The following is a 53,068-nucleotide window of genomic DNA, read 5'->3' on the forward strand; positions in this document are numbered from 1 at the left end:
GGCGCGCGGGGACCTGCTGGAGGCGGCCGGGCGGTGCGACGAGGCCGCGGCCGCCTACGCGCGGGCCGCCGAGCTCGCTCCCGGTGAGGTGGAGGGGCGGGTCCTGCGCGCGCGGTCGGAGGGGCTGGCGCGGGGGCCCGTCACAGCGGGGCCAGGCGCCGCCTGAGGAGGCAGAAGACGTTGCCCTCCGGGTCCTGCAGCACGTGCCAGGACTCCTGGCCGGTCTGCCCGACGTCCGCGGGCCGCGCGCCGAGCGCGAGGAGCCGCTCGAGCTGATCCGGCACGCCATGCCGTCACCGGTCCTCTCCTCGGGTCCGACGTCGGCGGGCCGCGCGCTCGTGGCACCGCCGGGGGACGGTGCCACGAGGCGTGGGTCAGGCGGCGACCGTGGGGCGCTGCGTCGGGACGCCGGCGGCGGCGACGCGCGAGGCCATGCGCGCCCAGGCCTGCACACGGGCGGCGGGGAGGGCGACGACGCGGTCGGTGACGAACTCGTCGACGACCCCGTTGACGAGGCCGGTGTCGGTCGGCTCGAGGGAGAAGCGCTCCATGGCGGTGTCCTGTCTGTTCGGTGGCCCGGCTGACCGTCGTGGGTCCCGTGGCTTTGCGTCCCCTCCTTGCGGAGGGTTTGCCGTTTCGCTGACGGAGGAGACAGTACGGCAGCGCCCTACCCCGGTGCGAGCCCCTGCCGCGGCTTTTCACCCCCGACACGCCGACAGATCGCGTGATCCACAGCCGGCACCGGTCGGGAGGACGACGGATCAGCAGGTCAGGGCCGTCCGACGGCCGGATAGGGTGCGGTGGGCCGTCAGGGTGGCGCCACCGCAGAAGTCCTCCGCGGTGCGCCGACCGGGTGACGCGGACGGCGGTCGCCCGCCGCCCGCGGCCGCGCACAGGGGCGCACAGGGGCACGTGCGCTCAGCCCGCGGCGAGCAGGACGTCCTCCAGAGCGCCACGCAGGGCGGCGGGCAGGTCGAGGGCCGCCAGGTGACCCAGCCGCACGTGCAGCGGCGCCCCGCTCGTCGCCACCTGCAGGGCGTGCGCCTTCTCCTCGTAGTCGGACCGGGCCGCGTCGAGGACCGCGACGAGCCGCGCCCGGACGTCGTCGGCAGCGGGACGGGCCTGCGGCCCGACCACCACCTCGACCTCCTGCCCGACCGGCACCTCCGCGACGGTCACCCGCACCAGGTGCGCGGTGCGCGTGACCCGGGCCGCACCGGCGGGCGGGAGGTCGTCACCCTGTCCCGGACCAGCACCGCCGACCCACGGCAGCGCCAGCGGACCAGCGAGCAGGACGTCCGCGGGGCGGTGCTCGGCGGCCGCTCGTCCCGGCGTGACGGCGGGCGGGCGGACCTCGTCGAGCGGGACCGCCGTCCCCGCGACGCGGACCTCGGGTACCCGCCCGGGGTCGACGAGCAGCGTCACGGTCCACGCCCGCCGCGCCGGCAGCCACGGGGGGGCCGTCGTCGCCGTCGGAGGGTCGGCGACGGTGCTGGTGGCGTCGGTGGTGGTGGCCGTGCTGGTGGCGTCGGTGGACGTGCCCGTGCGGGCGGCGCCGATGCGCAGGGTGCCGGTGGCCTGGTCCCAGGTGAGGGGCGTCCGGGCGGTGCGGGTCTCGTCGAGCCCGTCGCCGGAGCCGTCGTCCTCCACGAGCTCGCCGAGGCCGTCCGCACCCGGCACGACCACGACCTCGACGTGCGACGGGGGGACGGGGTCGTCGGCGGGGACGGCGGCGGCGTCGAGCGGGAGGACGGTGCCGAGCGGGGCGAGGACCGGCGCCGCGGGCAGGTGCCGGTGCAGGACGGCCTCCCGCCCGCCGTCGTAGACCTGGCCGGAGACGAGGTCGACCCACGTGCCGGGCGGCAGCCAGACGTCCACCGCGGCCGTCCGGCTGACCGGGTCGAGGGGTGTGACGACGGGGGCGACGAGCAGGCCGTCGCCGAACCGCGCCTGCGCGGGGTGCCGGTAGGCCGCCCGCTCGTGGGGCCAGCCGTGGTACAGCGGCGTGACCAGCGGGACGCCCTCGCGCGCCGCGCGGTGGTTCATCGCGTGCAGCCACGGCACCAGCCGGTGCCGGAGCCGCAGCCAGCGGGTCTGCACCTCCTGCTCGGCCCTGCCGAACGCCCACGGCTCCTTCGTCATGAAGGGGTTGGCCGACGAGTGCAGGCGCAGGACGGGCGACACCACGCCGAGCTGGACCCATCGCGTCGCCAGCTCGTCGTCCTTGGCGCCGAACATGTGACCGCCGATGTCGTGGCTCCACCAGCCGTAGCCGATGTTCGCGGCGCGTGCGGTGAACTCCGGCTGGAACGCCAGCGACGCCCACGACACCACCGTGTCGCCCGAGAAGCCGACGGGGTAGCGGTGCGAGCCGGGGCCCGCGTACCGGGAGAAGGTCAGCGGCCGGCGGTCGTCCCGCCCGGAGTCCAGGAAGTGCAGGTGGTTGAGCACCCACAGGGGGTCGACCCCCGCGCGCCGCGAGTACGGCCCCGACTGCCAGTCGAGCCACCAGAAGTCGACGCCCTCCTCCTCGCGGGGGTGGTGGGCGTGCTCGAGGTAGGCGGCGAGGAACGCGGGGTCGGTGACGTCGAAGGCGACGGGCTCGCCGTCCGCGGGGTCGCGGCCGAGCGCGGCGCAGACGGCGGCGTAGGCGTCCTCGTAGGCACGGATGCCGTCGGCGGGGTGGACGTTGAGCGTCACCCGCAGGCCGCGGCGGTGCAGGTCGGCCAGGAACGCCGGCGGGTCGGGGAACAGCGCGCGGTCCCAGGTGTAGCCCGTCCAGCCCGAGCCGTAGCGGGGGTCGACGTCCGTGAGGTGCCAGTCCATGTCCAGGACGGCCACCGAGAACGGCACCCCCTCCGAGGCGAACCGGTCGAGGAGGGCCGCGTACTCCTCCGCGTCGTAGCGGTGGTAGCGGCTCCACCAGTTGCCCAGGGCCCACCGCGGCAGCACGGGCTGCGGACCGGACAGGGCGTACAGCGCCCGGACGGCCTCGACGTGGTCGAGGCCGTAGGCGAAGACGTAGAGGTCCTGCCGGTCGCCCGGGACGCGGGGCTGGAGCGACCCGTCGTCGCCCAGCAACGGGGTGGCGGAGTCGTCGAGGACGGCGTAGCCGCGGCGGGAGACCACGCCCGGCTCCAGGGGGACGGCCCCGTCGGCGCCGTCGAGGGTGCGGGCCGTGCCGCCGAGGTCCTCCGGCGGCTCCCCGTACCGCCAGACCGAGTGGTACGAGCTCACGCCGCCGAGCACCTCGACCATGAGACCGCTCGGCGTGAACGGGCCGCGGTCGTAGGTGAGCCGCAGGCGGGAGGTGGTCAGGACGAGGTGCGTCCCCGTGTCCTCGACGCGGAAGTCGGGCACCGGCTGCCGGCGGTGCAGGGCGAGCGTGGAGGGCCGGTCCTCGACCGCGTCGTCGGCGGCGTGCTCGAGGCGCAGGAGGCCGTCGGTCAGCACGGTGAGGCGGAAGCCCGGGCCGCGCACCACCGCCGCGGGGTCGGCCACGGGGTGCGTGGCGAGGCGCGGCAGCGGGGCGGGGTTCATGCGGGGTCTCCTGGGGACTGGGATGCGGCGGGACGGTCGGGGGCGTGGTCGGCGCGGAGCGTCCCGACGACCACCGTGGCGTCGTGCTCCTCGTCGCGCACGGCGACGGGGTCGAACCCGTGCGCCGCGAAGGCCGCGGCGGTCAGCGGGACCTGGTCCTCGCCTGTCTCGACGAGCAGCGTGCCGCCCGGGCGCAGCCAGCGCGCGGCGGCGGCGACCACGCGACGCTGGACGTCGACGCCGTCGTCGCCGCCGTCGAGGGCGACGGCGGGCTCGTGGTCGCGGGCCTCGGGTGGCATGCCCGCGATGGCGGCGGTGGGGACGTACGGGGCGTTGGCGACGACGACGTCGACGCCTCCGAGGAGCGTCACCGGCAGGGCGTCGGCCACGTCGCCGGCGTGCACGTGCCCGCCGACGGCCGCGAGGTTGCGACGCGCGCAGCGCACCGCAACGGGGTCGAGGTCGACCGCGTGCAGGTCGACGCCGGGGACGGCCGTCGCCACGGCGAGGCCCACCGCGCCCGTCCCGCAGCAGAGGTCGGCGACGACGGCACCGGGTCGCACGCGTGCGACCGCCTCGGTGACGAGGAGCTCGCTGCGCCGGCGCGGTACGAAGACGCCGGGTTCCACGTGGACCCGCAGCCCCGCGAAGGCGGCCCAGCCGAGCACCTGCTCGAGCGGCTCGCCGCTGACGCGTCGGGCCGTGCGGCGCTCGAGCTCGTCGGGGTCGGGGGTCTCGTCGAGCAGCAGCGCCGCCTCGTCCTCCGCGAACACGCAGCCCGCGGCGCGCAGGCGCTGCACGAGGGTGTCGACGTCGGCCACCCACCCATCCTGCCGTGCCGGACCGGGAGGGCAGGTCCGCGGGCGGTCAGGCGGCGAGGACCACGCGGTCGCGGCCGGCGCGCTTCGCCGCGTAGAGGGCGCGGTCGGCGGCGGCGACGAGGGCCTGCGCGTCGAGCCCCGGCGCCGCCACGCCGACCCCGACCGACACCGTGACCTGCAGGTGCGTCCCGTCGGGCCGCGCCAGCGACAGCCCCGCGCAGCGCCGCCGCAGGTCCTCGGCGTGGTCGAGCGCCGCCTCGGGGGCGAGGCCCGGCAGGACGACGACGAACTCCTCGCCGCCGCTGCGCACGAGCGTGTCGCCGGGCCGGACCCCCGCCTGCAGCGCCTGGGCGACCGCGCGGAGGGCCAGGTCGCCGGCGGCGTGGCCGTGGGTGTCGTTGAGCACCTTGAAGCGGTCGAGGTCGACGACGAGCACCGCCGCGGGCGTCCCGGCCGCGAGCGCCGCGGTCAGCGCCGGCGCGAGCGCCCGTCGGTTGGCGACGCCGGTCAGGGCGTCGGTCGCGGCCTCGCGGTCCAGCCGCTCGCGGAGGCGCTCGTTGACCTCGAGCTCGGCGGCGAGGCGCTCGTGCGTGCGGGTCAGCCGGCGCTGCTGCTGCTCGAGGCGGCGCGCGGTGTCCTCGAGCGCGACCTGCTGCGCGACCTCCTCCGACACGTCCCGCAGCACGACGACGCGGCCGAGGGGACGTCCTCGCCGGTCATGGACGGTCGAGGTCCGGGCCTCGGCGTGCAGCCCGGGGGCGAGCTGCAGCGTGCGGCGACCGCCGACGTCGGCGCGGCCGGCGGCCAGGGGGTGGGACGGCCCGAGCGGCAGGACCTCGGCGACGTCGTGCCCCACGTACGGCTCGGGCAGGTCGGGCCGCAGGCGGCGGACGAGTGCGCGCCCGGCGGCGTTGAGGTCGACCACGCGGTCGTGCGGGTCGAGGACCGCGACGGCGTCGGCGATCCGCTCGACGACGTGCTCGCGGACCACCGGGACGACGCTGAGCAGCCCCTGCCGGAACAGCGCGTGGGCGCACGTCAGGCCGGTCACCACGAACCCGAGCGGGGCCACGTCGACCATGCCGCGGTCCCCGGCCTCGATGGGGCCCGCGAGGGTCAGCACGATGGGCGGCACCGCCGCGACCAGGAGGCTCGTGAGCTGCCGTCGGAAGTAGCGGTGCGCCGCGGGCCAGGCGCGCACGAGCCGCCACAGCCCCGCCGCCGACAGGGCGTAGCAGTAGGCGCTGTGGAGCCAGTAGCCCAGCACCGGGAAGGACACGAGGCGCGGGACGTCGGGGGGCCCAGGGGTAGGCGGCGGGCGACCCCGCCGGCTCGACCGTCTCGGCGAAGAACACCTCGCGCCACGGGTTCAGCGTGATCGCGACGAGCACGACGACCGGCACGACGGCGAACCGCCCGAGCGTCCGCCGGTCGAGCCGGTGCTCCCCGCCGACGGACGTCACGTCGCGGCAGAGCGCCCACAGCCCGAAGGTCACCGCGTGCACGCACAGGTACGTGCTCCACCGGGCGGCGTACTGCAGCCAGAGCGGCACGGGCAGCGCGGCCACGACGGCGACGAGGCACCACACGGCCGCCACGACCATGATCCCGGCGAGGGTCCGCGCGGCCGGCGTGCGGCGGCGGCGCCGCCAGCACAGCGCCGCGACGGCGGCGCTCCCGCCCGCGGCCACGACGAGGCCCAGCACGAGCACGAGCCGCAGGAACGGCATGGTCACGCCGCACCTCCAGCGCCGGGTCCGCCCTGCACCGGCCGGACGCGGGCGCGCAGGGTGCCGGCGCGGCACGGGTGGCTCGACCGCGCACGACGCCCCTCCCATCGGGGCCCGCGCCCCGTCCGAGAGGGGCACCGGCGGCCGTCACCCCCAGGGACGCGCGGACGGCTGACGGGTCGGGCACCGGTGCGCGGCGGGCGGGAGCGCGACGGCGCGGCGCGGCGCGGCGCGGCGCCGTCAGCGGGGCGAGGCGGCGGAGGCGGCGACGACGACGTCCCGGCCGGCGGCCTTCGCGGCGTACAGCGCGGCGTCGGCGGCGGCGAGGAGCGCGTCCGGCGTCTCCCCGTCGGCCGGACCGGTGGCCACGCCGACCGACACCGTCACGCCGATCGTGGGAGCGGGCGCGGGGGTGGACCGGGCGACCGGGGCCACGCCGACCGGTGCGACCGGGGCGGTGGGGACGGTCGGAGCGGGGGACACGACGTCCTCCCGGCGCAGCGGGACACGCAGGCGGGCGCACGCGGCGCGCAGGTCCTCCGCGCGGCGGAGGGCGGCGCGGCGGTCCGTCGCCGGCAGGACGACGACGAACTCCTCCCCGCCGAGCCGGACCACCGTGCCAGGCCCGCCCGCCGCGTCGACGAGGGCGGCGGAGACCGCGCGCAGCACCCGGTCGCCCGCCTCGTGGCCGTGCCGGTCGTTGACCTCCTTGAAGTGGTCGAGGTCCACGAGGAGGACCGACGCCGCCGATCGGAGTCCGCGCGCCTCCGCGAGGGCGGCCGCGAGCGCGGGCTCGAGCCCCCGCCGGTTGTGCACGCCCGTGAGGGGGTCGCGCGCGGCGTCCTCGGCCAGCCGCTCGCGCAGCACCGCGTTGACCGCGAGCTGGTCGGTCAGGCGCGCGTTGGCCGCGAGGAGCACCTCGCCCTGCGCGCGCAGCCGGGCCGTGGCGTCCTCGAGCCGGGCGCGGCGCAGCTCGGTGGCCGTGACGTCGCGGACGACCACGACGCGGCCGAGGTCCCGCCCGCGCGCGTCGGCGAGGACGGAGGTGCGCGCGTCGACGTGCAGGTCGGGTGCGAGGGCGACCGTCAGCCGGCCCTCGCCGTCCGGCCCGGGCGGCTCCAGCACGTCGCCGGACAGCACGTCGGTCGCGGGCCGCCCGACGAACGGCTCGGCCAGCCCGGGTCGCACCATCCGCGCCAGCCGCGTCGCCTCCCGGTTGAGGTCGACGAGCACCCCGGCACGGTCGACGACCGCCACCGCGTCGGCGATCTCCTCGAGGACCTGGGCCCGGGCGACCGGCAGGATGCTCGTCCAGCCCTGCCGCGTGAGCGCCCACGTGCACAGGAGGGCGGTGACGAGGAACCCCAGCGGCGTCCAGTCGACGACCGGCCGACCCGTCGCCGACGCCACCACCGGCACGAGCGAGACGACGACGGGCGGCATCGTCGAGACCACGAGGGTGCGCAGCTGCCGGCGCTCGTACCAGCCCGCACGCCGCCACGAGCGCAGCAGCGACCCCGTCGCCGCGACCATGAGGCCGTAGGCCCACGCGAGCCCCAGCCAGAAGCCGGCTCGCGGACGGTCGACGAGCGTGTCCGGGTGCGCGGGGTCGATCGTGTCCGCGGCCATGACCTCGTGCAGGCCGTTCGTCGCCCAGAGCGCCAGCAGGGCGACGGCCGGCAGCGCGAGGGCCGCCAGCGTCCGGCGGGACACCCGCCAGCCGGGGCGCGTGCCCGCCCGCGCCAGGCACCACAGGGCCGCGGCCGTCCCGTAGACGCCGGCGAACTGCAGCCCGCGCGCGACGAGGAACGCGTCCGCGCTCGGCGCGACGAGACGCCCCGCGGACGCCAGCGACCACAGCGCGACGCCCAGCGACACGGCCGTCAGGACCCCCGCCGCCGGCGTGCGCGCCCGGCGCCGCCACGCGACGACCGCGACGCCCACGGCGACGACGGCCGCGAGCGCGAAGGTCAGCACCACCCCGTCCGGCACGCCACCTCCCGATCACCGCTCGTCCGTGCAGCCCCGCGCGCGGTGCTCACCGCCGACCAGGGCCGGGCCGCCGCGCCTCCGCACGGCTCCCCGGTCCGATCGGCAGGGCCACCGGCACGCTGAGGAGCCGGCGGCGGGACGCACCCGGTCGAACCCGGACCACGGTCAGCCCTGACGGGCGACGTGTCATCCGCCGCGCGGTCCTCAGACCTGCATGTCGACGAAGCGCGAGAAGTGGCCCTGGAACGCCACGGTGAGCGTGGCCGTCGGGCCGTTGCGGTGCTTGGCGACGATGAGGTCGGCCTCGCCGGCGCGGGGTGACTCCTTCTCGTAGGCGTCCTCGCGGTGCAGGAGGATCACCATGTCGGCGTCCTGCTCGATGGAGCCCGACTCGCGCAGGTCGCTCATGGCGGGCTTCTTGTCGGTGCGCTGCTCCGGACCACGGTTGAGCTGCGAGATCGCGATGACCGGGACCTCGAGCTCCTTGGCCAGCAGCTTGAGGGCGCGGGAGAACTCCGAGACCTCCTGCTGGCGGCTCTCGACGCGCTTGCCCGAGGTCATGAGCTGGAGGTAGTCGATGACGACGAGCTTGAGGTCGTGGCGCTGCTTGAGCCGCCGGCACTTGGCGCGGATCTCCATGAGCGACATGTTCGGCGAGTCATCGATGAACAGCGGCGCCTCGGAGATCCGGCCCGTCGTCGTCGCGATCCGGGACCAGTCGTCCTCGCCCATCTGCCCGGACCGCATGCGCTGCAGGTGCACCCGTGCCTCGGCCGACAGCATGCGCATCGTGATCTCGTTCCGGCTCATCTCGAGCGAGAAGATCACGGCCGTCATGTTATTGTGAATTGCCGCGGCGCGGACAATATCTATTCCTATGGTACTTTTGCCAATTGCAGGTCTCGCTGCAATAACAATCATCTGCCCGGAATGCAGGCCGTTCGTCAGGCGGTCGAGGTCGGCGAATCCCGTCGGGACGCCGACCATGCCCTCGCCGCGGTGGCTGGCCGCCTCGATCTCGTCGACGGTGCCGTTGATGATGTCGCGCAGCGGCAGGTAGTCCTCCGAGCTGCGGCGCTCGGTGACGGCGTAGACCTCGGCCTGGGCGTTGTTGACCAGCTCGTCGACGTCGCCGCCGTCCGTGGCGTAGCCGAGCTGGACGATGCGCGTGCCCGCCTCGACGAGCTTGCGCAGCACCGCGCGCTCCCGCACGATCCGCGCGTAGTAGCCGGCGTTCGCGGCGGTGGGGACGCTCGCGATCAGGGTGTGCAGGTACGGGGCGCCGCCGATGCGGGCCAGGTCCCCCCGCTTGGACAGCTCGTCGGCCACGGTGACGGCGTCCGCCGGCTCCCCGCGGCCGTACAGGTCGAGGATCGCGTCGTACACCGCCTCGTGGGAGGGGCGGTAGAAGTCCGTGCCGCGCAGCTGCTCCACGACATCCGCGATGGCGTCCTTGGAGATCATCATGCCGCCGAGGACGCTGCGCTCCGCGTCGAGGTCCTGCGGCGGGGTGCGGTCGAAGCCGCCGCCGTTCCGCGCCGGGGCCTGCATCCCCAGCTCGAGGTCCTCGATCGTCACGCGCCCCACCCTCCGCTCGTCCCCGGACCGCCTCGGCGGCCACCGCCGGTGCGGTTCTACCCCCGCCCACCGACACACCACCGGCAGCGCCGCCGGGACACCTGGGGTGCCCCGACCCGGCGCCACCGGCACCCGCGGGCCCGACGACCGGACGACGGCTGGCAGGCTAGGTGCGTCGCCGCCGGCCCCACAAACAGCCCTGTGGACGCAGATGTGGACGGCGTGTGGACCGGAGGGCGTCCGCCGCTCCGCCCCGTCCACAGGACGTGGACGGCGGTGTGGACGACGACACCGACGACCGCCGCCGGACGCCGCTGACGTGCGGCGGGACCGTGCACCGCTGTGGACCCGAGAGGACGGCCGACCATCCCACCTGCTGGACACACGCCGTCGGTCGACCGCGAGATCGTGGCCCTGGCCGTCCCCGCGCTGGGCGCCCTCGTCGCCGAGCCCCTGTTCGTCCTCGTCGACACCGCCGTGGTCGGCAGCCTCGGCACCGCGCCGCTGGCCGGGCTCGCGCTCGCCTCCACGGTGCTCGTGACCGTCGTCGGCCTGTGCGTCGTGCTCGCCTACGCGACCACGGCGGCCGTGGCCCGGCGCTCGGGCGCGGGGGACGCGGCCGGCGCGATGCGGCTGGGCGTCGACGGCCTCTGGCTCGCCCTCGGGCTCGGCGTCGTGCTGGCGGCCGTGCTCGTGCCCGCGGCCTCGTGGCTCGTCGCCGCGCTCGGCGCCCGGGGCGACGTCGCGACGGCCGCCGTCGCCTACCTGCGCTGGTCGGCCCCCGGGCTGCCGGGGATGCTCGTCGTGCTCGCCGCCACCGGCGCCCTCCGCGGGCTCCGGGACACGCGCACGCCGCTCGTCGTCGCCGCGTCCGGCGCGGCGCTCAACGCGGTGCTGTGCGTCGCCCTGGTGCTCGGGCTGGACCGGGGCGTCGCCGGGTCGGGCGCCGCCACGGCGGTGACGCAGCTGCTCATGGGGGCCGCGCTCGGCCTCGTCGTGCTCCGCGGTGCCCGGCGGGTGGGCACCGCCCTCCTGCCCGGCCGCGCCGGCGTGCTCGGTCACGCCCGGGCGGGCGTGCCGCTGCTGGTCCGCACCCTCACGCTGCGCGCGGCCGTCCTGCTCGCCGCGGCGGTCGCCACCGCGCTCGGGCCCGTGGCGCTGGCCGGGCACGGCGTCGTAGCGGCGGTGTGGGGGCTGACGGCCTTCGCGCTCGACGCCCTCGCCATCGCCGCGCAGGCGCTCGTGGGGCACGCGCTCGGCGCCGCCGACCCGGACCGCGCGCGTGCCGTCCTGGCCCGCTGCCTGCGCTGGGGCGTCGGGGCGGGCGTGGTGCTCGGGCTCGTCGTCGGCGGTCTCGCGCCCGTGCTGGCGCGCCTGTTCTCCGCCGACGACGAGGTGCGGGGCGCGGCCACCCTCGGGCTCCTCGTCGTCGCGGTGTCGCTGCCCGTCGCCGGCTGGGTGTTCGTCCTCGACGGGGTGCTCATCGGCGCCGGGGACGGCCGCTACCTCGCCGTGGCCGGGGTCGTGACCCTCGTCGTGTACGCGCCTGCCGCAGTCGCCGTGCTGCGGCTGGCGCCCCACGGCGCCGCCGGGCTCGCGTGGTCCTGGGCCGCCTTCGCAGGCCTGTTCATGCTCGCGCGGGCGGTCACGACCGGCGTGCGGGCCCGGGGCACGGGCTGGTACCGGCTCGGCGCCGCGTGAGGGCCGACGACGAGCGCCGCCGGCGCTCATCGGGGACGGGTCCGCCACCCGTCCGGGTGCGGACGCGGTCCGCATGGCGTGTGACGGGTGCCACATGTCGGGACGGCGCGCGTCGTCGAGCCCCAGGTGGGTGATCGTCACGGCGCGACCGATATGGGAGTGTGACCCAACCGTGTCCGGGACGAGACCGTCACCCGTGTCCCATTAACGGTCCCGAAACGCAGCACGCCTAAGTTGCGCCACAGCCCGGCACGCGGTGCCGGATCGTGCCGCCCCTGCCGGCGGACGACGAACTGATGGAGGTTCCCCCATGCGCACACGCACCCCCCGGGTCGCGGGTCTCGCGCTCGTGCTGGCGGCCGGTCTCGCGGTCGCGGGCTGCGCCGACCGCTCCACCACCGGCGGCACGGAGGCCGACCCGACGGCCTCGGGCTCGGCGGCCGAGGGCGGCGGCACCAGCGCCGCCGACCTGTCGATCCAGCCGCTCGTCCAGGTCGACGCCGAGGGTGCCGAGGTCGAGGCGGCGGGCGACGGCAGCGAGGCCGCCGACCCGGCCGGCGACGGCTCCGCGTCCTGCTCGGGCATCGCCATCGCGATGGCCGGCGCCCTGACCGGCCCGAACGCGGCCCTCGGCACGAACATCCTCAACGGCGCCACCCTCGCGGTGGACCAGCACAACGAGGCCAACCCCGACTGCCAGGTCGAGATCAAGCAGTTCGACACGCAGGGCGACCCGCAGGCCGCCACGCAGGTGGCGCCGACGATCGTCTCCGACACCTCGGTCATCGGCCTGCTCGGCCCGGCCTTCTCGGGCGAGACGAACGCGACCGGCCCGATCTTCAACCAGGCCAACCTGCTCTCGCTCACGGCCTCGGCGACGAACCCCTCGCTCACCCAGAACGGGTGGACGAACTTCTTCCGCGGCCTGGGCAACGACAACTCGCAGGGTGCGGCGGTCGCCAACTACCTGACGGGCGAGCTCGGCTTCAGCACGGTCTGCGTCGTCCAGGACGACTCCGACTACGGCATCGGCCTCGCCGAGGTCGTCACCGAGACGCTCGGCGAGGCGGCGAACCCCGACTGCGCCGCCGAGGTCAAGACGGGTGACAAGGACTTCTCCGCGACGGTCCAGATCATCGCGGACGCCGCCCCCGACGCCGTCTACTACGCCGGCTACTACGCCGAGGCCGCCCCGCTGCTGTCCCAGCTGCGCTCCGGCGGCGTCGAGGCGGCCTTCGCCTCCGGCGACGGCTCCAACGACGCGCAGTTCGTCTCCCAGGCCGGCTCGGACTCCGAGGGCGCCTACCTGTCCTGCCCGTGCGGCCCGGCCCCCGAGCCGTTCGCGGCGGACTACGAGGCGGCGTTCGGCCAGGCGCCCGGCGTCTACTCGGTCGAGGGCTACGACCTGGCGACGATCATGCTCAAGGGCATCGACTCCGGCGTGTCCGACCGGGCCGGGCTCGTCGAGTTCGTCTCCTCCTACTCGGGCGTCGGCCTCGCCAAGCCCTACGAGTGGGACTCCACGGGCGAGCTCGCCTCGACGACCACGTGGCTCTACGAGGTCCAGTGACCTGACGGCGGCGGCCGGGTCCTCCGGGGCCCGGCCGTCGTCGCGCGTCCGACCTCTCCACCCCTGCGAAGGAGCACGATGAGTGCACTCGTCCTGGCCGGCGGCCAGGTGCTCGCGGACGGCGTCATCGACTTCAACGTCGGCGCCCTCGGCCGCAACTTCTGGTCGCTGACGGTCAGCGGCCTGACCTACGGCTCGATCTACGCGCTCGTCGCCGTCGGCTACACGCTCGTGTACGGCGTGCTGCGCCTCATCAACTTCGCGCACTCCGAGATCTTCATGCTCGGCATGTTCGGGCAGTACGCGACGCTCATGCTGCTCGGCTTCAACCCCAGCGGCGACGTCTACCAGCAGGGCGTGCTGCTCACGATCGTCTTCCTCGCCGTCGCCATGGTCGGCGGCATGGTGGTCTCCGGCGGCGCTGCCGTGGGCCTCGAGCGGATCGCCTACCGGCCGCTGCGCCGGCGCGGGGCGCCGCCGCTCGTCTTCCTCATCACCGCCATCGGCGCGTCGTTCGTCATCCAGGAGTTCGTGCACTTCGTGCTCCCGAGCCTGACCGGCAACACCCTCGGCGGCGTCAACGCCCAGCAGCCCATCCGCCTCGTGCAGCCCGCGACGCAGTTCGAGGTCTTCGGCGCACGGGTCTCGAACGTCGACCTCGTCATCGTCGCGTCCGCCCTCGTCCTCGCCTTCGCCGTCGACCGGTTCGTCAACGCGACGAAGTTCGGCCGCGGCATCCGGGCCGTGGCGCAGGACCCGGTGACGGCCACGCTCATGGGTGTGTCCCGCGAGCGCGTCATCATGCTGACGTTCCTCATCGGCGGCGTGCTCGCCGGCGCCGCGGCGCTGCTCTACACGCTCCGCGTGCCCAGCGGCATCATCTACTCCGGCGGCTTCATCCTCGGCATCAAGGCGTTCTCCGCCGCCGTCCTCGGCGGCATCGGCAACCTGCGCGGCGCGCTGCTCGGCGGCCTGCTCCTCGGCGTGATGGAGCTCTACGGCCAGGCCCTGTTCGGCACCGAGTGGCGCGACGTCGTGGCGTTCGTCCTGCTCATCCTCGTCCTCATGTTCCGGCCCACCGGCATCCTGGGCGAGTCCCTCGGGAAGGCACGCGCATGAGCACCGAGCTCACCACCACCGCCCCCGCCGCACCCCACCTGGGCGTCGGCGACCGCGTCCGCCTGTGGTGGGACGCCCTGCCCCGGCAGGCCCAGTGGGTCGTCGGCGTCGTCGGCGTCCTGCTCATCGCCCTGCTGCCGGTCCTGCGACCGCCGGTCCTCACGACCGTCGGCACGGACTTCGGCGGCGTGCTCGCGCAGTTCGGCATGTACGCGCTCCTCGCGATCGGGCTCAACGTGGTCGTCGGCCAGGCCGGCCTGCTCGACCTCGGCTACGTGGGCTTCTACGCCATCGGCGCCTACACCGTCGGCCTGCTGACCAGCCCGAGCAGCCCGTGGAACGCCACGGACGACTGGCTGTCGCGGGACTGGGCGTGGCTGGCGGCCCTGCCGCTCGCCGTGGCGGTCACCGCGGTCTCGGGGCTGATCCTCGGCACGCCGACCCTGCGGCTGCGCGGGGACTACCTGGCGATCGTCACCCTCGGCTTCGGCGAGATCGTCCGGCTCCTGGCCGACAACCTGTCGACCGTGACGGGCGGAGGGCGCGGCCTCAACCAGATCGCCTACCCGGTCGTCGCGCAGTCCGAGACGCGGCCCAACGGCATCTTCTCCGCCGGCAACACCGCGGTGCCGTTCAACTCCGGCACCTTCTGGTTCTGGCTGAGCCTCGTGCTCATCGTCGTGGTGCTCGTGATCGTGGGGAACCTCGAGCGCTCCCGCGTCGGCCGGGCCTGGGTGGCCATCCGCGAGGACGAGGACGCGGCCGAGATCATGGGCGTGCCCACCTTCAAGTTCAAGCTGTGGGCATTCCTCATCGGCGCCTCCATCGGCGGCCTGTCCGGGGCGCTGTACGCGGGCCAGGTGCAGTTCGTCGTGCCGACGACGTTCAACGTCATCAACTCGATGCTGTTCCTCTGCGCCGTCGTCCTCGGCGGCCAGGGCAACAAGCTCGGCGTCATCCTCGGGGCGTTCGCGGTGGTCTACCTGCCGAACTTCTTCCTCGGGCGCACCGAGCTGTTCGGCATCCCGATCGACGGCAACGCGATCGCCAACTACCGCTACCTGTTCTTCGGCGTCGCGCTCATGGTGCTCATGGTGTTCCGGCCGCAGGGCCTGTTCCCCGCGCGGCAGAAGCTGCTGACGTACGGCCGCGAGGTCTACGTCATGGCCCGCAAGGCAGCCACGGCCCTCGCGGGCCGCGGCGCGGGCACCGCCGCGGCGACGACGACCGACCGGCCCGGAGGTGCCCGATGACCCAGCCCGGAGGCATGGCCGCCGGTTCCGAGCACGGCGACGAGCACCTCGGCGACCCGGGGCGCGCGAACCGCCAGACGCCGGAGCAGTACCTGCCCGACGGCGGGGTGGAGCCGCCGGCCGCGTTCGACGTCGCCGACGTCCACCCCGAGCTGGCCGACGAGGCCGTCGTCGCGGAGATCGTCGCCCCCGACCGCGACATCCGCGCCGAGGTGGGCGAGCCGCTGCTGCAGATGCAGGGCGTGACGATGCGGTTCGGCGGCCTCACCGCCCTGGACGCCGTCACCTTCGACATCCGCCGCGGCGAGATCCTCGGCCTCATCGGCCCCAACGGCGCCGGCAAGACGACGTGCTTCAACGCGATGACCGGCGTCTACCGGCCCACCGAGGGCCAGGTCGTCTTCGACGGCAAGCCCCTGGGGAAGATCAAGCGCAACGAGATCACGCGCCTCGGCATCGCGCGCACCTTCCAGAACATCCGGCTCTTCAGCGACATGACGGCGCTGGAGAACGTGGTGGTGGGCACCGACGCGCGGCACCGGACCTCCGTGCCGGGGGCGGTCTTCCGCTCCAAGCGGCACCGCGCCGAGGAGCGCGACGCCCTCGACCGCGCGATGGCCCTCCTCGAGTTCGTCGGGGTCGGCAAGCGCGCCACCCAGCAGGCCCGCAACCTGCCGTACGGCGACCAGCGTCGCCTCGAGATCGCCCGGGCGCTGGCCACCGAGCCCAAGCTCCTCTGCCTCGACGAGCCGGCCGCCGGGTTCAACCCGGCCGAGAAGGTCGAGCTCATGGAGCTCATCCGCAAGATCCGCGACGACGGCTACACCGTCCTGCTCATCGAGCACGACATGCGCCTCGTCATGGGCGTGACCGACCGGGTCGTCGTGCTCGAGTTCGGCCGCAAGATCGCCGACGGCCTGCCGCGCGACGTCTCCGCCGACCCGGCCGTCATCGCCGCCTACCTGGGGGTCCCCGACGATGCCACTGCTTGAGCTCAAGGACCTGACGGTCTCCTACGGCCGCATCGAGGCCGTCCGCGGCATCTCGCTGACGGTGGAGGAGGGTGAGCTCGTCACCCTCATCGGCGCCAACGGCGCGGGCAAGACGACGACGATGCGTGCGGTCTCCGGCGTCCGGCCGCTGTCGCGCGGATCGGTGTGGTTCGACGGCCAGGACATCGCCAGGGTGAAGGCGCACGACCGCGTCAACCTCGGCATCGTCCAGGCGCCCGAGGGCCGCGGCGTGTTCCCGGGCATGACGGTCCTCGAGAACCTCGAGATGGGCTGCTACTCGCGCACGTTCCCGACGAGGGCCGCGCACGACGAGATGCTCGAGCACGTCCTCGAGCTGTTCCCGCGCCTGCGCGAGCGCAAGGACCAGCTCGGCGGGACGCTGTCCGGCGGCGAGCAGCAGATGGTCGCGATCGGCCGCGCGCTCATGGCCCGCCCGCGGCTCCTGCTGCTCGACGAGCCGTCGATGGGCCTCGCGCCGCTGGTCATCCAGCAGATCTTCCGGATCATCTCCGAGATCAACGGCGAGGGCACGACCATCCTCCTCGTCGAGCAGAACGCGCAGCAGGCGCTGTCGCGCTCGCACCGCGCGTACATCCTCGAGACGGGCGAGGTCATCAAGACCGGCGCCGGCAAGGACCTCCTCGCCGACCCGGCCGTCAAGGAGGCCTACCTGGGCGTCGCCTAGGGGGGCGGGTCCCGCGCGCCGTCGCGCGGGACCCGTCCCGCACGACGGTCAGGCGGTGCCGCTCGGGCCGGCCCCGGTGGCCGGCACAGCCGTCGCGCCCCGCTCGCGGCCCCCGTCGTCGACGGCGGAGGAGTCGTCCGTCGCGGCCTGCGGTACGGCAGCACGTGCCGGCCGCAGCCGACGACGGAGGCCGGGGAGACGTCGACCACCGTCGGCGGGCGAGACGTCGACCACCGTCGCCCCCTCGACCTGAGGCCGTAGTACTCGCCGATGTGGTCGACGAGCGCCGCCCGGCGTGCCCGCTCGTACGCGCGCGCCTCGCGGCCGAACGCGCGCACGGTGGCCCAGCAGATGAGGAGCATGACGACGCTGAAGGGCAGCGCGATGATGATCGCCGCCGTCTGCAGCGCGCCGAGACCCCCGGAGAGCAGGAGGGCCACGGCCAGCAGCGCGGAGACGAGCACGAAGAACACGCGCACCCAGCGCCGGGGCTCGATCTCGCCGCCGCTCGCGATCATCGCCATGACCAGCGCGCCGGAGTCGGACGAGGTGACGAAGAAGAGCGCGACGAGCACGATCGCCCCGACCACGAGCGCCGGCCCCGCGGGCAGCGTCTGCAGCACCGCGAACAGGGCGCCCTCGAGGTCCACGGTGCCGTCCGCACCCACCAGACCGCCCTCGCCGAACACCTCGCGGTGCAGCGCCGTCCCACCGAGCACCGCGAACCACACGAACGTCACCAGCGTGGGCACGAGCAGCACGCCGAGCACGAACTGCCGCACGGTCCGCCCCCGCGAGATGCGGGCGATGAAGATGCCGACGAAGGGCGCCCAGGAGATCCACCAGCCCCAGTAGAAGCTCGTCCAGGACGCCTGCCACGCCTCCCCGGCAGCGCCACGGAACGCGGTGACGTGGAAGGACACGCCGACCACGTTCTGCAGGTACACGCCGATGCCCTGCACGAGGTCCCGGAGCAGGAACAGCGTCGGCCCGGCGACGAGCACCACCACGACGAGCAGCCCCGCGAGCACGAGGTTCGCGTTCGAGAGCCACTTCATGGCCCGTGTCACGCCCGACAGGACCGAGGCCAGCACGGCCAGCGTGGTGACGCCGGTGAGGACGACCTGCAGCCCGGTGCTCACCTGCAGCAGGCCGATGCTGCTGAGGCCGGAGCTGATCTGCACGACGCCGAAGCCGAGCGACGTCGCGACGCCGAACAGGGTGCCGACCAGGGCCACGACGTCGACGAGGTCGCCCCAGCCGCCCCGCACCCGGCGACCGAGCAGGGGCTCGAGCGCCCACCGGATCGAGACCGGCCGGCCGCGCCGGTGGATGGCGTACGCGAGGGCGAGACCCACCACGACGTAGATCGCCCAGGCGTGCAGCCCCCAGTGCAGGTAGGTCTGCGCCAGGGCCTGCTGCGCGAGCTCCGAGGGGGTGCCGGTGACACCGGGGCGCGGGGACGCGAAGTGGCTGAGGGGCTCGCTCACGCCGTAGAACACGAGGCCGATCCCCATCCCCGCGGCGAAGAGCAGGGCGAACCAGGAACGGGTGCTGAACTCCGGTGTGTCGTCGTCGCGCCCGAGCCGCAGGTCGCCGTGCCGGCCGAAGCCGAACCACAGGCTCATGGCGACGAAGAACGCCACGACGAGGACGTAGTACCAGCTGAAGCCGCGGACGATCGACCCCTGCACCGCGGACAGCGCACCGCCGACGGCGCGGGGCGCGAGGATCGCGGCGAGGGCCGCCGAGACGGTGAGCACCGCGGCCGGCCAGAAGACCCGGCGGGCGACGGACGGGCGGGGTGCGGCGTGGGTCTGGCTCATGGGTTCTCTCCGGCCGGGAGCGGGGTGCCGACCGCCAGGACGACGGCCTCGCTGCCGGGTCTCGACGCGCGCCGTAGGTGCCGACACCGTACGCCGCCCGGCAGCACGACGCCCCGCCGTCCAGGAGGACGGCGGGGCGTCGTCGTCACCGGCGCCCGGGGAGCAGGTCCCCGGTGCCGGTGGGTGCTGCGGGTGTCAGGCCGCGACGACCTTGACGGTCACCGTGGCGGCGACCTCGGCGTGCAGCCGGACGGACACCTTGTACTCGCCCGTGGCCTTGATGGGCTGGGCGATCTCGATCTTGCGGCGGTCGACCGCGGGCGCGCCGGCCTCCGTCACCGCGGCGGCGATGTCGGCGGTCGTCACCGCGCCGAACAGCCGCCCGCCGGCACCGGCGGTGGCCCGCACGACGACCGGCCGGGACTGCAGGGAGTCGCGCGTGGCGCGCGCCTCGTCGAGCGTCGCGATCTCGCGCGCCTTGCGGGCCTTGCGGATGGCGGAGACGTCCTTCTCGGCGCCCTTGCTCCACGCCGTGGCGAGGCCGCGGGGCACGAGGTAGTTGCGGGCGTACCCGTCCTTCACCTCGACGACGTCCCCGGGGGCACCGAGACCGGTGACCTCGTGGGTCAGGATGAGCTTGGCCATGGTGGTCCCCTCTCTCAGCGCGCCGACGACGAGTACGGCAGCAGGGCCATCTCGCGCGCGTTCTTGACGGCGCGGGCGATCGCGCGCTGCTCCTGCACGGACACCCCGGTCACCCGGCGCGCACGGATCTTCCCGCGGTCGGAGATGAACTTGCGCAGCAGCGCGGTGTCCTTGTAGTCGACCACGTCGATCTTGGCGACCTTGAGCGGGTTCTGCTTCTTCTTGGGCTTGCGGACGACGGGCTTGGCCATCGCGGTGCTCCTTCTGCTGGAGCCCCGAGCGTTGCCGTGCTCGGGGATGTGGGTGTCAGGGGTGGGTCGCACCCGTCAGGCGCGACCCGGTGGGGACGTCGGTCAGAACGGGGGCTCGTCGGAGTAGCCGCCGCCGGACGAGCCGCTCGCGGGCGTGGCCCACGGGTCGTCGGACTGGCCGCCGCCGCCGGAGGACGAGCCGCCGCCGTAGCCGCCGCCACCTCCGCCGCCGCCGTAGCCGCCACCACCGCCGCCGCCGAAGCCCCCGCCGCCGCCACCGGACCGCTGGGTCCGGGTGACCTTGGCCGAGGCGTAGCGCAGGGAGGGGCCGACCTCGTCGACCTGCAGCTCGACGACGGTGCGCTTCTCGCCCTCGCGCGTCTCGTACTCGCGCTGGACGAGCCGGCCGACCGCGATGACGCGGGTGCCCTTCGTCAGCGACTCGGCGACCTGCTCGGCCGCCTCGCGCCAGATGGAGCAGCGCATGAACAGCGTGGTCCCGTCCTTCCACTCGTTCGACTGGCGGTCGAACGTGCGGGGGGTCGAGGCCACCGTGAAGTTGGCGACGGCTGCGCCCGAGGGCGTGAACCGCAGCTCCGGGTCACCCGTGAGGTTCCCGATGACCGTGATGACGGTCTCTCCTGCCATGACTGCTGCTCCCTCCGAGAGCTGGACCTGCGACGCGACGACGGACGTGCGACGGCCGCCCGCGGGCGGCCCCGCCGGTCACCCTAGGGACGGGCGCCCACACGCGTGGGCGGTCGTCCCCAGGACCGGCGGTGCGACGTCACTTCTCGGCGCGGAGGACCTTCGTGCGCAGGACGGCCTCGTTCAGGCCGAGCTGGCGGTCGAGCTCCTTGGCCGTGGCCGGGGTCGCCTGGAAGTCGACGACCGCGTAGATGCCCTCGGACTTCTTCGCGATGTCGTAGGCGAGGCGACGGCGGCCCCAGATGTCGACCTTGTCCACGCTGCCGCCGTCGGTCTTGACGACGGTCAGGTAGCGGTCGAGCGACGGGGCGACGGTGCGCTCCTCGATCTCGGGGTCGAGGATGATCATGATCTCGTACTGACGCAGGCTCATACCCACCTCCTCTGGTCTCGGCGGTCACGGTCGGTCCGTGACAGGAGGGTGTGTGCGTCGCGGCGCCGTCCCGGCCGGGAGGCAGGGGTGCAGGCGCAGCAGCGGACCAGGCTACCCGGTCGGCGCCGCGCCCGACGAATCCCCTGCCCCGCCGCCCGCACCGTCCCCGGCGTCCTCGCCGCCGGGGGCCGGGGTGGGCGCGGTCGTCGCCGGCGGTGCCGTCGGCGCCGGCGCGGCGGGCGCCCCGGACGACACCACGACCCGCACGGCGTCGCCCGCCGCGAGCGCGGCCCCGGCCCCCGGCTCGAGCCGCACGACGCGCCCCGCGGCGATCTCCGCGGAGGGCTCGGCGACGACCTCGGCCGCCAGCCCGGCGCCCTGCAGCGCGGCGACGGCGTCGGCCTGCAGCGTCCCGACGAGGCCCGACGGCACGGTCACGGCCGCCGGCTCCGCGGTCGGCGTCGCGCTCGGCGTGGGCGTCGGGGTCGCGGACGGCGTCGTCGTCGGCGTGGCGCGGCCGCCCACCCCGGCGCGCGGCGGGAAGTCCCGCACCGCGGCGAACCGGGGCTGGTCGAGCACGGGGTCCATGTAGGTCGCCCACAGGACCGCCGGCCAGGTGCTCCCCGTGATCTCGCGGACGCCGCCGAACGGCGTGACGGTGACGGGGTTCTTGCCGAACCCGCCCTCGTCGTACTGCGTGAGGACCACGGCGGTGGCGATGGTCGGCGTGTACCCGACGAACCACGCCGACAGGTTGTCCGTCGAGGAGCCGGTCTTGCCCGCGACGGGCACGTCGATGACGCGCCCCACGTTCCGCTGCCCCGTGCCCCGCTCGACGACCTGCGTCATGGCGTACGTCGCGTCGGCCATGACGTCGGCCGCGAACACCTGCGTCCGGGTGCTCTGCGCCGTGTACGCCACCGTCCCGTCGGAGTAGGTCGCGGACCGCACCACGAACGGGTCGGAGTGGAAGCCTTGCGCGGCGAACGTGGCGAAGGCGTCCGCCATGTCGAGCGGGTGCACGAAGTCGATGCCCAGCACGTTCGACGCCCTGTCCGGGGTCACGGCCGTCCGGATGCCGGCGCGCTGCGCGACGTCCGCGGTCGCCGCCGGCCCCACCTGCACGTTGAGCTGCGCGTAGACCGTGTTGACCGAGTCCTGCGTGGCACGGACGAGGTCGATGCGTCCGTAGTCCGTGCCGCCGAAGTTGCTCACGTCCTCGCCGGGGTTCCCCCAGCCCTCCGGCTCCTGCGGCGAGTTGCCGTTGTACGTCGTCGTCAGCGGGATGCCCTGCTCGAGGGCCGCCACCAGCGTGAACGGCTTGAACGTCGAGGCCGCCTGCGCGGTGAGGTAGGTCGCCGCGTTGCGCGCGTCGGCCAGGTAGTCCTGCCCGCCGTACAGGGCGACGACGCCGCCGTCCGCCGGGTCGACGGAGACGATCGCCAGCCGCGCGGCGGGGTCCGGGGCCGACCCGCCCGCGAGCGTGCCGTCCCAGAGGCTCGTCGCGGTGGCGACGGCCTGGTCCTGCGCCGCCTTGTCGAACGTCGTGTCGATGGCCAGGCCCGCGCGCTTGAGCTCGTCCTCGGTCATCCCGAGCCGGTCCTGCGCCTCGGCCTCGACGAGCTTGAGCAGGTACCCCGTCGGCCCGGCGTAGGTCTGCGACTCCTCCTCGACGACCGTCTCCGGGAACACCGCCGCGTCCCGGTCGGCGGCCGTGATCCACCCGTCCTCGGTCATGAGGTCCAGCACCCGCTCCCAGCGCTGCTGCGCGCGCTCGGGGTTCGTCGCCGGGTCCCAGTTGTTGGGCGAGGGGATGATCCCGGCCAGGAGCGCCGCCTGGCTGATGGTCAGCTGCGCGGCGTCGACGCCGAAGTAGGCCTGGGACGCCTCCTGGATGCCGTAGGTGTCGCGGCCGAAGTACACGGTGTTGAGGTAGCGGTCGAGGACCTGGTCCTTCGACTCCTGCCGCGAGATCTTCAGCGCCAGCAGGGCCTCCTTGGCCTTGCCGACGTACCCGATCGTCGAGCGCTCCGTGTAGTAGTTCTTCACGTACTGCTGGGTGAGCGTCGAGGCGCCCTGCGTGTCCCCGCCGCGCACGTTGTTGACGAACGCGCGCGCGATCCCCGTCACGGAGATCCCGCGGTTCGTCCAGAACGAGCGGTCCTCCGAGGCGACCACGGCGTTGCCGACGTAGTCGGGCAGGGTCGAGGTGTCGACGATCGTCCGCTGCAGCCCGGGCAGCTCGCCCATGACCTCGCCGCGGGTGCCGTCGGCGTTGCCCCAGTAGACCGTCGTCGTCTGGTACGTGGCCTCCTCGCCCGGCGCGGGCACGTCCACCAGCGCGTACGCGGCGACGCCGAGGCCCACGACGAGCAGCAGCAGCCCGACGAGGGACCCGAGCACGACGCGCCAGGTCGGCACGAACCGCCGCCAGCCCGTCCGCCGACGACGGCCGGCGCGACCGCGTCCCGCGCCCCCGGACGTGGCCGCCCCGGCAGCACCCGTCGTGCGGCCGCCGGGCCCGCGCCCGGTGGCGCGTCCGGCCCCGCTCGCGGCCGTGCGCGGCACGCGTCGCGGCGCGCCCGACCCCTGTCCGTCCCTGCCGGCCACTGCTGCCACACCCCTCGTCGTCCGGGCCGGGAGGTGCCCCGGCGACGGTCCAGTATGCGGCGGGCCCTCCCACCCGCCGCCGCCCGGGACCGCCGGCGGGACGCACGTCCCCCGGACCGGCGCGCGACCTCCACAGGACACGCACACGCCGTACCACGTCCCCGGTTGTCGCCCGGGGCGCGCGCCCCCTACTCTCCCGATGTATCCACTCGATACATCGGGTGCACGACGAGCAGGACGAGGGGCAGGTGACCACGGTGCGCGCACGCCAGCAGGTGCTCGAGACCGCGATCCTCGGCCTCCTGCACGACGCCCCCATGCACGGGTACGAGCTGCGCAAGCACCTCAACCTCGTGCTCGGGTCGTTCCGCGCGCTGTCCTACGGCTCGCTGTACCCGTGCCTGCGGGGCCTCGTGTCCCGCGGCTGGATCGAGGGCACCGAGACCATGGACGGTCCGGCCGTGTCCACCCGGCGGGCACGCATCGTCTACGCGCTGACGCCCGCGGGCAAGGAGCACCTCCAGGCGGAGCTGGCCACGTCCGGCCCCGCCTCGTGGGAGGACGAGCACTTCGACGTCCGGTTCGCCTTCTTCGGGCAGACGGACGCCGAGACACGGCTGCGCATCCTCGAGGGCCGCCGCTCGCGGCTCACCGAGCGGCTCGACACCGTCCGCCAGGGCCTGGACCGGGCCCGCGGCCGCGTCGACGAGTACACCCTCGAGCTCCAGCGCCACGGCCTGGACCTCGTCGAGCGCGAGGTCCGCTGGCTCGACGAGCTCATCGCCCACGAGCGGGGCAGCACCACCCACCCGACCACCGGTGGCGGCCGTCCGGCCGACCCCGGTCCCACCGACGCCATGCGGGCGGTGCGGCAGGACAGGCCTGTCGTCGACCCCGGGCGCACCACCCAGAAGGAGCGAGGATGACCTCCATCCGCGTCGCCATCGCCGGCGTCGGCAACTGCGCCGCGTCGCTGGTCCAGGGCGTGCACTTCTACGCCGACGCCGACCCGCAGCAGCGGGTCCCGGGCCTCATGCACGTCGAGCTCGGCGGCTACCACGTGCGCGACATCGAGTTCGTCGCCGCGTTCGACGTCGACGCGAAGAAGGTCGGCTTCGACCTCTCGGAGGCGATCCTCGCCTCGGAGAACAACACCATCAAGATCGCGGACGTCCCGCCGCTGGGCGTGACCGTGCAGCGCGGCCCGACGAACGACGGCCTGGGCAAGTACTACTCCGCGACGATCGAGGAGTCGGACGCCGAGCCCGTCGACGTCGTCCAGGCGCTGAAGGACGCGAAGGTCGACGTCCTCATCTCCTACCTGCCCGTGGGCTCGGAGGAGGCGGACAAGTTCTACGCGCAGTGCGCCATCGACGCCGGCGTCGCCTTCGTCAACGCGCTGCCGGTCTTCATCGCCTCCGACCCCGAGTGGGCCAAGAAGTTCGAGGACGCGGGCGTGCCGATCGTCGGCGACGACATCAAGTCCCAGGTCGGCGCGACGATCACGCACCGCGTGCTCGCCCGCCTCTTCGAGGACCGCGGCGTCGTGCTGGACCGCACCTACCAGCTCAACGTCGGCGGCAACATGGACTTCAAGAACATGCTCGAGCGCGAGCGCCTGGAGTCCAAGAAGCTGTCGAAGACGCAGGCCGTCACGTCGAACATCGACGAGGGCCCGCTCGCCGGCAAGAAGGAGGACCGCAACGTCCACATCGGCCCGTCGGACTACGTCGCGTGGCTCGACGACCGCAAGTGGGCGTACGTGCGCCTCGAGGGCCGCGCCTTCGGCGAGGTCCCGCTGAACCTCGAGTACAAGCTCGAGGTCTGGGACTCGCCGAACTCCGCGGGCATCATCATCGACGCCCTGCGCTGCGCGAAGATCGCCAAGGACCGCGGCGTCGGCGGACCGGTGGACCCGGCCTCGACGTACTTCATGAAGTCGCCGCGCGTGCAGCTCGAGGACCAGCGGGGCCGCCAGGTCCTCGAGGCCTTCATCGCGGGTGAGGACGCCTGACGCGTCGTCCCCCCGCAGGTCCGCACGTCACGACGACCCCGGTGCCCCCGCGCCGGGGTCGTCGTGCGTCCGTCCGTGCGTCCGTCCGTGCGTCCGTCCGTGCGTCCGTCCGTGCGTCCGTCCGTGCGTCCGGAGCCGGACGCGGACGTGGTGGCCTGTCGGCGCGGGGTCGTAGCCTGCGCGGGTGCAGGTGATCGACGACCTCCGGGCCCTGGTGCCGCTGCCCGGGTTCCGGCGGCTGCTCGCCGTGCGCCTGACGAGCCAGACCGGGGACGGGCTGTTCCAGGCCGGGCTGGCGACCCTGTTCTTCTTCTCGCCCGAGAGCGCGAGCACCGCGACCGGGGTCGCGACGGCGTTCGCCGTGCTCCTGCTGCCTTTCGCCGTCGTCGGCCCCTGGGCGGGAGTCCTGCTCGACCGGTGGCGGCGGCGGGGGGTGCTCGTCGTCGGCAACCTCGTGCGCGTCGCGCTGACGCTCGTCCTCGCGGCGCTCATGGTGACGGTCGGGGTGGGTCCGGCCGTCTACGTCCTGGCGCTCGTCTGCCTGTCCGTGAACCGCTTCCTCCTCGCGGCGCTCTCCACGTCGCTGCCCCGGGTCGTCGAGGGCGAGCGGCTGCTCACCGCCAACGCGCTCACGCCGACCCTCGGCGCGGCCGCCGCCGGTGCCGGCGCGGGGGCCGGGGTGCTGCTCGGCCTCGTCGTGCCCGCGGGCGGGGTGCGGGACGTCGTCCCGCTGCTCCTCGCCGCGGCGGCGATGGCGGTGGCCGCCGCACTGGCGTCGCGGTTCGCGCCGGACGGGCTCGGGCCCGACGCCGTCGTGGCCGGCGCCGCGCTCGCGCGGGCCCTGCGCTCGCTGGCCGGGGGGCTGGCGGAGGGCGCGCGGCACCTCGTCGCCCGCCGCACGCCGGCCGCGGCGCTCGGCGTCATGGCCTGGCACCGCTTCCTCTACGGCACCGTGTTCATGGCGAGCATCCTCATCTCCCGCAACCTGCTCGCCGACCCGGCCGATCCCGCGGCCGGCCTCGCGGTCTTCGGCGGGGTGCTGGCGGCGTCCGGCGCGGGCTTCGCGCTGGCGGTCGTCGTCACGCCCCTCGTCGCGCCGCGCCTCGGCCCCCAGCGCTGGGTCGTCGTCTGCCTGCTCGTCGCCGCCGCGAGCCAGCTCCTCGTCACGGTCACCGTGGCGCGGTGGGCGCTGCTGCTGGCGGCGGCGGTGCTGGGGCTGGCGGCGCAGGCGGCCAAGATCGCGGTGGACACCGTGGTGCAGCGGGACACCGCCGACGCGTACCGGGGCCGGGCCTTCGCCCTCTATGACGTCCTCTACAACGCGGCCTTCGTCGGGGCCGCCGCGCTCGGCGCCGCCGCCCTGCCCGACGACGGGTGGTCGCCGCCGCTGTTCGCCGCCCTCGCCGTGGCGTACGTCGCCGGGGCCGCCGGGTACGCGGCCGTGTCCCGCACCGACCGGCGCACGGGCGACCTCGAGCGGGTGGCGGCGTGAGCGGGGACCGCGCCGTGACCGCCACCGGCTGGTCCGCGGAGGACGCCGCGGACCTCGTCGCCGACCACCTGCTCGTGCGTGCCGCCCGCGACAGCGGCGTGGCGGTCACGCTGTCCGACCCGCACCTGCCCGACGAGCCCGTCGTCTGGGTCAACGACGCCTTCACGGCGCTCACCGGGTACACCGCGGCCGACGTGCTCGGCCGCAACTGCCGGTTCCTCCAGGGACCCGGGACCGACCGCACGGCCGCGGCCACCCTCGACCGCCGCGTGAGCCTGGCCGACACCCAGACGCAGGTGCTGCTCAACTACCGCAAGGACGGCACGCCGTTCTGGAACCAGATGGTCATCGCGCCCGTGCACGACGAGGCGGGCCGCATCACCCACCGCATCGGTATCCAGGTCGACGCCACCGACCGCGTGCGCCTCGAGCAGGTCCGCGACGTCGAGCTCGAGCTCGCGCAGGCGACGACCGCGCGGCTGGACCTGCTGGCCCGGGTGAGCGACGCGCTCGCCTCCCGGCTCGACTACGCCGACGCGGTGGACACGCTGGCCGACGTGGCGGTCCCGGCCCTGGCCACGTGGGGCTTCGTCGTCACCACCGACGAGGCGCGGCGGGTGGAGCGGCTGCACGTCGTCACCCGGGACCGGGCGCGGCGGGAGGACGCCCTGGCGCTCGAGCACGACACCATCGGCTGGCTGTCGCGCTCCCCGCGCGTCAACGCGGCGCTGCGCGGCGAGGACCAGCACGTGTCGGCGCCCTGGGACGTGGTGCCGGATGAGGTGGCGACGCGCACGACGCCCGAGCAGTTCCGCGTCCTGGAGCGCCTCGGCCTCGGCAGCGCCCTCGTCGTGCCGCTGCGCGCCCGCGGACGGGTCATCGGCGCCATCGTCCTCGTGCACCGCGAGGCGGGCGGGTTCGGCGCCGAGACCGTCGTGACGGCGGCCCACCTCGGCCGCCGGGCCGGGCTCACGCTCGACAACGTGCGGCTCTACCTGCGCGAGCGGACGTCCGCCCTGACCCTGCAGCACAGCCTGCTGCCGGAGATCCCGGACCTGCCCGGCATGGACGTGGCGGCCCGTTACCTGCCGTCCGGGCAGCGGGCCGAGGTCGGCGGGGACTGGTTCGACGTGCTGCCGCTGAAGTCGGGGCGCGTGGGGCTCGCGGTCGGGGACGTCGTCGGTCACGACATGCAGGCCGCCGGCGCCATGGGCCAGCTCCGGTCGATGCTGCGCTCGGCGGCGTGGCGCGAGACGGACCCCGTGGCCGCCCTCGCCGAGGTCGACGAGCTCGTGCGCGCGCTCGACATCGGCGCCATCGCCACGGTCGTGCACCTGGTCTGGGACCAGGACGGCGACGGCGCGCGGGTCGTCTTCGCGCAGGCCGGGCACCCGCCCGCGCTCGTGCGTCGCCCCGACGGCACGGTGGAGCGGCTCGACGGCGCCCTGAGCCGTCCCGTCGGCCTCGGCCCGATGGACCCCACGGCCCAGCGCGAGGTCCGGCTCGAGCTGGGTGCGGTGCTCGTCGCCTACAGTGACGGGCTCGTCGAGCGGCGCGACCGTCCCCTGGTCGAGGGGATCGCCGCCCTCGAGCGGGCGCTGGCCGAGGCGCCGTTCGACGCGGGGTCCGCCGGCGTGCGCGACCACCTGCTGGCGCGGCTGGTGCCGGAGCGCCCGGAGGACGACCTCTGCCTGCTGGTGGTCCGGCACCGGTAGCAGCACCGGTAGCAGCACCGGTAGCGGCACCGGAGGAGCCACCCCGGGCGGTCCGACGGCACGGCCCTCAGGACCCCGCGGCGCCCGTCCGGTCGGCCCACCAGCGCAGGAGTTCCGCGCGAGCGACGTCCTCGCCCAGCGGGCCGCGCTCCATCCGCAGCCCGAGCAGGTAGCCGTAGGCGGCGCCGACCTCCCGGCCCGGCGGGATGCCGAGGACCTCCATGATCTGCGTGCCGTCGAGGTCCGGGCGGACCGCCGCCAGCTCCTCGGCCTCCTGCAGCCGGACGATGCGCGCCTCGAGGTCGTCGTAGGCCGCCGAGAGCCGCCGCGCCTTGCGCACGTTGCGCGTCGTGCAGTCCGAACGCGTCAGGCGATGCAGGCGCTGCAGCAGCGGCCCGGCGTCCGTGACGTACCGGCGCACGGCCGAGTCCGTCCACTCGCCCTCGCCGTAGCCGTGGAACCGCAGGTGCAGCTCCGTCAGCCGGGCGACGTCCTTCACGGTCTGCTTGTCGAACCGCAGGGCCTTGAGCCGCGCGGACGCGAGCTTGGCGCCCACCACCTCGTGGTGGTGGAAGCTGACCCCGCCACCCGTCTCGAAACGGCGCGTGCGCGGCTTGCCGACGTCGTGCAGCAGGGCGGCCAGCCGCAGGACGAGGTCGGGCCCCGGCACCGGGCCGTCGGGACCCGTCTCCAGCGCGATCGCCCGGTCGAGCACGGTCAGCGAGTGCTCGTACACGTCCTTGTGCCGGTGGTGCTCGTCGATCTCGAGCTGCAGCGCCGGCAGCTCCGGCAGCACGTGGGCGGCCAGGCCGGAGTCGACGAGGAGCTCCAGCCCGGGCCGGGGCCGGGCCGCCAGCAGCAGCTTCGTCAGCTCGTCGCGCACCCGCTCGGCGGAGACGATCGTGATCCGGTCGGCCATCGCCCGGACCGCCGCGTCCGCCGCCGGGTCCAGCGCCATGCCGAGCTGCGCCGCGAAGCGCGCCGCGCGCATCATGCGCAGGGGGTCGTCGTCGAAGGACCGGTCCGGCGCGATCGGCGTGCGCAGCACCCCGGCCGCCAGGTCCGCCAGCCCGTCGAACGGGTCGACGAACACGAGGTCCGGCAGACGCACGGCCATGGCGTTGACGGTGAAGTCGCGCCGCGACAGGTCGCCCTCGAGCGTGTCCCCGAAGGCGACGAGGGGCTTGCGGGAGGCCGGGTCGTAGGCGTCGGTGCGGTAGGTCGTCACCTCGGCGACGACGTCCTGCCCGCCCGCCACACGGCGCCGGGCGCCGATGGTCCCGAACGCCTTGCCGATGTCCCAGTGCGCGTCGCCCCAGCGGGCGAGCAGCCGCTGCGTCTCGTCGGGGGAGGCGGAGGTGGCGAAGTCGAGGTCGGCGCTCACGCGCCCGAGGAAGGCGTCGCGGACCGGCCCACCGACGAGCGCGAGCTCGTGCCCCGCCGCGCGGAACCGCTCCCCGAGCTCGCGCGCCTCCGCCGGCAGGCCGGCCAGGACCCCCGCGGCGCGCCGGCGCAGGGCGTCGAGGTCGGCACCCGCCGCACCACCGACCACACCCCCCGACACGCCACCCTGTGGACGCGGCGTCCCTCCGGCGACGAGGGGCTCCCCGTCGCCGGGCGCGTCCGGACGGGTCGTCGGCCTGGGCTCGTGCGCGAGGTCGGCCGGCTGCTCGTGCGCGGGCTCGGCCGGCTGCTCGTGCGGGGGCTCGGAGGGCTGGGGCACGGGGTCCAAGCCTGCCAGACCGCGCAGGGGGAGCGTTTACAGTGGCCGCATGCCCAGCGCCGCCCTGCCCCCGGTGCCCCGGGGTGTGCCCGGCGGCCGCTCGGGCGGCCCGCCCGGGGCTGCGGGCGGTGGCCTGCCCGGGCCGCCGGGCGTGCGCGGCGGCGCCCCTCCGGCTCCGGCGGGACGTCTTCCCGTCCCCGCCCCGCCGGGCGGGCACGCCCTGCGGATCGACCCCAGCGTCCCGCCCCGCCGGACGACCCCGCTGCCCGTGGTCGACGAGACGTCGGCCGGCGGCCTGGTCGTCACGCGCGAGGGCGGTGTGCACCTTGCAGCCGTCATCGCGCGGCGCAACCGTGCCGGACGCCTCGAGTGGTGCCTGCCCAAGGGGCACCTCGAGGGCGACGAGACGCCCGAGCAGGCCGCGGTCCGCGAGATCGCCGAGGAGACGGGGATCGACGGTCGGATCCTGCGGCGGCTGGGCGTCATCGACTACTGGTTCAGCGGCGACGACCGCCGCGTGCACAAGGTCGTGCACCACTTCCTGCTCGGTGCGGTCGGGGGCGAGCTCACGGTCGAGGGCGACCCGGACGGCGAGGCCGAGGACGTCGCGTGGATCGCGGTGGCCTCGCTGCACGAGCGGCTGGCCTACCCCAACGAGCGACGGCTGGCGCAGGCGGCGCTCGCGCTGCTCGACCGCACCCCGTGACGGCGACCGGCGCGCGGGTCGCACCGGCACGCGTGCCTCCCGGCGGGACCGACGGGCGTCGGCGCCGGCGGGTCCGGACGGGTCTGCTCACCGCCCTGGTGCTCGCCCTGCTCGGCGCGCTCGTCGTGCCCGCCGCCGGCCCGGCCGCGGCCGCGGGCGAGGGTGCGCTGCCCGTGACGGTCGCCGTCACGTCCGTCGAGCCGGCGGTCCTGCGCCCCGACGTCGACCTCGTCGTCACGGCCTCCGTCCGCAACGACGGGGACGAGGAGGTATCGGCGCCGCAGGTGTCCCTGCTGCTCAGCCGCTTCCGGCTGGGGGCGCGCAGCGAGGTGGCGGCGTGGGCCGACGCCGGCCCGGGCGAGGCAGCCGGCAGCCGCGTCGTCACCGTGCCGCTGGCGGGGCCGCTCCCGCCCGGCGGGTCCGCGGACGTCACGCTCACCCTGCCCGCCGAGGACGTGCGCCTGCTCGACCTGCCCGACGTGTGGGGCCCTCGCGGGCTGGCGGTCGAGGTGACCGGGGGCCGCAGCCGGCTGGGGCTGGCCCGCACCTACGTGCTCTGGCAGCCGGACGGGGAGGTGGCCCGCGCGCGCGTCGCCGTCGTCGTCCCCGTGGTCGGGCCGGCCGCGGTCGCCGACGGGGCGGCCGGCACGGGGGGCGACCCGGCGTCCGGGTCGGAGGACGAGGCACAGCCCGACAGCGCGCCCGATGCCATGTCCAGCACGCAGCCCGACGCAGGTCCTGGAGCCGACCCCGACGCAGGGCTCGGCACGGAGACCGGCACGGAGACCGGCAACCAGACCGGCACGGAGACCGGCACGGAGACCGGCGACGACCCCGGAGCAGGAACCGAGGCCGGACCAGACGCCGACGGGGTGGCGGCTGCGGCGACGGACGACCTGGAGGCGCTCACCGCGCCCGAGGGACGGCTCGGGCGGTTGCTCGCCGCCACCGCCGGCCAGGACGCGGTGACATGGGCGGTGGACCCCGCCCTCGTGGCCGGCGCCGCCGCCGGCGGTCCGCTGGCACGGGTGTGGGCGACGACGGCGCTCGACGGGCCGGCCGCCGACCGCTGGGCGCTGCCCTGGGGCGACCCCGATGCCGCGGCGCTCGCGCACGCGGCCCGCGGCGGGCTGCTCGGCGTCGCCATGGCCCTGGGCGCGGAGGCCGCGGCGACGACCGGTGCCGGCGGGGCGGGCGACGTGGTCTGGACGGCCGGCGCGGCCGACGACGCCACGGTCGCGGCCGCCGCCGCGGCGGGTGCGGACGTGCTCGTGGTCGACGACCCCGGCGCCGCGACCGCCGGCGGCCTGGCGACCGCGACGACCGCGCAGGGCGACCTCGTCGTCGCCACGCCGGACCCGCTGCTGACGGCGCTGCTCGTCGAGGGCCGCGCGCCGGACGGCGCGGCCGAGGTCGCGGGGAGCACGGGCACTGGCCCGACCCCGACCCCGACCCCGAGCACGAGCACGAGCACGAGCACGAGCACGATCGTGGGCACGGACGACGAGGACGCGGCGGCGGACGCGCCCGCGACGACCGCCACCGCCCGCCAGCGCCTGCTTGCCGAGACCGCCGTGGCCGCGCGGACGGCGGCCGGGGACCGGCTGCTGATCGCCCCCGGTCGGGACTGGGAGCCCCAGGAGGAGCGCACGGCGGTCCTCCTGGCGGCCCTGGCGGACGCCCCGTGGGTGACGACGACGGACCTCGCCGGGCTCGTGGCCGGCGGGGACGACAGCCCTGCCGCCGACCTGCCAGGCCGCGTCGTCGACGAGGACGAGACCGACCCCGACGACGTCCGCGCCCTCGCCGACGCGCGGGCGGCCGCCCGCTCGTTCGCCGCCGTCGCGAGCGATCCCGACGCGCTCCTCGCGGGCGTCGACGCGACCACGCTGCTCCCGCTCTCGGTCGCGTGGCGCGCCGACCCCGCCGGTCGCGACGCCGCGGTCGCCGCCGCGCTGGAGGCCCTGCGGGGGCGGGCCGCGGGGCTGTCCGTCGCGCCCGTCAGCACGGTGAACGTCGTGTCCGCGCAGTCCGAGCTGCGGCTGTCGGTGCGCAGCGCGCTGCCGGCCGACGCCACCGTGCGGCTGCGCGTCGACCCCGACCGGGCCTGCCTCGCCGCCGACCGGTCGCCCACCGTGACCGTGCCCGCCGGCGCGGAGGTCGCCGTGCCGGTGCACCTCGTCGCCACGGCCAACTGCGACGTCACCGTGCGCGTCTCGCTGACGACCGCCGACGGCATCCCTGTCGGCGAGCCGGTGGCCTTCGAGGCCCGGGTCTCGCCGACCATCGAGAGCGTCGGCGTGGTGGTGGTCGGCGCGCTGCTGGCCGTGTTCCTCGTCGTCGGGATCGTCCGCACCGTGCGGCGCGGGCAGAGCTCGACGCGTGGCGCCGGCTCCGGCGCGGAACCGGGGTCGCTCGGCGTCCTCGGCGGCCGCGGCACGGACACCGGCGCGCACCCCGTCGTCCCGGACCCCTCGACGACCGACGACGTGCCCGCCGACCGGGGCGACCGGCCGTGAGCGGCGCGACCACCGCCACGGGCGCCGGTGGCGGCGGCGTCCGCCGGGGCGCGGCCCTCATGGCGTCGGGCACCGCGGTGTCCCGCGTGCTGGGCCTCCTGCGCGGCATGGTGCTCGTCGCCGCCATCGGAGCCACGGGCCAGGCCGCCGACGCCTTCGCCGTCGCCAACAAGCTGCCCAACGTCCTCTACATGGTGCTGGCCGGCGGGCTGCTCAACGCCGTGCTCGTGCCCCAGGTGGTGCGCGCGTACCGGCGCGGCGCCGGCCAGGAGTACGTCGACCGCCTCCTGACCCTGGGGTTCGTCGTGCTGGCGGGGCTGACGGTGCTGCTGACCCTCGCCGCGCCGCTGCTCGTCACCCTCTACGCCGACGACGCCGGTGGCCCGCGCCGGGCGCTGGCCGTGGCCTTCGCCACCTGGTGCGTGCCGCAGCTGTTCTTCTACGGCGTCTACGCCCTGCTGGGGCAGGTCCTCAACGCGCGCGGGTCCTTCGGGCCGTACATGTGGGCGCCGGTGGTCAACAACGTCGTGGCGATCGCCGGCTTCGGCGTCTTCATCGCCGTGTTCGGCGGCGCCGGGGGCGACGGCGCGGGAGCGGGCGGCGGCCTGCAGGACGCGTCGACGTGGTCCTCGTCGACGGTCGCCGTGCTGGCCGCCTCCGCGACGCTCGGCGTCGTCGCCCAGGCCGCCGTGCTCGTGCCCTCGCTGCGGCGCGCCGGCGTGCGGTACCGGCCGCGGCTGGACCTGCGGGGGTCCGGGCTGGGACGGGCCGGGACCGTGGTCGGCTGGACCTTCGCCGGCCTCGTCGTCGGGCAGCTCGCGTACGTGGTCGTCTCCCGCGTGGCGTGGGACGCGCCCGCCGCTGGGGGGACGGTCCAGGGCGTCGCGGGCAACGCCGCCTACGACTACGGCTTCCTCGTGTTCATGCTGCCGCACTCGCTCGTCACGGTGTCGCTGGCGACGGCGCTGTTCACGCGCCTCGCCGCCCAGGCGCACGACGAGGACCTGCCCGCCGTGCGCGGCACGCTGTCCCTGGGGCTGCGCGTCGTCGGGCTGTTCACGGTCCTGGCCGCCGCCGTGGTGCTGGTCCTCGCGGTGCCCGTCACGCGCCTCGTCCTCGTCACGGGGGCGGCGGCGGACGTCCCGGCCGTCGCCGGCGTGGTGACGGCCATGGTCGTCGGGCTGCCGGCCTTCGGTGCGTGGTCGATGGCCCAGCGCGTGTACTACGCGTACGAGGACGCGCGGGGCCTGCTGCCGGTGCAGGTGGCCATGGCCGTGGTGGTCGCCGGTGGCGCGCTGCTGGGCCGCGCGGTGCTCCCGCCCTCGTCGTGGGTCGCGGGCGCCGGCGTCGCCATGTCGGTGTCCTACGTGCTGGGCGCCCTCGTCGCGCTCGTGCGGCTGCGCGGGCGGCTGCGCCGCCTGGACGGACGGCGCGTGCTCCGGACGCACGTGCAGGCGGTCGTCGCCGCGCTCGTCGCCGCGGGGCTCGGGCTCGGCGTGCTGCGCGGGCTCGAGGCGCTGCTGGCGGACACCGTCGGCGCGCGCCTGCTCGAGTGCGTCGTCGTCGGCACGGTGATGGGGCTGGTCTACCTCGGCGGGCTGCGGCTCATGCACGTCGCGGAGCTGGAGGTGCTGCTGGGTCCGGCGGCCCGGGTGCTGCGCCGCCTGCTCGCGCGGGGCCGACGACGCTGACGGCCCGTAGCATGCCCGTACCCCGCCGGCACCGCTCCGCCGGCACCCGCACCACCGGACGGAGGGCGTCGTGACCGAGGCCGTGGGCCCCCTGCGCGTGGAGCCGGGGACGCTGCTGGCCGGCCGCTACGCGCTCGACCGACCCGTGGGCAGCGACGTGGCGGGGACGCGCGCCTGGGCCTCCACCGACCGGATCCTCGACCGTCCGGTGCGGGTGCTGCTCCTGGCGGACGGGCCGGTCGCGCGTGCGCTCGACGCCGCCCGGCGCGCGGCCCTCGTCCCCGACCCGCGGCTGGCCCGCGTGCTCGACGTCGGTCAGGCCGCGGACGTCGGCGGGTACGTCGTCGGCGAGCGCGTGGACGGCCCGACCCTCGCCGACCTGACCGCGCGGGGGCCGCTGACGGGTCCGCAGGCGCGCGCCCTCGTCGGGGAGGCCGCGGGCGCGCTGGAGGCCGCACGCCACCGCGGCGTGCACCACCTCGCGCTGCGCCCCTCGGTGCTGCACGTGACGACGACCGGCCGGGTGCTGCTCACCGGCCTGGCCCTCGACGGGGTGCTCCTCGACCAGCCCGACGGCGACGCCCGTGCGACCGCCCGCGCCGACGCGGTCGGCCTCGTCCGCCTGCTCTACACCGCCCTGACCGGCCGCTGGCCCGGCGACGAGGCGTCGGCGGGAGGGCTGCCGCCGGCCCCGCTGGTGGAGGGCCGGCCCGTGCCGCCCGCCGACCTCGTCCCCGACGTCCCGAACGACCTGGACACCCTGTGCGCGGTCACCCTGGGACCGCACGACGACGGCCCGTGGACGCCCGCCGAGCTCGTGCGCGACCTGGAGCCGTGGGGAGAGATCCGTGCCACGGCGCTCGGCCCCACGGGCGGCCCCGCCCTGGTCGGCCCCGCCACGGGCAGCGTCCCCGTCGTCGCGCCGCCCCCGCCCGGGGCGCCCCAGTGGTCGTCGGTGCGGAGCTGGTCGGACGTGCTCGCGCCGGCGGACGAGGCGGCCGCCGGCTCGCCGGTGCTGGCGTGGGCCCCCGTGGCGGCCCCCGGCACGACCCCGGCCGCGGACTCCGCCGACGACGCACCCGACGACGCACCCGACGAGGACGTGACGGACGAGGACGTGACGGACGACGAGGCGCACGGCGACGCGATCGACCACGCGGTGGACGACGCGATGGACGACGCGATGGACGACACGGTGGACGACACGGTGCGCGAGGACGTGACGGACGACGGCGTGGCCGACGACGACGAGCCCGGGGGCGACGAGCGCGGGGGCGACGAGCTGCGGGACCACGGGGGCCCGACCGACGTGGGCCCGACCGACGGGGGCCCGACCGACGGAGCCGCCGACGAGCAGCCTTCTGACGACGAGCCCGTCGACGGGCGACCCTTCGGTGCCGGGACCCCCGAGCCCGGAGACGACGGCACGCCCGACGCGTCCCCGGCCGGTCCCGTCTCCGCTCCCGTCCGCCGGACCTCGGTCCGCGAGGTCGTCCAGGCGCGCCCGTCGCTGCGCCCCGGCACCCCGCCACCCGCGTTCCCACCCGCACGACTGCGGCACCGGGGGCACCGGCCCAGCGGCGGCGGCTCGACCGCCGCCGGCGCAGCCGCCCTCGGGGCCGGTGCCGCCGCGGTCGCAGCCGCCGCCGCGCGCCGCCCGGACGGGCCGGACGGGACGACCGCGGACCCGAGGTCGGAGGCGGTCGAGCAGGCCGCGGTCCCGCACGCCTCGGTCCTGCCGGACCCCTACGGCCCGGCCGCCTCGGCCCCGACGCCGCCCACGGGCACCCCCATGGCAGCCGGGACCTCCGGGGAGCAGCCGACCGTCGGTACCCGTCCCGGCCACGACGAGCCGCCCGCCACGACCGGCTCGGTCGCCCTCGGGGACGGCGTCCTCGACGTCGGCCCGGGTGCGGTCGGAGACCCGGTGACCGTCTCCACCCCGAGGCGCATCCCGCTGATCGCCCGCACGGGCGTCCCGTCGAGCGGGACGACCACCACGCCGCCCGCGGCGACGAGCGAGCCCCCGGTCACGGGCGCGGGCACGGGCACCGACCCCGTCGCCGCAGCCGCGGCCGCACCCTCCGCCCCGGACCCCGTCGACGAGGAGTGGGACGTCATCGGCGTCATCGCCGACGACGACGAGCCCCGCCGACGCGGTCTCGACGGCGGGGTCGTCGCCCTCCTGCTCGTCCTCGTCCTCGTCGTCGCCGGGGTGGCCGTGGCCACCCGGTCGCTGCTCGCGCCCGTGACCGCCGACCCCGCGCCGACGACGAGCGACCCCGCCGCGGCCGCGGAGCCCACGGCACCGGAGGGGGAGCCGGCGGCTCCCGCGCCCGAGGCACCACCCCCGCCCGCCCCGCCCGCGATCGCCGGCCTCACCTCCATCGACCCGACCGACCCCGCCGGCGAGCACCCGGAGGCGGTGGCCGCCGCCCTCGACGGCGACCCGGCGACGGCCTGGTACACCTACACGTACCGCACCTCCGCCCTCGGCGGCCTCAAGGCCGGGGTCGGCCTCGCCGTCACGCTCGCCCAGCCGGCCACGGTCACCACGGTGACCCTGCGCGTCAACGGCCCGGGCGGCACCTCCGTGGAGCTGCGGTCGACGGACGCCGCCAACCCGACCGCCGGGGACGTCCTCGCGTCCGGGACGGTCGGGCCCGAGACGGTGCTGACGCTCGCGACCCCGACGGAGACGGCGTCGCTCGTCCTGTGGTTCCCGGCGGTCCCGCCCGCACCGGACGGCGACCGCTTCCGCCTCGAGGTCGCCGAGCTCGCGGTCTCCTGACCGCCGGCGCCGTCCCACCCGGTCCTCGCGCCGCACCTGTGGCGACCGGTCCCCGAGGGGACGTGGGCGTCCCGGGCCGCGGAACAACCGCCGACTACGATCCGTTGAGCGCCTCAGCACGCCACCCCCGATCACCGGAGCACCCCGTGACCTCGTTCCCCGCCAACCTCGCCGCGACGTCCGCCCTCGACGGCCTCCTGGCCGGCACGCAGGCCGGCACGCAGGACGGCACGTCGGACAGCACGCAGGACACCTCCACGGACGCGACCACCGCCGCCACCCCCGAGGACGACGTGCGCGACCTCGTCATCGTCGGGTCCGGCCCCGCGGGGTACACCGCGGCGATCTACGCCGCGCGCGCCGGCCTGCGCCCGGTCGTCGTCGCCGGCTCCATCAGCGCGGGCGGCTGGCTCATGCAGACCACCGAGGTCGAGAACTTCCCGGGCTTCCCCGAGGGCGTGCAGGGCCCGGACCTCATGGAGAACATGCGCGCCCAGGCCGAGCGCTTCGGCGCCGAGATCATCTGGGACGACGCGACGGAGCTCGAGCTGACGGGCGACGTCAAGCGCATCGTGACCGGCGGCGGCGAGGAGTACCGCGCGCGCGCCGTCATCCTCAGCACGGGCTCGGCCTACCGCCGGCTCGGGCTCGAGGAGGAGGACCGCTTCTCCGGGCGGGGCGTCTCGTGGTGCGCCACCTGCGACGGGTTCTTCTTCCGTGATCAGGACGTCGTGGTCGTCGGTGGCGGCGACTCCGCCGTCGAGGAGGCCACCTTCCTCACGCGGTTCGCCCGCAGCGTCCTCATGGTGCACCGCCGCGACGCGCTGCGGGCGTCGAAGATCATGCAGGACCGCGCGTTCGCGGACCCGAAGATCTCGTTCGCCTGGAACAGCGAGGTCGTCGCCGTGCAGGGCGAGGACAAGGTGAGCGGCGTGACGCTGCGCGACGTCGCGACGGGCGAGACCCGCCAGGTCGACGCCACGGGCCTGTTCGTCGCCATCGGCCACCTGCCGCGCACCGACCTGCTCGTCGGCCAGGTGGATCTCGACGAGGAGGGCTACATCGCCGTCGAGGGCCGCACCACGAGGACCAACCTCCGGGGTGTCTTCGCCGCGGGTGACGTCGTGGACCACACCTACCGCCAGGCGATCACCGCGGCCGGCTCGGGCTGCGCCGCCGCGCTCGACGCCCAGCACTTCCTGGCCTCGCTCGCCGACGCGGCGCCCGGCGTCCCGGACCCGATGGTCACCACCTCGGTGCCGGTGCTCGTCGGGGAGGGCGCGGGGGCGTGACCGGCCCGGCGTCCCCCGTCGAGCCGGTCACGGACGCGACGTTCGAGGCCGCCGTGCTCGACGCGGACCTGCCCGTCGTCGTCGACTTCTGGGCGGCCTGGTGCAGCCCGTGCCGTGCGGTGGCGCCGGTGCTCGCCGAGCTGGCGCGCCAGTACGACGGCCGGGTACGGGTGGTGTCGGTGGACACCGACACCAACCCGCGCGTCGTCGCCGACTACGGCATCGTCTCCATCCCGACGCTGCACGTCTTCCGCGACGGCGAGCTCGTCGACACCGTCGTCGGCGCGCGGCCGAAGGCGGACCTGGCGCGGCACTTCGAGGCGGCGGCGGGCGGCTCGGCCGCGTCCTGAGCAGCGCGTGCGACACTGGCGCGCATGACCTCCTCGCCCGTGCCCACGCGTCAGACGTCGGGCCAGCCCCCCACGTCCGCCGCCGCCGGCACGCGCCTGGACCCCTGGTTCGGCTCCTACGCCGAGCGCACCCACGGCATGCGCGCCTCGGAGATCCGTGCGCTGTTCGCCGTCGCGAACCGGCCCGAGGTCGTCTCGCTCGCCGGCGGGATGCCGTTCCTGCAGGGGCTGCCCCTGGACACGCTGGCCGAGCTCGCGCAGCAGGTCGTCGCCACGCGCGGCCTGACGGCGCTGCAGTACGGCTCGGGCCAGGGCGACGAGACGCTGCGGGAGCAGGTCCTCGAGGTCATGCGCCTCGAGGGGATCGAGGCGCACCCCGACGACGTCGTCGTCACCACCGGGTCGCAGCAGGCCCTCGACCTCGTCACGCGCGTCTTCATCGACCCGGGCGACATCGTCGTCGCCGAGGCGCCGTCCTACGTCGGCGCGCTGGGTGTCTTCCGCGCGTACCAGGCGGAGGTCGTGCACGTGCCGCTCGACGAGGACGGCCTCGTCCCCGAGCTGCTCGAGGAGACCCTGACCCGCCTCGAGGCCGCGGGCCGCCGGGTCAAGTTCCTCTACCTCGTGCCGAACTTCCACAACCCCGCGGGCGTCTCCATCTCCCTCGAGCGCCGCCCGCGCATCCTCGAGATCGCCCGCCGGCACCACGTCCTCGTCCTCGAGGACAATCCCTACGGCTTGTTGTCCTTCGACAGCGACGTGCTCCCCGCGCTGCGCTCCTGGGACGACGAGGGCGTCATCTACCTCGGGTCGTTCTCGAAGACGTTCGCCCCCGGGTACCGGGTCGGCTGGGCCGTCGCGCCGCACGCCGTCCGCGAGAAGCTGGTCCTGGCCAGCGAGTCGGCCATCCTCTGCCCCTCCAACGCCTCGCAGCTGGCCATCAGCACGTACCTGGCCAACCACGACTGGAAGGGCCAGATCAAGGTCTACCGGGAGCAGTACCGGGAGCGGCGGGACGCCACGATCTCCGCCCTCGCCGAGTACCTGCCCGACGCGAGCTGGACCGTCCCCACCGGCGGCTTCTACACGTGGGTGAAGCTGCCCGAGGGCCTGGACGCGCGCGACATGCTCCCGCGGGCCGTCACGGCGCGGGTGGCCTACGTGCCGGGCACGGCGTTCTACTTCGACGGCCAGGGCGCGGACCACATGCGGCTGTCGTACTGCTTCCCGACGCCGGAGCGCATCCGGGAGGGCGTACGCCGCCTGGCAGGCGTCGTGTCGGGGGAGGCCGAGCTCGTCGAGCTGTTCGGCACCTCCCGCGGCACCGCCGACGACGAGGTGCAGGCGCCCGCGCCCGACGTGTCCTGACCCGGCGGCGCGGTCCCGCGTCCGCCGACGATGACGTCGTCCCGGTCGCGCCCCCGGCCCCCGCGGCACTGCAGCCGCCCATCCGCCCCCAGCCCCTGGTCCGCCCGGACCACCGACCGACCGGAGCCCGCACCGTGCCCCTCGCCCCGTCCCCGCGCGTCGCCGTCCTCGCCGGCGGGCTGTCCCACGAGCGCGACGTGTCCCTGCGGTCGGGCCGCCGCGTCGCGGAGGCGCTGCGCAGCGCCGGCGTCGAGGTCTCCGTGCACGACGTCGACCAGCGCCTGCTGCCGACGCTGGCGTCCATCGGGCCGGACCTCGTCTGGCCGCTGCTGCACGGCGCCGGCGGCGAGGACGGGTCGATCCGGGACGTGCTGGCCCTCGCCGGTCACCGCGTGCTGGGCACGGGACCGCGCGCGAGCCGGGTCGCCTGGTCCAAGCCCATCGCCAAGACGGCCGTGTCGCGCGCCGGCCTCGCGACCCCCGAGTTCGTGACGCTCCCGCAGTCGCTGTTCCGGGAGCTCGGGGCCGGGCAGGTGCTCGACGCCATCGCCGGCCGCCTGGGCCTGCCCGTGGTGGTCAAGCCCTCGCAAGGTGGGTCGGCGCTCGGCGTCACCCTCGTCGACGACGCCACCGGCCTCCCGCACGCGATGGTGGACTGCTTCTCCTACGCCGGCACCGCCCTGGTCGAGCGGGCGGTGCAGGGCACGGAGATCGCGGTCAGCGTGGTGGACACGGGCGACGGGCCCGTCGCGCTGCCGGCCGTCGAGATCGTCACCGAGGGCCCCTACGACTACGACGCCCGGTACAACCCCGGTCGCACCGAGTACTTCACGCCCGCCCGGCTCGACGAGGACCTGGCCGCCCGCGTGGGCGCCGCGGCGGTCCTGGCTCACCGCGAGCTCGGTCTGCGGCGCCTGTCCCGGACGGACCTCGTCGTCGACGAGGACGGGACCGTCTGGTTCCTCGAGGTCAACGTCGCTCCCGGCATGACCGAGACCTCGCTGCTCCCGCAGGCGGCGGAGGCAGCCGGGCACCAGCTCCCGGACTTGTACGCGGCCCTCGTCCGAGCGGAGCTGGCGGACGGCGTGCCCGCCGACCACGGGGACGCCTGACCGTCAGACGGCGGCGAGCCCCGGGTCGTCGGGAGCCAGGCTCGCGAGGATGCGGTTGAGGTCGTCCACGGAGGCGAACTCCACGGTGAGCTTGCCGCGCGACCGGCCGAGGCTGACCTTGACGCGCGTGTCGAACCGGTCGGACAGGCGTCCGGCCAGGTCGTCGAGCGCAGGCGTCACCAGCTCCCCCCGCGGACGCAGCTGACGCAGCGGCGCGCGGTCCTCGTCGCCGCCCAGAGCCACGATCTCCTCCACCGCGCGCACCGACAGGCCTTCGGCGACGATCCGCTGCGCCAACCGCTCGATGGCCGCGCCGTCCGCGAGCCCGAGGAGCGCCCGGGCGTGACCGGCCGAGAGCACGCCGGCCGCGACGCGCCGCTGCACGGTGGCGGGCAGGCGCAGCAGGCGCAGCGTGTTGGAGATCTGCGGTCGCGAGCGCTGGATGCGGGCGGCGAGCTCGTCGTGCGTGCACCCGAAGTCTTGGAGGAGCTGCTGGTACGCAGCCGCCTCCTCGAGCGGGTTGAGGTCGGAGCGGTGGAGGTTCTCCAGCAGCGCGTCACGCAGGAGGTCCGCGTCCTCGGTGTCCCGGATGATGGCCGGCACGGACTCCAGGCCCGCCTCCTGCGACGCGCGCCAGCGTCGCTCGCCCATGATGAGCTCGTAGCCGTCGCCCGCCTGCCGCACGACCACCGGCTGCAGCACGCCGACCTCGCGGATCGAGCCGACGAGCTCGGCCAGCGCGTCCTCGTCGAAGACGGCACGCGGCTGCTTCGGGTTGGGCCGGATCGCCGTCACCGGGAGCTCGGCGAAGCGCGCCCCGGGGACCTGCACGAGGCCGTCCGGCGTGGTGACCGTCGCGTCCGGCTGCACGTCCGACGACGCCTCCGCGCCGGCGTCGTCCGGGGGCACGTCCTCCTGGGCGCCTTTCTGGACGACGACGTCCACGGCGGAGCCCGTCACGGTGGCCTGGTCCACAGGCTCGGCGGCCGCACCCGGTTCCTCCGCCGCCGCGCGAGCATCCTCGGCGGCGGGCGTGGGGGCAGCGCCGCCTGCACGGCGCGCGGGCCGCTCCCGCGCCGCGGTGCTGCCCGCGTACGCCGGGACGGGGGCACGGCGTCGTCGGGCTGGCGCCTTCGTCGTGGTGGCCACGGCCGTCGTCGGGGGCTCGTCGGCCGACGGGACGTCCTCCGGCGTCGTCCGCGTCGTCCTCGCGGGACGCGCCTCGGGGAAGAACACGTCGACCGGCCGCTCCGGTGCACGCACCTCGGCCGCCTCCGCGCTCTGGGGGATCAGGGCCCCGAGGCCTCGACCCAGACCGCGCCGCTTGTCGTTCACCGTTCCTCCTGCCGGCGGGCGGACCCACCCTGGTCACCGTCGTGCTCGTCGTGCTGCTGCGTGCGGTCGCCGCGTCCGCGCTCGGCGATCTCGCGGGCCGCCTCGAGGTACGCCAGCGCGCCCGAGGAGCCGGGGTCGTACGTGATCACCGTCTGGCCGTGGCTCGGCGCCTCCGAGACGCGGACGGACCGGGGGACCGTCGTGCGGAGCGTCTGCACGGGGAAGTGCTCCCGCACCTCGTCGGCCACCTCCCGGGCGAGGTTCGTGCGTGCGTCGTACATCGTCAGGACGATCGTCGACAGGTGCAGGTCGGGGTTGAGGTGGGCGCGGATCATGTCCACGGTCTTGAGCAGCTGGCTCAGGCCCTCGAGCGCGTAGTACTCGCACTGGATCGGGATGAGGACCTCGCGCCCCACGACGAACGCGTTGACCGTCAGCAGACCCAGGCTCGGCGGGCAGTCGACCAGGACGTAGTCCAACCGCGGGAGGCCCTGCTCGTCCCGCCAGCCCAGGTAGGCGTCGAGCGCCCGCTTGAGCCGCGTCTCGCGCGCGACCAGTGACACCAGCTCGATCTCGGCACCCGACAGGTCGAGCGTGGCGGGCACGCACCAGAGGCCGGGCACGTGCGGCGACTCCTGCACGGCCTGGTGCATCGGGAGCCCGTCGACGAGCACCTCGTACACCGAGGCCGTCCCGGAGCGGTGGTCGACGCCGAGTGCGGTCGACGCGTTCCCCTGGGGATCGTTGTCGATGACCAGGACCTGCAGCCCTGACTGCGCCAGCGCCGCCGCCAGGTTGACCGCCGTCGTGGTCTTCCCGACCCCACCCTTCTGGTTGGCGATCGTCAGGACGCGTGTCTCCGGGGGCGCCGGGAATCGCCGCCCCCGCAGCTCGATCCGCCGGCGTGCATCCACCCGGAGCGCGGCCATCAGGGGAGTGTCCTCGTCGGCCGTCGGAAGGCTCTGCACCAGCGCTGCTCGGCGCAGCTCGTCCGACGTCTCCGTCGTCGCGCTCCCCCGGTCCACAGTCACGCGTCCACCCGTCCGTCGCCTCCTTGTCGCACGTCGCCGCGCGCCCGGTGCAGCCTAGCCGCGACCCCGCCACGCGAGCCGCACCCCTGTGGGCGCGCCGCTTGATCGACTCTGCGCGTCGCCTGATCGTCACCGGCGAGGCCGGCGAGGGCACCGCACGATATCCGCCCGCGGTCGTGCCGCCTGCGGTCCTGGTTCTGGTTCTGGCCGATCCTGGTCCTGGTGGTGCTCCTACTGTTAAGTCGGCCGTGCCGTGGGGCACCTAAGTACGTCGCGAGACCGTCCTGGCCACCAAACGGAGCATAAGTCTCCTGGCGCACGCCGCGTTTCACGTGAAACGCAACGCATTCCTCGTGCCTCGACCGTCGACTGCACAGCCGCGGACCACGTCTCCCGCGCGCGTATGGTGGAGCGCGTACGTTCCCCGGCGGACGTCGGGTCCACAGCCTCGAACGGCCGCGCGCGGATCTCGCGCACGTTCGTCCGCCACGAACACAGATGGCGAGGCGACGCGTGGCGCTGTCGAGAGCGCCATACCGCAGGCCTGGGCCCATAACGCTGCGGTTCACGTGGAACAGATCTTCAGGCAACGCACGTACGCCCGCCGACGTCCGCGGGTTCGTCGTCGGCTCGGCCGGCGCCGCCGAACGAGTGCGTTTCACGTGAAACACCATGGCGCTCCGGCGTGGGCGCGTGACAGGTCACGCTTGTTCGGTGTTTCCGGGCGTACGACGGGTCCACGCCCGCAGTACAGCCGACACGCGGCTCCGGCTACCAGCTCGCGAGCGACGTGGCTCACGCCCGCCATACAAGGCGTTGTCGAACGCGCTTGCAGCGGCTGAGCATCGTGGCGATGCGGCTGTTCCACGTCCAGCGATGGCTAGCGTGGACCACCCGTCTAGCAGCGTCGCCCGGAAGGCACCGAGATCGCGGCCGCTGTGGTCGGCCGAGGGCGCGGCGCGGGAGGGGCCGTTCACGTGGAACGTGAGGCGCACGTCGGGAACCCCATCGATACCGCTACACGGCGCGTCGGCAGCCAATGTCGCCTCAGCCGCTCGACACCGACTCCGGACGCTACTCCTCGACATGGCCTCGCGTGCTGCAGCGGTCGGAGTTGCCCGGCGATGGTCGCTCTTTCAAGTCGTCCGTCTCCTGCACGTGCTGCGCTGCTCGTACCGGACTCTCGACCTCGACTGGCACTGACGCGAGTGCGGCAGCGGGTCTTCCGTCCACGCAAACCTCGTCCGCCTCCATGTCGCGTTCCACGTGAAACATCTCCTTCCATCGCCGGCAGGGCGAGGGCGTGCTGCGGGGCCTGGTCTCTCGGCGGCCACGAACGATCGCCGACGAGCAAGCCACTCTCCCGTGCGATCGGTGCCGCTCACGCCCGGGCTCATACCTGCCGCTCCGGGAGGCCAGAAGGTAAGGGGCGCCGGGGCGGGATCGGTCGAGCCCGCAGCAGGTGGTCATCGCTTGCGGGAAGATGGAGCACGGGCCGTGCCTGCGCGGCGACAGCAGCGGGCACATGCGTGGAGGCCAGCATGGAGCGCCGGGACGGAGGACGCTCAAGCGCCCACCCGACGTCCACGACGTGCTCGGCGACGGCGTCGGGACGAACTGCTCCACGACGACGCCGGGACGACCTGTTCGGCGACGATATCGGCGCGCCCTGTTCGGCAACGGACGGAGCGCTCGGTCCCGGCGGGATGCACCTGCTGACAGGACCTCCGCGCGCATCGGTACGACGTCCGACCCGACCTGTACCGACGCGCCGCCCTCCGCGGCGACTCGTTGGTGCGTGCTTCTTCTCCGCTCTCGCGTAAGAAGATGGTGACGCCGTCGACAGCCATGTCGGTGCGTATGGCGTCGACCAGCATCCCCTCGTCCACGCTGCCGACGGGCCCCTCGACAGTGGGGAACGCGAAATCCAGCGCGTCCTCCTCGGTGACGACGTGCCGCACAAGCGGGCGGCAAGAGAGCGACGAGCTTGTAGGGCGCGCCGCGGGTCCGCTGAGCTAGGTCCCGTGGACGAGCTCTGTCCGCTCCGCGTCGTTCTCGCGCCCGCGTGCTCACCCGGCGCCCCGAGATGGACCGCGCGCCTCGCATCAAGGGGTCGCCGCAAATTTCCGCATCGGCCGTTCGGCTGGAAAAGCGTTCCACGTGAAACATCGCGGTACCGCCCGGTGGACGGTGGGGCCACGGTGCAGCCTCACTCAGGGGAGCCGACGCAGCGCAGTACTGCACCGGATGCAGGAACTTCGTGCGAGCCGTTCGACATCGACCCGCGTCCCCGTGGGCGATCGAGCATCGATCCTCGCGATCCGACCGCGTCCGACCGTGCGTGCACGGCCGCGAGGTCTCCTCGCGCAGGCCCGTTCACCACACGCGAAGGAGCGGAGCTTTGACGGACGAACGTCGGCGCGACCTTTTCGAGGCCGGCTTGCACCCGTCACCGCTGCGCGGGGTCTGCAGATGGTGGCACCGTGCGAGTCGCCCCTGCAGCCCTTCCTGGCGCAGCACTGCACGTCGTGCGCGTCCCTGCTCGTCTACCTCCACCTTTCGTCACCGGGAGGGCGCTGCCAGCGCGGTCCACTGTTGCGACTCCTGCGGGTCACGTCCTCGAGCGGTGACGGCACTGCCACGAGCTCTCCCACGCGGTCAGGGTCGCTCGTCCGGTCGTCGCACCGCACACCACGAGGCTCGGAAGACGCGGGGCACGACCTGGACGGACGATCGCACGGAGCCCTTCGCGTGCGGCCGGCCGCCCTCCGCCGTCCTCGCCATATGCGAGGGCGAGGAGCGCCGAGCGGGTGCCACGGTCCGACGTCCGCGAGCGCGATCTGCGAGCGACCTGTTCAACCGTGTCTCCGCAGCCCGTTCGGCGGGTGCGTGGTTGTGCGACCGGTCTGGTGCACGAGGACGTCATCGGTGCCGACCGCTACCGCCGACGACAAGCAACGCGATGACGGCCCTGAGGCGGAAGACCGTTCGTGGCGAACGGCAGTGCCGGTCGGCACGTTTCACGTGGAACAGGTGGCCGTCCGGGCCGTGCCGCGATCGATGGGCCTTGTTCGCGGGACGGGCCTGATTGCTACGCGGCAGTGTTTCACGTGGAACGACGGCTCCGCCTGCAACAGCCACGGTGACGACGCACTTCTGCCTCCAGCCAGCCGTGACCCTGTCTACTGGGCTCGTCAGGACGCTTCCAGCGCAGCCTGCGGCGTGGCTTGCGCAGGAGCGTGCTGGTCACGCTCAGGTTCGCGGCTCTGCATCAGCTCCCACAGGTCGTCGAGAGACAGCTCGACGACCGTGGCCACTGCCGCCACCGTGGAGAACGCCGGCGTGGCGACACGGCCCGACTCGATCTTGCGCACCGTCTCGGGCGACAGCCGCGCGGCGAGCGCCACCTCCAGGATCGACCGACTGCCTCGCGCAGCTCGGAGAGCGGCACCGAGACGGCGACCGCGCTCCACGTCGGCAGGAGTCAGGGGCAGACGGACCATGGCGATCACACTACTGCCGGGATACATTGACCGGTATATCTATCGGGAGGCGTGATGATCGAGCTGTTGAACGACGACGAGCTGCACAGGGCTCGCGCGACCGGACGTCTGGTCGCCGACATCCTGCAGGACCTTCGGGGCCGGAGCGTTCCGGGCACCAACCTGCTCCAGATCGACCGGTGGGCCCGGGAGGCGATCGAGGCAGCAGGGGCCGTGTCCTGCTACGTCGACTACGCACCCTCCTTCGGCAGGGGCCCGTTCGGGCACTACATCTGCACCTCCCTCAACGACGCCGTCCTCCACGGCCGGCCGCACGACGAGGTCCTGCACGACGGGGACCTCCTCTCCCTCGACCTCGCGGTCTCGCTGCAGGGCGTCGTCGCGGACTCGGCCATCAGCTTCGTCGTGGGGGACCGTCGGCCGCCGGGCTCCCCGGAGCTCATCGCCGCCACGGAGCAGGCGCTCACCGCAGGCATCGCCGCTGCCGGGCCGGGTGCGCACGTCGGCGACATCGCCCACGCCATCGGCACGGTCCTGCAGGGCGCCGGCTACCGCGTCAACACGCAGTTCGGCGGCCACGGCGTCGGCTCGACCATGCACCAGGACCCGCACGTCCCCAACGCCGGTCGCCCGGGCCGGGGCTACCGGCTGCGCCCGGGCCTGCTGCTCGCCATCGAGCCGTGGGTGATGGCCGACACGGACGAGCTCGTCACCGACGAGGACGGATGGACCCTCCGGAGCGCGACCGGGTCCCGCACGGCCCACAGCGAGCACACCGTCGCGATCACCGAGGACGGGGTGGAGGTCCTGACGCTGCCGACACCCGCGTGACGCGCCGCCGCGCACGCGCCGGGAACACCAGGACCGGATGCGTCGTGTCGGAGCGGGCCGATCCCTGGATCAACCGCGGCGTCGTCGGGCCTTGCGCTGCCCGGCGACTCCGCCGCGGACGGGCGGCGCCACGGCACGCTCCCGCACCACCGTGACGACCCTGGTCGACTCGACGCCCTCCACGGTCGCCACGGTGCGCACGGCCGGGACGCCCGCACCCCAGGCCCGCCCGGTCTCGCCGGACGCCTCGATCTCCTCCTCGGCCCGGGCGCCCTTGAGGGCGACGAGCTCACCGCCGACGCGCAGCAGGGGCATCGCCCACCCGTACAGCACGTCGAGCGCCGCCACGGCGCGCACGGTCACGGCGTCGGCCGAGAACGTCCCGACGACCTCTTCCGCGCGGCCCCGGTGCACCTCGACGTTGTCGAGGCCGAGGGTCCGGACGACCTCGCCGAGCCACTCGGTGCGCCGCAGCATCGGCTCGAGCAGGACCACCCGGGCACCCGGTCGCATCGCCGCAACGACGACCCCCGGCATGCCGGCACCCGACCCGAGGTCGACGATCGTGCCGACGGTCGGCAGGAACGGGACGACCGCCGCCGAGTTGAGCAGGTGCCGCTCCCACAGCCGACCGACCTCACGCGGCCCGACCAGGCCCCGCAGCACGCCCTCGCCCTGGAGCATGCGGTGGAAGCCGGAGACGGCCGGCCACGCCGGGCCGAAGAAGCCCGGCAGCCGAGGGTCGTCGGCCAGGGGGTCCGTGGCCGCCGCGGCCTCACCGTTCCCGGTGGGCACCCGATGCTCCTCCACCGTCAGGCCGGCCGGACCACCACGTGGCGGTTCGGCTCGATCCCGTCCGAGTCGCTGACGAGGCCGGAGGCGGCGACGACGTCGTGCACCACCTTGCGCTCGTACGCGTTCATCGGCTCGAGCGCGAGCGACGCCCCGGTCGAGCGGACCTTCGCGATCGCCTCCTCGGCCACCGCCGTCAGGGCCGTCCGCCGGCCCGCCCGGTAGCCGGCGACGTCCAGCATGAGGCGGCTGCGCTCACCGGTCTTGGCCTGGACGGCCAGGCGTGTGAGCTCCTGGAGCGCGTCGAGGACCTCGCCGTCGCGACCCGCCAGGGTGCGCAGGCGGCGGTCGGCCGGGTCCTCCGAGACGATCGCCACGGCGGCGCGCCCGTGCTCGACGTCGATGTCGATGTCCCCGTCGAGGTCGGCGATGTCGAGGAGCTCCTCGAGGTAGTCCGCCGCGATCTCGCCCTCCTCCTCGAGCCGGCTCGTGCCGGTGCCGGCCTCGGGGACCTCGGGCTGCGTCGTCGTCATCGTCGTGTCTCCGTTCGTCGTGCTGCCGGGTCGTCCCGGCGGAGGTCGGGTGGGGACGCCGTCCCCTGCGCGCTCCCGTGACGGGAGGCACCGCGACGGGCGGCGACGCCGCCCCGTCGCCTCAGTCCGTCTGGCTCTGACCGGGCCCGCGCCCGGACGGACCCGCGTCGCCCGCGGGGCGCGGTCGCGGCGTGCGCTGACCCTGGCCGGGCGGCCGCTTGCGCGGCTGGCCGGAGGCCGACGCGCCCGACCCCGGGCGTGCGGCCGACGACCCGCCGGACGCCTTCGTCGAACCTGCTCCGCCGCCCCCCGGCGCCCCCGCCTGACCGGCCGGACGCGGGCGCGGGGTGCCACCGGTCGCGGACCCGCCCGACGAGCCCGCCGGCCGCGGCCGGGGGGTGCCGGTGCCGGCGGCACCGCCCGGACGGGCGGCGCGGTCCTTGCGCTTGGGCTGCTCGCGCTGGCCGCGCGGCTTGTCCTCGACGACGACGCCGGCGGCCGGCGGCTCCTCGAGCGGGAGCCCCTTGGCCGCGCGCTTGCGGGCCTGCCGCTCCTTGAGCGCCCGCTCCGCCTGCGACCCCGGCGCCGGCATCTTGCGGATCGTGTAGAACTGCTGGCCCATCGACCACAGGTTCGTCGTCGTCCAGTAGACGAGCACGCCGATGGGGAAGTTGATGCCCGAGACGGCGAAGATGATGGGCATCAGGTACAGCAGCATCTTCTGCTGCTGCGCCATCGGGCCCTCGAGCGCCGTGGGCGGCATGTTCTTCATCGTGAGCTGGCGCTGCGTGAGGAACGTCGTGGCCGACATCGCGAGGATGAGCACCACCGTCACGATGCGGGTGCTGACGTTGTCGCCGGCCAGCGTGAACGTGCCCGACAGCGGGGCGCCGAAGATCGTCGCCGCCTCCGCCTGCGAGGCGAGGTCCCGGGTGAGGGCACCGATGCCGTCACGCCCGTTGACCTGCCCACCCTCGGAGAGGAGCTTGAGCGAGTTCAGCACCCGGAAGAGCGCGAAGAAGATGGGGGACTGCGCGAGGATCGGCAGGCACGAGGAGAACGGGTTCGTCCCGTGCTTGCGGTAGAGCTCCATCGTCTCGCGGGTCATGGCCTCGCGGGACGCCTGGTCCGTCTTCCCCTTGTACTTCTTCTGGATCGCCTGCAGCTCCGGCGAGAGCATCTGCAGCCCACGCGACGCCTTGATCTGCTTGAAGAACAGCGGGATCAGGATGATCCGCATGACGATCACGAGCCCGACGATGGACAGCACCCAGGAGGCGCCCCCGGTCTCGGACAGCCCCAGCGCCGTGAACAGCGTGTGGAACTGGACCATCGTCCAGGCCACGGCCAGCATGATCGGCCAGAGCAGCGCGTCGAACCAGTCCATCTCGGAGGTACTCCTCGGTCGGTGTCAGTGCCCGGCGTGCACGTGCGGGAGACCCGCGGACGAGCGGCCGGTAGGAGCAGGAGAGCGCGTGGCGCTCGACGTGGGCGACGGCGTGGAGCCCGGGACGGTGTCCCACGCATCCGACGTCCCGCGGGCCCCGGTGGTTCCCGGCACGTCGTCGACACCGCCGGCCGCCCACGGGTGGCACCGGCCGAGCCGTCGGACCGCGAGCCACCCGCCGCGCAGGAGCCCGTGCCGTTCCAGCGCCACCACGGCGTACGACGAGCACGACGGGTGGTAGCGGCAGGACGGCGGCGTCATCGGCGAGACGAGGAGCTGGTAGGCGCGCACGACGAGGACGAGCAGCCGCACGAGCACCCGGGCGGGGACCCGCACCAGACGCCGGAGCGCCCCGTCGGTCGCAGCCGTCACGACGTCACCGCCGGCGCACGTCGGCCGCGACCACCCGTCGTCCCCTCCGCGGCCCGGCGTCGCGCCGACCGCAGGCCGCCGTCCAGGTCCGACGCGAGGTCGGCGGAGGAGGCCGCCGCCGCGGGCGCCAGGGCCCGCACCACGACGCGCGCGTCCGCCGGCAGGTCGCCGAGCCGGTCGCGGACGAGGGCCCGCAACCGCCGCTTCACCCGGTTGCGCACGACCGCGTTCCCCACGGCCCTGGACACGACGAGACCGACCACCGGGCCCTGCGGCCCGAGGTCGGTCGTCGTCAGGTGGACCACCAGCGTGGTCCGGCCACCGCGCGCCCCCCGGCGCACCGTCTGCTCGAAGTCGGCAGAGCGGCGCATCCGGTGCGGGGCGGGCAGCACCGGGGTGGGTCAGGCCGAGAGCTCGTCGCGACCCTTGCGACGACGGGCCGCGAGGATGGCGCGGCCCGCGCGGGTCCGCATCCGCAGGCGGAAGCCGTGCGTCTTGGCGCGGCGCCGGTTGTTCGGTTGGAACGTGCGCTTGCTCACGAGGTACTCCACTGCTCCGAAGGTGCCGGCCGCGGCCGGAGGGCGTCGTGCCTCGCGAGACCGCTCCTCGGACGCCCGGCGCCGCGACGATCACGTCGGCGGAGCGGTGCGCGGGCGTCAGGGCACGCCAGCAGGAGCCACTTTCGAGGCTGGGCCACGTTACGCCGCCGCCGCGTGCCGGGTCAAACCACCACGGCCTACCACGCGCCCGGGTGACCTCCACGCCGACACGCCGAACCGGGTGCAAGTCGCCGGGCGGAACGGCCCCCGGCGCCCCGACGGGCCGTTACGATCATCGCTCGTCGCTGCCCGCCCCGGCGGGACGGGGCGCACCGGTCCTGCCGGTGCCGGCAACCGTACGGCACCTGCCCGGGGAGGGTCTGTCCCCCCGAGCGCTCGTGTGGTACGCGCGTTCCGCACAGGTGTGGACAACTGTGTGGACAGGCGACCGCGTGCGAGACTCCGGCACCGGACGGACCGAGACCGAGGGTAGGGCG

42 protein-coding genes, 2 pseudogenes and 1 riboswitch (1 of these 45 running past the window's edge) are annotated in these 53,068 nt (G+C 75.0%); of the genes and pseudogenes, 20 read left to right on the plus strand and 24 right to left on the minus strand.

From position 1 onward, the window contains the following. Nucleotides 1–166 carry the final stretch of an RNA polymerase sigma factor gene (locus AC2TDM_RS16700; protein ID WP_484635379.1) on the plus strand. 1,070 nt of this gene lie to the left of the window's left edge, so only the last 166 of its 1,236 coding nucleotides appear in the window; the start codon falls outside the window, past its left edge; the stop codon is at nucleotides 164–166. On the opposite strand, the pseudogene AC2TDM_RS16705 reads toward AC2TDM_RS16700, so the two are convergent. The 8 genes and pseudogenes from AC2TDM_RS16705 to dnaB all read right to left on the minus strand — a co-directional run. Then, nucleotides 141–275 (minus strand): annotated as a pseudogene (locus AC2TDM_RS16705) (VOC family protein); the annotation flags it as partial. The gene AC2TDM_RS16700 and the pseudogene AC2TDM_RS16705 overlap by 26 nt on opposite strands. A 99-nt stretch (nucleotides 276–374) precedes the next feature. Beyond that, nucleotides 375–551 (minus strand): hypothetical protein, encoded by a 177-nt coding sequence (locus AC2TDM_RS16710; protein ID WP_484635380.1) that lies wholly within the window; start codon nucleotides 549–551, stop codon nucleotides 375–377. A 16-nt stretch (nucleotides 552–567) separates the two neighbouring features. Further along, nucleotides 568–643, minus strand: a riboswitch (cyclic di-GMP riboswitch). A gap of 275 nt (nucleotides 644–918) precedes the next feature. Beyond that, entirely contained in the window at nucleotides 919–3,540 is a 2,622-nt protein-coding gene (locus AC2TDM_RS16715) for a glycoside hydrolase family 31 protein (protein WP_484635381.1), read from the minus strand. Continuing rightward, on the minus strand, nucleotides 3,537–4,361 hold the full coding sequence (locus AC2TDM_RS16720) for a putative protein N(5)-glutamine methyltransferase (RefSeq protein WP_484635382.1): 825 nt from the start codon (nucleotides 4,359–4,361) through the stop codon (nucleotides 3,537–3,539). The genes AC2TDM_RS16715 and AC2TDM_RS16720 overlap by 4 nt, the downstream gene beginning before the upstream one ends. Nucleotides 4,362–4,407: 46 nt before the next feature. Next, nucleotides 4,408–5,640 carry a histidine kinase N-terminal 7TM domain-containing diguanylate cyclase gene (locus tag AC2TDM_RS16725; RefSeq protein WP_484635383.1) on the minus strand — a complete coding sequence of 411 codons (1,233 nt, stop codon included), beginning with the start codon at nucleotides 5,638–5,640 and terminating at the stop codon, nucleotides 4,408–4,410. A gap of 67 nt (nucleotides 5,641–5,707) precedes the next feature. Further along, nucleotides 5,708–6,199, minus strand: a pseudogene (locus AC2TDM_RS16730) (histidine kinase N-terminal 7TM domain-containing protein); the annotation flags it as partial. 132 nt (nucleotides 6,200–6,331) lie between these two features. Continuing rightward, nucleotides 6,332–8,083, minus strand: a complete 1,752-nt coding sequence (locus AC2TDM_RS16735) for a histidine kinase N-terminal 7TM domain-containing diguanylate cyclase (RefSeq protein ID WP_484635384.1) — start codon at nucleotides 8,081–8,083, stop codon at nucleotides 6,332–6,334. Nucleotides 8,084–8,287: 204 nt separating this feature from the next. Beyond that, the gene (gene dnaB, locus AC2TDM_RS16740; protein WP_484635385.1) at nucleotides 8,288–9,661 is read right to left on the minus strand and encodes a replicative DNA helicase; all 1,374 of its coding nucleotides are present in this window, start codon (nucleotides 9,659–9,661) and stop codon (nucleotides 8,288–8,290) included. A 408-nt stretch (nucleotides 9,662–10,069) separates the two neighbouring features. On the opposite strand from dnaB, the gene AC2TDM_RS16745 reads away from it, so the two are divergent. The 6 genes from AC2TDM_RS16745 to AC2TDM_RS16770 all read left to right on the plus strand — a co-directional run bounded on the left by AC2TDM_RS16745 (nucleotide 10,070) and on the right by AC2TDM_RS16770 (nucleotide 17,002). Beyond that, complete coding sequence (locus tag AC2TDM_RS16745) at nucleotides 10,070–11,362, plus strand: MATE family efflux transporter (RefSeq protein ID WP_484635386.1); 1,293 nt, start codon at nucleotides 10,070–10,072, stop codon at nucleotides 11,360–11,362. A gap of 310 nt (nucleotides 11,363–11,672) precedes the next feature. After that, the gene (locus AC2TDM_RS16750; RefSeq protein WP_090032681.1) at nucleotides 11,673–12,932 is read left to right on the plus strand and encodes a branched-chain amino acid ABC transporter substrate-binding protein; all 1,260 of its coding nucleotides are present in this window, start codon (nucleotides 11,673–11,675) and stop codon (nucleotides 12,930–12,932) included. A 78-nt stretch (nucleotides 12,933–13,010) separates the two neighbouring features. Continuing rightward, entirely contained in the window at nucleotides 13,011–14,051 is a 1,041-nt protein-coding gene (locus tag AC2TDM_RS16755; RefSeq protein ID WP_090032683.1) for a branched-chain amino acid ABC transporter permease, read from the plus strand. Further along, entirely contained in the window at nucleotides 14,048–15,304 is a 1,257-nt protein-coding gene (locus AC2TDM_RS16760; RefSeq protein WP_090032685.1) for a branched-chain amino acid ABC transporter permease, read from the plus strand. Before AC2TDM_RS16755 ends, AC2TDM_RS16760 begins: the two co-directional genes overlap by 4 nt. Beyond that, complete coding sequence (locus tag AC2TDM_RS16765; RefSeq protein WP_090032687.1) at nucleotides 15,301–16,296, plus strand: ABC transporter ATP-binding protein; 996 nt, start codon at nucleotides 15,301–15,303, stop codon at nucleotides 16,294–16,296. The genes AC2TDM_RS16760 and AC2TDM_RS16765 overlap by 4 nt, the downstream gene beginning before the upstream one ends. Further along, nucleotides 16,283–17,002: an ABC transporter ATP-binding protein gene (locus tag AC2TDM_RS16770; RefSeq protein WP_090032689.1), complete on the plus strand. Its 720-nt coding sequence runs from the start codon at nucleotides 16,283–16,285 to the stop codon at nucleotides 17,000–17,002. The genes AC2TDM_RS16765 and AC2TDM_RS16770 overlap by 14 nt, the downstream gene beginning before the upstream one ends. Here the strand turns inward: AC2TDM_RS16770 and AC2TDM_RS16775 are convergent. The 6 genes from AC2TDM_RS16775 to AC2TDM_RS16800 all read right to left on the minus strand — a co-directional run bounded on the left by AC2TDM_RS16775 (nucleotide 16,999) and on the right by AC2TDM_RS16800 (nucleotide 23,226). Beyond that, nucleotides 16,999–18,828, minus strand: coding sequence for a BCCT family transporter (locus AC2TDM_RS16775; protein WP_484635387.1), 1,830 nt, complete (start codon nucleotides 18,826–18,828; stop codon nucleotides 16,999–17,001). The two genes, AC2TDM_RS16770 and AC2TDM_RS16775, sit on opposite strands and share 4 nt — an antisense overlap. Before the next feature lie 195 nt (nucleotides 18,829–19,023). Further along, entirely contained in the window at nucleotides 19,024–19,473 is a 450-nt protein-coding gene (gene rplI / locus AC2TDM_RS16780; RefSeq protein WP_090032692.1) for a 50S ribosomal protein L9, read from the minus strand. A 14-nt stretch (nucleotides 19,474–19,487) separates the two neighbouring features. Next, nucleotides 19,488–19,724 carry a 30S ribosomal protein S18 gene (gene rpsR / locus AC2TDM_RS16785; protein WP_090032693.1) on the minus strand — a complete coding sequence of 79 codons (237 nt, stop codon included), beginning with the start codon at nucleotides 19,722–19,724 and terminating at the stop codon, nucleotides 19,488–19,490. Between the two features lie 102 nt (nucleotides 19,725–19,826). Further along, nucleotides 19,827–20,372, minus strand: a complete 546-nt coding sequence (locus tag AC2TDM_RS16790; RefSeq protein ID WP_484635388.1) for a single-stranded DNA-binding protein — start codon at nucleotides 20,370–20,372, stop codon at nucleotides 19,827–19,829. A 139-nt stretch (nucleotides 20,373–20,511) separates the two neighbouring features. Further along, on the minus strand, nucleotides 20,512–20,805 hold the full coding sequence (rpsF, locus tag AC2TDM_RS16795) for a 30S ribosomal protein S6 (protein ID WP_090032697.1): 294 nt from the start codon (nucleotides 20,803–20,805) through the stop codon (nucleotides 20,512–20,514). A gap of 111 nt (nucleotides 20,806–20,916) precedes the next feature. After that, nucleotides 20,917–23,226, minus strand: a complete 2,310-nt coding sequence (locus AC2TDM_RS16800) for a transglycosylase domain-containing protein (protein WP_484635389.1) — start codon at nucleotides 23,224–23,226, stop codon at nucleotides 20,917–20,919. Between the two features lie 446 nt (nucleotides 23,227–23,672). Between AC2TDM_RS16800 and AC2TDM_RS16805 the strand changes: the two genes are divergently transcribed. The 4 genes from AC2TDM_RS16805 (at nucleotide 23,673) to AC2TDM_RS16820 (ending at nucleotide 28,636) form a co-directional block, all read left to right on the plus strand. Further along, nucleotides 23,673–24,341, plus strand: a complete 669-nt coding sequence (locus tag AC2TDM_RS16805; protein ID WP_090032773.1) for a PadR family transcriptional regulator — start codon at nucleotides 23,673–23,675, stop codon at nucleotides 24,339–24,341. Beyond that, entirely contained in the window at nucleotides 24,338–25,429 is a 1,092-nt protein-coding gene (locus tag AC2TDM_RS16810; RefSeq protein ID WP_484635390.1) for an inositol-3-phosphate synthase, read from the plus strand. Before AC2TDM_RS16805 ends, AC2TDM_RS16810 begins: the two co-directional genes overlap by 4 nt. A 184-nt stretch (nucleotides 25,430–25,613) precedes the next feature. Further along, complete coding sequence (locus AC2TDM_RS16815) at nucleotides 25,614–26,921, plus strand: MFS transporter (protein ID WP_484635391.1); 1,308 nt, start codon at nucleotides 25,614–25,616, stop codon at nucleotides 26,919–26,921. After that, nucleotides 26,918–28,636, plus strand: a complete 1,719-nt coding sequence (locus tag AC2TDM_RS16820; RefSeq protein ID WP_484635392.1) for a PP2C family protein-serine/threonine phosphatase — start codon at nucleotides 26,918–26,920, stop codon at nucleotides 28,634–28,636. The genes AC2TDM_RS16815 and AC2TDM_RS16820 overlap by 4 nt, the downstream gene beginning before the upstream one ends. Nucleotides 28,637–28,703: 67 nt before the next feature. Here the strand turns inward: AC2TDM_RS16820 and AC2TDM_RS16825 are convergent, their stop codons facing one another. Beyond that, nucleotides 28,704–30,152, minus strand: coding sequence for a CCA tRNA nucleotidyltransferase (locus tag AC2TDM_RS16825; RefSeq protein WP_239078775.1), 1,449 nt, complete (start codon nucleotides 30,150–30,152; stop codon nucleotides 28,704–28,706). Between the two features lie 256 nt (nucleotides 30,153–30,408). Here AC2TDM_RS16825 and AC2TDM_RS16830 point away from each other — a divergent pair, with 256 nt between their 5' ends. The 8 genes from AC2TDM_RS16830 (at nucleotide 30,409) to AC2TDM_RS16865 (ending at nucleotide 42,188) form a co-directional block, all read left to right on the plus strand. Next, on the plus strand, nucleotides 30,409–31,065 hold the full coding sequence (locus AC2TDM_RS16830) for an NUDIX hydrolase (RefSeq protein ID WP_484635393.1): 657 nt from the start codon (nucleotides 30,409–30,411) through the stop codon (nucleotides 31,063–31,065). Further along, a complete protein-coding gene (locus AC2TDM_RS16835; protein ID WP_484635394.1) occupies nucleotides 31,062–33,584 on the plus strand; it encodes a DUF6049 family protein in 2,523 nt (840 codons plus the stop codon). The genes AC2TDM_RS16830 and AC2TDM_RS16835 overlap by 4 nt, the downstream gene beginning before the upstream one ends. Next, nucleotides 33,581–35,275, plus strand: a complete 1,695-nt coding sequence (murJ, locus tag AC2TDM_RS16840) for a murein biosynthesis integral membrane protein MurJ (protein WP_484635395.1) — start codon at nucleotides 33,581–33,583, stop codon at nucleotides 35,273–35,275. The genes AC2TDM_RS16835 and murJ overlap by 4 nt, the downstream gene beginning before the upstream one ends. A 70-nt stretch (nucleotides 35,276–35,345) precedes the next feature. Next, the gene (locus tag AC2TDM_RS16845; RefSeq protein WP_484635396.1) at nucleotides 35,346–38,066 is read left to right on the plus strand and encodes a hypothetical protein; all 2,721 of its coding nucleotides are present in this window, start codon (nucleotides 35,346–35,348) and stop codon (nucleotides 38,064–38,066) included. A 293-nt stretch (nucleotides 38,067–38,359) separates the two neighbouring features. Further along, entirely contained in the window at nucleotides 38,360–39,358 is a 999-nt protein-coding gene (gene trxB / locus AC2TDM_RS16850; protein ID WP_090032779.1) for a thioredoxin-disulfide reductase, read from the plus strand. Continuing rightward, nucleotides 39,355–39,708: a thioredoxin gene (gene trxA, locus AC2TDM_RS16855; protein WP_484635397.1), complete on the plus strand. Its 354-nt coding sequence runs from the start codon at nucleotides 39,355–39,357 to the stop codon at nucleotides 39,706–39,708. The genes trxB and trxA overlap by 4 nt, the downstream gene beginning before the upstream one ends. Nucleotides 39,709–39,732: 24 nt before the next feature. Next, nucleotides 39,733–41,076, plus strand: a complete 1,344-nt coding sequence (locus AC2TDM_RS16860) for an aminotransferase-like domain-containing protein (protein WP_484635398.1) — start codon at nucleotides 39,733–39,735, stop codon at nucleotides 41,074–41,076. A 134-nt stretch (nucleotides 41,077–41,210) separates the two neighbouring features. Then, nucleotides 41,211–42,188 carry a D-alanine--D-alanine ligase family protein gene (locus AC2TDM_RS16865; protein WP_484635399.1) on the plus strand — a complete coding sequence of 326 codons (978 nt, stop codon included), beginning with the start codon at nucleotides 41,211–41,213 and terminating at the stop codon, nucleotides 42,186–42,188. A gap of 3 nt (nucleotides 42,189–42,191) precedes the next feature. On the opposite strand, the gene AC2TDM_RS16870 is transcribed toward AC2TDM_RS16865, so the two are convergent. From AC2TDM_RS16870 to AC2TDM_RS16880, 3 genes are all read right to left on the minus strand, one after another. Continuing rightward, the gene (locus AC2TDM_RS16870; protein ID WP_484635400.1) at nucleotides 42,192–43,523 is read right to left on the minus strand and encodes a ParB/RepB/Spo0J family partition protein; all 1,332 of its coding nucleotides are present in this window, start codon (nucleotides 43,521–43,523) and stop codon (nucleotides 42,192–42,194) included. Next, nucleotides 43,520–44,452, minus strand: a complete 933-nt coding sequence (locus tag AC2TDM_RS16875; protein ID WP_090032781.1) for a ParA family protein — start codon at nucleotides 44,450–44,452, stop codon at nucleotides 43,520–43,522. The genes AC2TDM_RS16870 and AC2TDM_RS16875 overlap by 4 nt, the downstream gene beginning before the upstream one ends. 3,296 nt (nucleotides 44,453–47,748) lie before the next feature. Next, a complete protein-coding gene (locus AC2TDM_RS16880) occupies nucleotides 47,749–48,057 on the minus strand; it encodes a helix-turn-helix domain-containing protein (RefSeq protein ID WP_090034316.1) in 309 nt (102 codons plus the stop codon). Between the two features lie 54 nt (nucleotides 48,058–48,111). Between AC2TDM_RS16880 and map the strand changes: the two genes are divergently transcribed. Continuing rightward, nucleotides 48,112–48,888, plus strand: a complete 777-nt coding sequence (gene map, locus AC2TDM_RS16885; protein ID WP_484635401.1) for a type I methionyl aminopeptidase — start codon at nucleotides 48,112–48,114, stop codon at nucleotides 48,886–48,888. Between the two features lie 69 nt (nucleotides 48,889–48,957). Here the strand turns inward: map and rsmG are convergent, their stop codons facing one another. The 6 genes from rsmG to rpmH all read right to left on the minus strand — a co-directional run bounded on the left by rsmG (nucleotide 48,958) and on the right by rpmH (nucleotide 52,571). Further along, nucleotides 48,958–49,683, minus strand: a complete 726-nt coding sequence (gene rsmG / locus AC2TDM_RS16890; RefSeq protein ID WP_484635402.1) for a 16S rRNA (guanine(527)-N(7))-methyltransferase RsmG — start codon at nucleotides 49,681–49,683, stop codon at nucleotides 48,958–48,960. Nucleotides 49,684–49,700: 17 nt separating this feature from the next. After that, nucleotides 49,701–50,213, minus strand: coding sequence for a Jag family protein (locus tag AC2TDM_RS16895; RefSeq protein ID WP_090034263.1), 513 nt, complete (start codon nucleotides 50,211–50,213; stop codon nucleotides 49,701–49,703). Nucleotides 50,214–50,334: 121 nt separating this feature from the next. Further along, nucleotides 50,335–51,600, minus strand: a complete 1,266-nt coding sequence (gene yidC, locus AC2TDM_RS16900; protein WP_090034262.1) for a membrane protein insertase YidC — start codon at nucleotides 51,598–51,600, stop codon at nucleotides 50,335–50,337. Between the two features lie 24 nt (nucleotides 51,601–51,624). Then, the gene (yidD, locus tag AC2TDM_RS16905) at nucleotides 51,625–52,032 is read right to left on the minus strand and encodes a membrane protein insertion efficiency factor YidD (protein WP_484635403.1); all 408 of its coding nucleotides are present in this window, start codon (nucleotides 52,030–52,032) and stop codon (nucleotides 51,625–51,627) included. Further along, the gene (gene rnpA, locus AC2TDM_RS16910) at nucleotides 52,029–52,424 is read right to left on the minus strand and encodes a ribonuclease P protein component (protein WP_484635404.1); all 396 of its coding nucleotides are present in this window, start codon (nucleotides 52,422–52,424) and stop codon (nucleotides 52,029–52,031) included. Before rnpA ends, yidD begins: the two co-directional genes overlap by 4 nt. Before the next feature lie 9 nt (nucleotides 52,425–52,433). Beyond that, nucleotides 52,434–52,571 carry a 50S ribosomal protein L34 gene (gene rpmH, locus AC2TDM_RS16915; protein ID WP_088287484.1) on the minus strand — a complete coding sequence of 46 codons (138 nt, stop codon included), beginning with the start codon at nucleotides 52,569–52,571 and terminating at the stop codon, nucleotides 52,434–52,436. Nucleotides 52,572–53,068 lie beyond the last annotated feature (497 nt).

This window comes from Cellulomonas sp. plas2, assembly GCF_057221735.1.

Excerpts from the sequence above, each read along its gene's own strand:
- yidC (WP_090034262.1), bottom strand. The coding sequence starts at position 51,600 with ATGGACTGGTTCGACGCGCTGCTCTGGCCGATCATGCTGGCCGTGGCC.
- AC2TDM_RS16895 (WP_090034263.1), bottom strand. The coding sequence starts at position 50,213 with ATGACGACGACGCAGCCCGAGGTCCCCGAGGCCGGCACCGGCACGAGC.
- AC2TDM_RS16710 (WP_484635380.1), bottom strand. The coding sequence starts at position 551 with ATGGAGCGCTTCTCCCTCGAGCCGACCGACACCGGCCTCGTCAACGGG.
- AC2TDM_RS16770 (WP_090032689.1), top strand. The coding sequence starts at position 16,283 with ATGCCACTGCTTGAGCTCAAGGACCTGACGGTCTCCTACGGCCGCATC.
- AC2TDM_RS16765 (WP_090032687.1), top strand. The coding sequence starts at position 15,301 with ATGACCCAGCCCGGAGGCATGGCCGCCGGTTCCGAGCACGGCGACGAG.
- map (WP_484635401.1), top strand. The coding sequence starts at position 48,112 with ATGATCGAGCTGTTGAACGACGACGAGCTGCACAGGGCTCGCGCGACC.
- AC2TDM_RS16880 (WP_090034316.1), bottom strand. The coding sequence starts at position 48,057 with ATGGTCCGTCTGCCCCTGACTCCTGCCGACGTGGAGCGCGGTCGCCGT.
- AC2TDM_RS16755 (WP_090032683.1), top strand. The coding sequence starts at position 13,011 with ATGAGTGCACTCGTCCTGGCCGGCGGCCAGGTGCTCGCGGACGGCGTC.
- AC2TDM_RS16775 (WP_484635387.1), bottom strand. The coding sequence starts at position 18,828 with ATGAGCCAGACCCACGCCGCACCCCGCCCGTCCGTCGCCCGCCGGGTC.
- AC2TDM_RS16810 (WP_484635390.1), top strand. The coding sequence starts at position 24,338 with ATGACCTCCATCCGCGTCGCCATCGCCGGCGTCGGCAACTGCGCCGCG.
- rpsR (WP_090032693.1), bottom strand. The coding sequence starts at position 19,724 with ATGGCCAAGCCCGTCGTCCGCAAGCCCAAGAAGAAGCAGAACCCGCTC.
- AC2TDM_RS16760 (WP_090032685.1), top strand. The coding sequence starts at position 14,048 with ATGAGCACCGAGCTCACCACCACCGCCCCCGCCGCACCCCACCTGGGC.
- AC2TDM_RS16860 (WP_484635398.1), top strand. The coding sequence starts at position 39,733 with ATGACCTCCTCGCCCGTGCCCACGCGTCAGACGTCGGGCCAGCCCCCC.
- rplI (WP_090032692.1), bottom strand. The coding sequence starts at position 19,473 with ATGGCCAAGCTCATCCTGACCCACGAGGTCACCGGTCTCGGTGCCCCC.
- rpsF (WP_090032697.1), bottom strand. The coding sequence starts at position 20,805 with ATGAGCCTGCGTCAGTACGAGATCATGATCATCCTCGACCCCGAGATC.
- AC2TDM_RS16715 (WP_484635381.1), bottom strand. The coding sequence starts at position 3,540 with ATGAACCCCGCCCCGCTGCCGCGCCTCGCCACGCACCCCGTGGCCGAC.
- AC2TDM_RS16830 (WP_484635393.1), top strand. The coding sequence starts at position 30,409 with ATGCCCAGCGCCGCCCTGCCCCCGGTGCCCCGGGGTGTGCCCGGCGGC.
- AC2TDM_RS16875 (WP_090032781.1), bottom strand. The coding sequence starts at position 44,452 with ATGGCCGCGCTCCGGGTGGATGCACGCCGGCGGATCGAGCTGCGGGGG.
- AC2TDM_RS16750 (WP_090032681.1), top strand. The coding sequence starts at position 11,673 with ATGCGCACACGCACCCCCCGGGTCGCGGGTCTCGCGCTCGTGCTGGCG.
- AC2TDM_RS16790 (WP_484635388.1), bottom strand. The coding sequence starts at position 20,372 with ATGGCAGGAGAGACCGTCATCACGGTCATCGGGAACCTCACGGGTGAC.